The sequence below is a fragment of the Halolamina pelagica genome, from assembly GCF_900115675.1.
Taxonomy (GTDB): Archaea; Halobacteriota; Halobacteria; order Halobacteriales; family Haloferacaceae; genus Halolamina; species Halolamina pelagica.
On the sequence record NZ_FOXI01000017.1, the window covers coordinates 1 to 47,428 of the forward strand.

51 protein-coding genes, 1 tRNA gene and 1 rRNA gene are annotated in these 47,428 nt (G+C 69.4%); 28 read left to right on the forward strand and 25 right to left on the reverse strand.

Translation table 11 applies throughout. The features are described from left to right. Nucleotides 1-456, reverse strand: a 16S ribosomal RNA gene (locus BMZ83_RS14190); the annotation flags it as partial. A 450-nt stretch (nt 457-906) separates the two neighbouring features. Between BMZ83_RS14190 and BMZ83_RS14195 the strand changes: the two genes are divergently transcribed. The 4 genes from BMZ83_RS14195 (at nt 907) to BMZ83_RS14210 (ending at nt 4,948) form a co-directional block, all read left to right on the forward strand. After that, on the forward strand, nt 907-1,467 hold the full coding sequence (locus tag BMZ83_RS14195) for a TATA-box-binding protein (protein WP_049981576.1): 561 nt from the start codon (nt 907-909) through the stop codon (nt 1,465-1,467). An 84-nt stretch (nt 1,468-1,551) separates the two neighbouring features. Beyond that, nucleotides 1,552-2,163, forward strand: coding sequence for a hypothetical protein (locus BMZ83_RS14200; RefSeq protein ID WP_245748704.1), 612 nt, complete (start codon nt 1,552-1,554; stop codon nt 2,161-2,163). Nucleotides 2,164-2,212: 49 nt separating this feature from the next. After that, complete coding sequence (locus BMZ83_RS14205; RefSeq protein WP_074880053.1) at nt 2,213-4,117, forward strand: DEAD/DEAH box helicase; 1,905 nt, start codon at nt 2,213-2,215, stop codon at nt 4,115-4,117. A 69-nt stretch (nt 4,118-4,186) separates the two neighbouring features. Then, nucleotides 4,187-4,948 carry a hypothetical protein gene (locus BMZ83_RS14210; protein ID WP_074880056.1) on the forward strand — a complete coding sequence of 254 codons (762 nt, stop codon included), beginning with the start codon at nt 4,187-4,189 and terminating at the stop codon, nt 4,946-4,948. Nucleotides 4,949-5,141: 193 nt separating this feature from the next. On the opposite strand, the gene BMZ83_RS14215 is transcribed toward BMZ83_RS14210, so the two are convergent. Continuing rightward, nucleotides 5,142-5,215: transfer RNA gene (locus BMZ83_RS14215), tRNA-Tyr, on the reverse strand. A 137-nt stretch (nt 5,216-5,352) separates the two neighbouring features. Between BMZ83_RS14215 and BMZ83_RS14220 the strand changes: the two genes are divergently transcribed. Continuing rightward, a complete protein-coding gene (locus tag BMZ83_RS14220; RefSeq protein WP_394327207.1) occupies nt 5,353-6,276 on the forward strand; it encodes a DMT family transporter in 924 nt (307 codons plus the stop codon). After that, nucleotides 6,269-6,784, forward strand: a complete 516-nt coding sequence (locus BMZ83_RS14225; RefSeq protein WP_206674364.1) for a carotenoid biosynthesis protein — start codon at nt 6,269-6,271, stop codon at nt 6,782-6,784. The genes BMZ83_RS14220 and BMZ83_RS14225 overlap by 8 nt, the downstream gene beginning before the upstream one ends. Here the strand turns inward: BMZ83_RS14225 and BMZ83_RS14230 are convergent, their stop codons facing one another. Both BMZ83_RS14230 and BMZ83_RS14235 read right to left on the reverse strand, forming a co-directional pair. Next, nucleotides 6,785-7,264 (reverse strand): SRPBCC family protein, encoded by a 480-nt coding sequence (locus BMZ83_RS14230; protein ID WP_074880060.1) that lies wholly within the window; start codon nt 7,262-7,264, stop codon nt 6,785-6,787. 48 nt (nt 7,265-7,312) lie between these two features. After that, nucleotides 7,313-7,597, reverse strand: coding sequence for a DUF5779 family protein (locus tag BMZ83_RS14235; RefSeq protein WP_074880064.1), 285 nt, complete (start codon nt 7,595-7,597; stop codon nt 7,313-7,315). 92 nt (nt 7,598-7,689) lie between these two features. Between BMZ83_RS14235 and BMZ83_RS14240 the strand changes: the two genes are divergently transcribed. Continuing rightward, on the forward strand, nt 7,690-7,902 hold the full coding sequence (locus BMZ83_RS14240; protein WP_074880067.1) for a hypothetical protein: 213 nt from the start codon (nt 7,690-7,692) through the stop codon (nt 7,900-7,902). Between the two features lie 20 nt (nt 7,903-7,922). Here the strand turns inward: BMZ83_RS14240 and BMZ83_RS14245 are convergent, their stop codons facing one another. Next, nucleotides 7,923-8,363 (reverse strand): DUF5799 family protein, encoded by a 441-nt coding sequence (locus BMZ83_RS14245; protein ID WP_074880070.1) that lies wholly within the window; start codon nt 8,361-8,363, stop codon nt 7,923-7,925. A gap of 335 nt (nt 8,364-8,698) precedes the next feature. Here BMZ83_RS14245 and BMZ83_RS16965 point away from each other — a divergent pair, with 335 nt between their 5' ends. Next, nucleotides 8,699-8,866 carry a hypothetical protein gene (locus BMZ83_RS16965; protein WP_166623300.1) on the forward strand — a complete coding sequence of 56 codons (168 nt, stop codon included), beginning with the start codon at nt 8,699-8,701 and terminating at the stop codon, nt 8,864-8,866. Between the two features lie 115 nt (nt 8,867-8,981). Then, entirely contained in the window at nt 8,982-9,707 is a 726-nt protein-coding gene (gene psmB, locus BMZ83_RS14255; RefSeq protein WP_074880075.1) for an archaeal proteasome endopeptidase complex subunit beta, read from the forward strand. 81 nt (nt 9,708-9,788) lie between these two features. Here the strand turns inward: psmB and BMZ83_RS14260 are convergent, their stop codons facing one another. Beyond that, nucleotides 9,789-11,324: a hypothetical protein gene (locus BMZ83_RS14260; RefSeq protein ID WP_074880078.1), complete on the reverse strand. Its 1,536-nt coding sequence runs from the start codon at nt 11,322-11,324 to the stop codon at nt 9,789-9,791. A 104-nt stretch (nt 11,325-11,428) separates the two neighbouring features. Here BMZ83_RS14260 and ligA point away from each other — a divergent pair, with 104 nt between their 5' ends. Both ligA and BMZ83_RS14270 read left to right on the forward strand, forming a co-directional pair. Continuing rightward, complete coding sequence (gene ligA / locus BMZ83_RS14265; RefSeq protein WP_079990211.1) at nt 11,429-13,237, forward strand: ATP-dependent DNA ligase LigA; 1,809 nt, start codon at nt 11,429-11,431, stop codon at nt 13,235-13,237. 58 nt (nt 13,238-13,295) lie between these two features. After that, nucleotides 13,296-14,057 carry an MBL fold metallo-hydrolase gene (locus BMZ83_RS14270; protein WP_074880079.1) on the forward strand — a complete coding sequence of 254 codons (762 nt, stop codon included), beginning with the start codon at nt 13,296-13,298 and terminating at the stop codon, nt 14,055-14,057. Nucleotides 14,058-14,076: 19 nt separating this feature from the next. Here BMZ83_RS14270 and BMZ83_RS14275 read toward each other — a convergent pair whose 3' ends face one another. Further along, nucleotides 14,077-14,610: an Rrf2 family transcriptional regulator gene (locus BMZ83_RS14275; RefSeq protein WP_074880082.1), complete on the reverse strand. Its 534-nt coding sequence runs from the start codon at nt 14,608-14,610 to the stop codon at nt 14,077-14,079. Nucleotides 14,611-14,789: 179 nt separating this feature from the next. Here BMZ83_RS14275 and BMZ83_RS14280 point away from each other — a divergent pair, with 179 nt between their 5' ends. Continuing rightward, nucleotides 14,790-15,740 (forward strand): NAD-dependent epimerase/dehydratase family protein, encoded by a 951-nt coding sequence (locus BMZ83_RS14280; protein WP_074880085.1) that lies wholly within the window; start codon nt 14,790-14,792, stop codon nt 15,738-15,740. A gap of 111 nt (nt 15,741-15,851) precedes the next feature. On the opposite strand, the gene BMZ83_RS16970 is transcribed toward BMZ83_RS14280, so the two are convergent. Further along, entirely contained in the window at nt 15,852-15,992 is a 141-nt protein-coding gene (locus tag BMZ83_RS16970; protein ID WP_166623299.1) for a hypothetical protein, read from the reverse strand. A gap of 24 nt (nt 15,993-16,016) precedes the next feature. Further along, nucleotides 16,017-16,505, reverse strand: a complete 489-nt coding sequence (locus BMZ83_RS14285; protein WP_074880088.1) for a type II toxin-antitoxin system death-on-curing family toxin — start codon at nt 16,503-16,505, stop codon at nt 16,017-16,019. A 199-nt stretch (nt 16,506-16,704) separates the two neighbouring features. Between BMZ83_RS14285 and BMZ83_RS14290 the strand changes: the two genes are divergently transcribed. Then, nucleotides 16,705-17,445 (forward strand): ribonuclease H-like domain-containing protein, encoded by a 741-nt coding sequence (locus BMZ83_RS14290; protein WP_074880189.1) that lies wholly within the window; start codon nt 16,705-16,707, stop codon nt 17,443-17,445. Nucleotides 17,446-17,570: 125 nt separating this feature from the next. Then, nucleotides 17,571-17,816 (forward strand): hypothetical protein, encoded by a 246-nt coding sequence (locus BMZ83_RS14295; RefSeq protein WP_074880091.1) that lies wholly within the window; start codon nt 17,571-17,573, stop codon nt 17,814-17,816. A 13-nt stretch (nt 17,817-17,829) separates the two neighbouring features. Here BMZ83_RS14295 and BMZ83_RS14300 read toward each other — a convergent pair whose 3' ends face one another. Further along, a complete protein-coding gene (locus BMZ83_RS14300; protein ID WP_074880094.1) occupies nt 17,830-18,033 on the reverse strand; it encodes a DUF5800 family protein in 204 nt (67 codons plus the stop codon). 162 nt (nt 18,034-18,195) lie between these two features. Between BMZ83_RS14300 and BMZ83_RS14305 the strand changes: the two genes are divergently transcribed. Genes BMZ83_RS14305 through BMZ83_RS14315 form a run of 3 tightly spaced genes read left to right on the forward strand, consistent with a single transcriptional unit; the run spans nt 18,196 to nt 20,871 of the window. Then, the gene (locus tag BMZ83_RS14305) at nt 18,196-19,083 is read left to right on the forward strand and encodes a polymer-forming cytoskeletal protein (protein ID WP_074880097.1); all 888 of its coding nucleotides are present in this window, start codon (nt 18,196-18,198) and stop codon (nt 19,081-19,083) included. A 58-nt stretch (nt 19,084-19,141) separates the two neighbouring features. Then, nucleotides 19,142-20,323 carry a redox-regulated ATPase YchF gene (locus BMZ83_RS14310; RefSeq protein WP_074880100.1) on the forward strand — a complete coding sequence of 394 codons (1,182 nt, stop codon included), beginning with the start codon at nt 19,142-19,144 and terminating at the stop codon, nt 20,321-20,323. Next, a complete protein-coding gene (locus tag BMZ83_RS14315) occupies nt 20,320-20,871 on the forward strand; it encodes a hypothetical protein (RefSeq protein WP_074880105.1) in 552 nt (183 codons plus the stop codon). The genes BMZ83_RS14310 and BMZ83_RS14315 overlap by 4 nt, the downstream gene beginning before the upstream one ends. Before the next feature lie 25 nt (nt 20,872-20,896). Here the strand turns inward: BMZ83_RS14315 and BMZ83_RS14320 are convergent, their stop codons facing one another. After that, nucleotides 20,897-21,847, reverse strand: coding sequence for an HhH-GPD family protein (locus BMZ83_RS14320; protein ID WP_074880108.1), 951 nt, complete (start codon nt 21,845-21,847; stop codon nt 20,897-20,899). Between the two features lie 95 nt (nt 21,848-21,942). On the opposite strand from BMZ83_RS14320, the gene BMZ83_RS14325 reads away from it, so the two are divergent. Then, nucleotides 21,943-22,263 (forward strand): hypothetical protein, encoded by a 321-nt coding sequence (locus tag BMZ83_RS14325; RefSeq protein WP_074880112.1) that lies wholly within the window; start codon nt 21,943-21,945, stop codon nt 22,261-22,263. A 166-nt stretch (nt 22,264-22,429) separates the two neighbouring features. Here BMZ83_RS14325 and BMZ83_RS14330 read toward each other — a convergent pair whose 3' ends face one another. Beyond that, nucleotides 22,430-23,767 (reverse strand): class-III pyridoxal-phosphate-dependent aminotransferase, encoded by a 1,338-nt coding sequence (locus BMZ83_RS14330; RefSeq protein WP_074880115.1) that lies wholly within the window; start codon nt 23,765-23,767, stop codon nt 22,430-22,432. A 41-nt stretch (nt 23,768-23,808) separates the two neighbouring features. Continuing rightward, a complete protein-coding gene (locus BMZ83_RS14335; RefSeq protein WP_074880117.1) occupies nt 23,809-25,110 on the reverse strand; it encodes an MgtC/SapB family protein in 1,302 nt (433 codons plus the stop codon). A 107-nt stretch (nt 25,111-25,217) separates the two neighbouring features. On the opposite strand from BMZ83_RS14335, the gene BMZ83_RS14340 reads away from it, so the two are divergent. Continuing rightward, a complete protein-coding gene (locus BMZ83_RS14340) occupies nt 25,218-26,399 on the forward strand; it encodes an AI-2E family transporter (protein WP_074880119.1) in 1,182 nt (393 codons plus the stop codon). On the opposite strand, the gene BMZ83_RS14345 is transcribed toward BMZ83_RS14340, so the two are convergent. From BMZ83_RS14345 to BMZ83_RS14355, 4 genes are all read right to left on the reverse strand, one after another. Next, nucleotides 26,396-26,674: a PadR family transcriptional regulator gene (locus BMZ83_RS14345; RefSeq protein ID WP_074880123.1), complete on the reverse strand. Its 279-nt coding sequence runs from the start codon at nt 26,672-26,674 to the stop codon at nt 26,396-26,398. The genes BMZ83_RS14340 and BMZ83_RS14345 overlap by 4 nt on opposite strands. Nucleotides 26,675-26,998: 324 nt before the next feature. Further along, the gene (locus BMZ83_RS16975) at nt 26,999-27,145 is read right to left on the reverse strand and encodes a hypothetical protein (RefSeq protein WP_166623298.1); all 147 of its coding nucleotides are present in this window, start codon (nt 27,143-27,145) and stop codon (nt 26,999-27,001) included. 69 nt (nt 27,146-27,214) lie between these two features. Continuing rightward, nucleotides 27,215-28,129, reverse strand: a complete 915-nt coding sequence (locus tag BMZ83_RS14350) for a DUF1028 domain-containing protein (RefSeq protein WP_074880126.1) — start codon at nt 28,127-28,129, stop codon at nt 27,215-27,217. 78 nt (nt 28,130-28,207) lie between these two features. Further along, entirely contained in the window at nt 28,208-28,654 is a 447-nt protein-coding gene (locus BMZ83_RS14355) for a DUF7528 family protein (protein WP_245748705.1), read from the reverse strand. Between the two features lie 201 nt (nt 28,655-28,855). Between BMZ83_RS14355 and BMZ83_RS14360 the strand changes: the two genes are divergently transcribed. Both BMZ83_RS14360 and BMZ83_RS14365 read left to right on the forward strand, forming a co-directional pair. Then, the gene (locus BMZ83_RS14360) at nt 28,856-29,593 is read left to right on the forward strand and encodes a DUF7117 family protein (protein WP_074880129.1); all 738 of its coding nucleotides are present in this window, start codon (nt 28,856-28,858) and stop codon (nt 29,591-29,593) included. A 115-nt stretch (nt 29,594-29,708) separates the two neighbouring features. After that, nucleotides 29,709-30,155: a universal stress protein gene (locus BMZ83_RS14365; protein ID WP_074880133.1), complete on the forward strand. Its 447-nt coding sequence runs from the start codon at nt 29,709-29,711 to the stop codon at nt 30,153-30,155. A 9-nt stretch (nt 30,156-30,164) separates the two neighbouring features. Here the strand turns inward: BMZ83_RS14365 and BMZ83_RS14370 are convergent, their stop codons facing one another. From BMZ83_RS14370 to glyA, 3 genes are all read right to left on the reverse strand, one after another. Further along, entirely contained in the window at nt 30,165-31,082 is a 918-nt protein-coding gene (locus tag BMZ83_RS14370) for a bifunctional 5,10-methylenetetrahydrofolate dehydrogenase/5,10-methenyltetrahydrofolate cyclohydrolase (RefSeq protein WP_074880134.1), read from the reverse strand. An 88-nt stretch (nt 31,083-31,170) separates the two neighbouring features. After that, complete coding sequence (locus BMZ83_RS14375; RefSeq protein WP_074880137.1) at nt 31,171-32,631, reverse strand: sensor histidine kinase; 1,461 nt, start codon at nt 32,629-32,631, stop codon at nt 31,171-31,173. A gap of 49 nt (nt 32,632-32,680) precedes the next feature. Next, nucleotides 32,681-33,928 (reverse strand): serine hydroxymethyltransferase, encoded by a 1,248-nt coding sequence (gene glyA / locus BMZ83_RS14380; protein ID WP_074880140.1) that lies wholly within the window; start codon nt 33,926-33,928, stop codon nt 32,681-32,683. A 182-nt stretch (nt 33,929-34,110) separates the two neighbouring features. Between glyA and BMZ83_RS14385 the strand changes: the two genes are divergently transcribed. After that, nucleotides 34,111-36,162 carry a hypothetical protein gene (locus BMZ83_RS14385; RefSeq protein ID WP_074880144.1) on the forward strand — a complete coding sequence of 684 codons (2,052 nt, stop codon included), beginning with the start codon at nt 34,111-34,113 and terminating at the stop codon, nt 36,160-36,162. On the opposite strand, the gene BMZ83_RS14390 is transcribed toward BMZ83_RS14385, so the two are convergent. Then, nucleotides 36,159-36,359, reverse strand: coding sequence for a hypothetical protein (locus tag BMZ83_RS14390; RefSeq protein WP_074880147.1), 201 nt, complete (start codon nt 36,357-36,359; stop codon nt 36,159-36,161). The genes BMZ83_RS14385 and BMZ83_RS14390 overlap by 4 nt on opposite strands. A 165-nt stretch (nt 36,360-36,524) precedes the next feature. Here BMZ83_RS14390 and tbsP point away from each other — a divergent pair, with 165 nt between their 5' ends. Next, on the forward strand, nt 36,525-37,346 hold the full coding sequence (gene tbsP, locus BMZ83_RS14395; protein ID WP_074880150.1) for a transcriptional regulator TbsP: 822 nt from the start codon (nt 36,525-36,527) through the stop codon (nt 37,344-37,346). 45 nt (nt 37,347-37,391) lie between these two features. Next, nucleotides 37,392-39,107, forward strand: coding sequence for a YcaO-like family protein (locus BMZ83_RS14400; RefSeq protein WP_074880155.1), 1,716 nt, complete (start codon nt 37,392-37,394; stop codon nt 39,105-39,107). A gap of 139 nt (nt 39,108-39,246) precedes the next feature. On the opposite strand, the gene BMZ83_RS14405 is transcribed toward BMZ83_RS14400, so the two are convergent. After that, nucleotides 39,247-40,266, reverse strand: coding sequence for an amidohydrolase family protein (locus BMZ83_RS14405; RefSeq protein WP_074880158.1), 1,020 nt, complete (start codon nt 40,264-40,266; stop codon nt 39,247-39,249). Between the two features lie 229 nt (nt 40,267-40,495). Between BMZ83_RS14405 and BMZ83_RS14410 the strand changes: the two genes are divergently transcribed. Continuing rightward, a complete protein-coding gene (locus BMZ83_RS14410) occupies nt 40,496-41,842 on the forward strand; it encodes a S8 family peptidase (RefSeq protein WP_074880162.1) in 1,347 nt (448 codons plus the stop codon). Nucleotides 41,843-42,006: 164 nt separating this feature from the next. Here BMZ83_RS14410 and BMZ83_RS16980 read toward each other — a convergent pair whose 3' ends face one another. The 3 genes from BMZ83_RS16980 to BMZ83_RS14420 all read right to left on the reverse strand — a co-directional run bounded on the left by BMZ83_RS16980 (nt 42,007) and on the right by BMZ83_RS14420 (nt 44,499). Continuing rightward, complete coding sequence (locus BMZ83_RS16980; RefSeq protein WP_166623297.1) at nt 42,007-42,177, reverse strand: hypothetical protein; 171 nt, start codon at nt 42,175-42,177, stop codon at nt 42,007-42,009. A 284-nt stretch (nt 42,178-42,461) separates the two neighbouring features. Then, nucleotides 42,462-43,145 (reverse strand): DUF4382 domain-containing protein, encoded by a 684-nt coding sequence (locus BMZ83_RS14415; protein WP_074880166.1) that lies wholly within the window; start codon nt 43,143-43,145, stop codon nt 42,462-42,464. Nucleotides 43,146-43,344: 199 nt separating this feature from the next. Then, nucleotides 43,345-44,499 carry an acyl-CoA dehydrogenase family protein gene (locus tag BMZ83_RS14420; protein ID WP_074880169.1) on the reverse strand — a complete coding sequence of 385 codons (1,155 nt, stop codon included), beginning with the start codon at nt 44,497-44,499 and terminating at the stop codon, nt 43,345-43,347. A gap of 197 nt (nt 44,500-44,696) precedes the next feature. Here BMZ83_RS14420 and BMZ83_RS14425 point away from each other — a divergent pair, with 197 nt between their 5' ends. The 3 genes from BMZ83_RS14425 to BMZ83_RS14435 form a co-directional block, all read left to right on the forward strand. Then, nucleotides 44,697-45,752 carry a metal ABC transporter substrate-binding protein gene (locus BMZ83_RS14425; protein WP_074880172.1) on the forward strand — a complete coding sequence of 352 codons (1,056 nt, stop codon included), beginning with the start codon at nt 44,697-44,699 and terminating at the stop codon, nt 45,750-45,752. Beyond that, entirely contained in the window at nt 45,749-46,492 is a 744-nt protein-coding gene (locus tag BMZ83_RS14430; RefSeq protein ID WP_079990212.1) for a metal ABC transporter ATP-binding protein, read from the forward strand. Before BMZ83_RS14425 ends, BMZ83_RS14430 begins: the two co-directional genes overlap by 4 nt. Further along, nucleotides 46,489-47,428: metal ABC transporter permease (locus BMZ83_RS14435; protein ID WP_074880178.1), on the forward strand; the 940-nt coding region annotated here is incomplete at its 3' end. The genes BMZ83_RS14430 and BMZ83_RS14435, both read left to right, overlap by 4 nt.

Consider the following 47,428-nt stretch of genomic DNA (forward strand, 5'->3'; position numbering starts at 1 on the left):
GGCACCGGTCTTGCCCAGCTCTTGTTCCTGAACCTCCCTACGGTTCAGAAAAGAAAGGGCGATATGCCCTTTCACTCGGGGTCCCCTTATCGCACTGGCGTGCAGTGTAAAGGTTTCGCGCCTGCTGCGCCCCGTAGGGCCCGGAATCTTGTCTCAGATTCCGTCTCCGGGCTCTTGCTCTCACAACCCGTACCGATTATCGGCACGGTGGGCCGTTACCCCACCGCCTACCTAATCGGCCGCAGCCACATCCTACAGCGCCGGAGCGTTTGAGCGTCGACGTGTTCAAACGGTCAACGCGTATCGAGTGTTAGCCTCAGTTTCCCGAGGTTGTTCTCGTCTGTAGGGTAGTTTGGCCACGTGTTACTGAGCTATACGCCGCGGGTCTAACCCGCGCGACTAGCATGGCTAAATCGGACCCCGATAGCAATGACCTCCGGCAGGATCAACCGGAATGTGTACGTGCATCTGCACGTGGGTGGCGGGTCGGATCACAGTACGTGATCGTTACCATCTGGTCTTGCGTATCGGTTACCGTTCGCTGCCCGCCGGCCGAACCGGGGGACACCGAACTACCAAGGCTCGCATCAGAAGCCGTCCTGTGGCGGACCACGGGGGCGGCGTCCTCATCTTTCTTCGGACCCGAATGTTTCGCCCGACCGGGCATAAACCCATCGGAAGCGATCCGGGCCCACGCACCGTCCCGAGTCGCCCCGGGCCGCGGCGCGTTCTTCGCATTCCATTTGATGGGTGTGTACTACTTAACCCTGATGTTTCGATACCGTACTGAGTCGCGTTGTCGTGCGGTTTTCGTTCACACTGTCGACGCTTCGACAGCTCGACGCCGCGGAAACAGTATATAAGGGAACTCTTTATAAGGACTGGGTGAGCATTAAAGGCTGAACGATGAGTTCGCCGGCAGACTCAATCGAGATCCAGAACGTGGTGGCATCGACGGGCATCGGGCAGGAGCTCGACCTCGAAGCGTTGGCCGAAGACCTCCCCGGTGCCGACTTCAACCCGGACAACTTTCCCGGTCTCGTCTACCGGACCCAGAGTCCGAAGGCGGCCGCACTGATCTTCCGGTCGGGGAAGATCGTCTGCACGGGCGCGAAGAGCATCGACGACGTCCACGAGGCGCTGGGCATCATCTTCGAGAAGCTCCGAGACCTCACCATCCCGGTCGAGGACGACCCCGAGATCACCGTCCAGAACATCGTCTCGAGCGCGGACCTGGGGCACAACCTCAACCTCAACGCGCTCGCGATCGGCCTCGGGCTCGAGGACGTGGAGTACGAGCCCGAGCAGTTCCCGGGGCTCGTCTACCGCATGGACGAGCCCGACGTGGTGATCCTCCTGTTCGGCTCCGGGAAGATCGTCATCACGGGGGGGAAACGCACCGAGGACGCCCAGGAGGCCGTCGAGCAGATCGTCGAGCGGATCGAGGGGCTCGGCCTCCTCAGCTGAACCGTCGAGCACGCTTCTTCCGACCCGTTTTTCGCCGTGGCACCGGCACAAGAGGCATAACCCTCGGGCGCAAACGCGCCGATAGTGGCATCCCGTGACCACGGCCCGGACGGCCGGGGCGCCCCGGGCCCAGACACGCAGCACCGCACGGCCGACCAGGCGACGACCCCCGAGGCGGCCCGGCGGCGACCCGAGGATCCGCCCATCCGGAACCCGGGTCAGTACTCGCTGACTGACCACGTCCGCGAGCGACTCGCTCAGGGTGGGCGCTACGTCACCCTCGACGGCATCGACGCCGCCATCCGCGAGGGCCAACTCCGCTGGAACACCAGCGACGGCTGGCGGTTCGCCCGCGTCGAGGACGGCGTCCGGTTCGTCGTCGTCGTCTGTGACACCGAGACCGCCTCCCCGGTCGTCGTCACCGCCTGGACGGAGATCCACGACATCGGCGCCGCCGAGGCCTCCGACCGCTGGGACCGGACCGACATCGAGACGATCCGCCTCCGCAGCACGCTCTCGGAGCGCTCCGACGAGCACGTGCCCGAGCACATCCGCCCGCGCGACGTTCCCCGCCCGTTCTACGTCCGCGGCCACCACCTGGTCACCGAGCCCGGCGACGGCCACCTGCGCTGTGTCGACTGTCACGGTCGCTTCCGCTCGAAGGGCGAACTCGACCGCGCGCGCTGCTCGCGCTGACGCGCGCGCAGTCACAAGCCGTATTCCCGCCGACCGCCAACCACGCGTAATGACGGATCTCTCGCTCTCTGAGTTCTACGACGCCGTCGAGGCGGAGGGACGGCCGCTGCTCACGGCCGACGAGTTCGCCCGGCGACTCGAGGAGTCTCAGGCCGACGCCGACGAGGCGCTCTCCCGGCTCGCGGATCAGGGGCTGCTCGAACGCGTCGACGTGGAGAGCGACCCCGTGGTCTGGTACCCGACCGAGTGGGGCGAGCTCGCCTCGCGCGAGCGCGTGGTCGTCTTCCCTGAACGCCGGGAGATCGTCGTCGACCGACCCACCCAGTACACCCAGGCCCGCCTCTCGCAGTTCGCCCACCTCGTCGACACCACCGGCACCGAGCCCGGCACGCGGGGGTACCTCTACCGCATCCGCCCCGAGGACGTGTGGTCCGCGCCCTTCGACGGCGTCGCGGACCTGATCCTCACGATGCGGGGCATCTTCCCCCGGCGCTACGAGGGACTGGAGGAGTGGGTCGAGAGCCAGTGGAAACGCGCCAACCGCTTCCGCCTCTACACCCACGAGGACGGCTACGTCGTGCTCTCGGCGGCGACCGACGACCTCCTCGGCAACGTCGCGATGGAGAAGCTCGACGAGGACGCGGTCCGTGCGCCCATCTCCGACACGGAGGCGTGGGTCAACGAGGACGCCATCGCCGGCATCAAGCGCGCGCTCTACGAGGCGGGCTACCCCGTCGTCGACGACCGGGACCTCGAGCGCGGCGACCCCATCGACGCCGACCTCACCACGGAGCTCCGGGAGTACCAGCAGTCCTGGGTCGACAGCTTCCTCGAGAAGCAGGCCGGCGTCCTCGTCGGTCCGCCCGGGTCCGGCAAGACCGTCGCCGCACTCGGTGCGCTCGCCGAGGTCGGCGGCGAGACGCTGATCCTCGTCCCCTCCCGTGAACTCGCCGGCCAGTGGCGCCAGGAGATCGAGCGCCACACCACCGTCGACGCCGACCAGGTCGGCGAGTACCACGGCGGCACCAAACAGCTCCGGCCGATCACCATCGCCACCTACCAGATCGCCGGGATGGACCGCCACCGGAAGCTGTTCGACGAGCGCGAGTGGGGCCTGATAGTCTTCGACGAAGCGCACCACGTCCCCGCACCCGTGTTCCGCCAGTCCGCCGCGCTCCAGAGCAAACACCGTCTGGGCCTGACGGCGACCCCGGTCCGCGAGAGCGACGACGAGACCGACATCTACACCCTGATCGGCCCGCCGCTCGGGACCGACTGGTCGGCGCTGTTCGACGCCGGCTTCGTCGCCGAACCCGAGGTCGAACTCCGCTACCTCCCGTGGGACGACGAGCTGGCCGAGAACGAGTGGGGAAGCGCCCACGGCCGCGAGCGCCACGTCCTCGCCGGCTCCAACCCCCGGAAGATCGAGGAGACCCGGAAGCTGCTGGCCGACCACGACGGCAAGGCGCTGGTGTTCGTCGACTACCTCGACCAGGGTGAGGCGATCGCCGAGGAACTCGACGCGGCGTTCGTCTCGGGGGAGACCCCCCACCACCGGCGCGAGAAGCTGTTCGAGTCGTTCCGCACGGGCGAGCGCGAGGCGCTGGTTGTCTCCCGCGTCGGCGACGAGGGGATCGACCTCCCGAACGCCGAACTCGCCGTCGTCGCCTCCGGCCTCGGCGGCTCCCGCCGGCAGGGCGCCCAGCGCGCGGGACGCACGATGCGCCCGGTCGGGCGCGCGGAGGTGGTCGTGCTCGCGACCCACGGCACCAGAGAGGAGGAGTTCGCCCGCAAGCAGATGCGCCACCTCGCGGAGAAGGGGGTCCGCGTCCACGAGACCGTCGTGGGCGACGCCGAGGAGGCGAGCGGGAACGAGGGAGAAGCGATCGACGAGGCGGAAGAAGCGAGCGGCGGCGAGGGGGAACTGACTGACGACGACGCGACGCCGGAGTAGTCGCCCGACGTGCGGCCGGCGACCCGGCGTATCGGGAGCGTTTAGGCGCCGGCCGCCGGCGACGGACCCATGGACGACGAGCGACAGGCGACGTTCGGAACCGACGGCTCGCTGGAGACGGACCGACCCCCGGAGGCCGCGGGGGAGGACGACTTCGGCGAGGAGAAGGACCCGGACGAGACCGACGGCGGGTTCAGCCGGTACGTCGTCTCCAGCCTGCTCCAGAAGGCGGTGCGGCGGTCCGACGAGGAGGTCGCGGCGTGGGCGGCCTGGGAGCTCGCGCGCTCGGGGTTCGGCTGGAACCTCTGGGAGCGGCTGAACCTCTACGTCGTCGAGGACCTCCGGGCCGGCCAGGACGTCGCGACCCAGGTCGCGCGCTACGAGGAACTGGCGACCGAGCGCTGGGAGGCCGACGAGTGGCGCGGCCGCCTCTGTGCCGTGCACGCGGCGCTCGCGTGTGCCCGCGCGCAGTCGTCCCGCGAGGCCGCCAACGCCGACGAGTACTTCGGCGCCGTCGCGGACCACCGGGCCGAGGCCCGAGAGCGCGGGGAGGAGCCGAGCCACGATTTCCCGGTCGGCGATCTCGAACCCGAGGGTCGCTTCGACGCCGTCTTCGACGGCCACACGGGCGAGGGCTCGCGCCGCGGCCGCGGGACGGAGTTCTTCAAGACCCACGGCGCCCGCGTCGGGCCCGAGGGGGAGAGCGACCTGAGCGCCCGCTGGCAGCGACTCGCGATGGTGCTGTCGTCGACGGAGTTCGACGAGGCCGACATCGAGCGCGCGCTGGAACCGACGGACGCCGACGACCCGTGGGCCGGTCCGGAGTCGTAGTCGCAGTGCTGAGGGGTACTCGACTCCGAATCGGCGGGAAAACGAGTCCGCCCTCCCCGATATTGAACGCGGTCAGACGTTCCGGGCATGCGGCGCTTCGCGCCGTTCCGGGGCTGCGACTGACCTGCTCAAACGGGTCGGTTGTCCCTCACGTTCGATACCGTTCGCTGTCGCTCACGGATGTCGAAGTCAGTCCGCCCTCCCCGATTTGAACGGGGGGCAAGCCGATCTACAGTCGGCTGCTCTACCAGTCTGAGCTAAGGGCGGGCACTCGTACGTAGAAGCTGGTTCGGACTTAAGGATTGTCTCTTGGCTCCGCCACGTGGGTCGGTATCGCCCGCCGGCACGCCCCTCGGATCCCCGGCTTCGAAACCGGTAAACACGCGGAGTGGGGAGCGTTCCCCGTGTCACTCGCCGCAATCGAGGAGCGCGTGCCGCCGATGGCCGGCCTCGCCGTCGCCGTCCTCGCGGTCAGCACCAGCGCGATCCTGATCCGCTGGTCGAGCGCCCCCAGCGTCGTCAAGGCGTTCTACCGCGTGGTGTTCACCACCGCGCTCCTGCTCCCGTGGGCGCTCGGTCGCTACCGCGGCGAGTTCCGGCAGATGAAGCCCCAGGACCTGGGGATCGCCGGCCTCACCGGCGTCGCGCTCGCGCTCCACTTCGCCGCGTGGTTCGAGAGCCTGAACCACACCTCCGTCGCCGCCAGCGTCACGCTGGTCCAGACCCAGCCGCTGTTCGTCGCCGTCGGCGCGTGGGCGCTGCTCGACGAACGCCTGACCCGGCGGATGCTCGCCGGCATCTTCGTCGCGCTGTTCGGCGCCGCCGCGATGTCGCTGGGCGACCCCGCGCTGGCGCTGCTGGGCCTCGGCGACGCCGAGGCCCTCGCCGGCACGGGGATGCTGGGCAACGCGCTCGCGCTCGTCGGCGCCGTCTGCGCCGCGGCGTACGTCCTCGCCGGGCGGTCGCTCCGCCAGCGGGTCTCGCTCGTCCCCTACGTCGTCGTGGTGTACGTCGCCTGTGCGGCCGTCCTGCTCGCGATCGCGGTCGCCCAGAACGCCCCGCTCGTCGACTACCCGCGCCGGGAGTGGCTGCTCTTCCTCGGGATGGCGCTCGGCCCGGGGATCTTCGGCCACACGGTCATCAACTGGGCGCTGGCCCACGTCGAGTCCGGCGTCGTCTCGGTCAGCCTGCTGGGCGAACCCGTGGGGAGTACCGTGCTCGCGCTGCTGCTGCTCCCGGGCGAGATCCCGACGCCGACGACGATCGTCGGCGGCGCCGTCGTACTGCTCGGCATCTACATCACCGCGGCTGCCCGGGACCGTGACTGACCTGGATAGCGGCGCCGTCGCCGACCACCCAATCGACGCCGCCACGGCGCGGCGGTACGTCGCCGGCCAACTCGGACTGTTCCTTCTCACGCTCGCGCACGCACTCCTGACGTGGCCGCTCGCGGAGACCGCGGCGCTGTTCGTCGGCGGCGCCGTCGTCGCGTTCGCCCTCGAGGCGCCCGCGATCCGGGCCGGGCTGTTCACCCACTCCCTCCGGCCACAGATCGTCGGGGTGCCCGTCTCGATCCTACTCGCCTGGCCCGCGGTGGTCTACCTCGCCGTCCGAGCCGCGTCGCTGGTCGTCGACGGTCCGCTCGCGGTCGCGGGAACGGCGGCGGTGTTGGCGACGCTCGTGGATGCCGTGATCGAGCCACGCGCGGTCGCCGCAGGCGCGTGGGCGTACGCGGACGTGATCCCCGGACCGCGCCTGTGTGGCGTCCCGTGGTGGAACGCCGCCGGCTGGCTCGTCGTGGTGTTCGTGACGGCGCTGCTGCCGGCGGCGGTCTGACTACTCCAGAAGCTGCTTCGTCTGCCGGTGGCGGTAGCGGAACATCGGCTCGAAGCCGACGACGCCCAGCGGCCCCAGCACCTTCCCCAGCCCGCCGAGCGGGAGCTGGTAGACGAGCCGGTCCTCGACGACGGTCTCGTCGCCGTGGGCGCGGAACCGGTGGGTGTGTCGCCAGCGCGGGAACGGGCCGTCGCGCATCTCGTCGCGGAACCACGCGACGCCGTCACCCTCCTCCCGGTCGGTGATCACGGAGGTCCAGCGCTGGCGCGGGCCGACGCCGAAGGGACGCATCGCCATGTCGATCTCGCTGCCGGGCAGCAGCACGTCCGGATCCGGTTCGCCGTCCGGCCCGCGAATCTCCTCCACCTCGAGGTTCATGAACCCGGGCGTGAGCGCCTCCAGCCCGTCGACTCGCGAGTGGAACGCCCAGACCTCCGACAGCGGCGCGTCGACGCGGGTGCGCCGGGTGTACGTCGGCATACGTCGGGGATGGATCCGGGCAGGGATAACGCTTCGGCGCGCCCGCGCTCACAGCCTGTCGGTGTCGATATCGACGCCCTCGGGTGTCACGACGAGAAAGCCCCGGAAGTGGGTGAGTGAGCCGCCGCGCTCACGGATCTCCCGGGCGAACCCGGCCGCCAGCCGGTTCAGGTCGCCCTCGACGGCGAGGACGAGCACGTCGCCGGACCGGACGGCATCGATCCACTCCGCGGCGTCGGTCGAGCCGTCTAACACCCCCAGAACCACCTCGCCCGCGGCGTCGTCGTCGAGTTCTTCCTCCGCACGGGTGAGGTCGAGGCCGAAATCGCTCATGGCCACGGTTGATCGCGAGAGGCTAAAAAAGGAGTCGGGCCGTGGCGGGGCTCGGCCGGTGTACTGAAGCCAGTGGCCGCACAAGATCCGGTATGGCTTGTAACCACGATCTCGACGGCGAGTATCTGACCCGAAGCGACGCCGCGATCACGGACATGTACGGCTCGGACGAATCCTTCCGCATCGACGTGGTCGTCCCCTGTCCGGATTGCGGACAGACGCTCGAGCTGACGATGGTCGAGGAGAGTCGGGAGGAGGTCGACGTCGACTTCCCGCTCGACGACGCCGAGATCGCCAACAGCTAACTCCGGAGTCGGGAGCGCCCCTACTCCTGGTACGCGATGCGGACCTGTTCCCAGCGACCCTTCTCGGCCAGATGCGCCTGCAGCATCTCCGCGTAGCGCTCCAACAGCTCCTCGGCGTCCTCGGTTCGGTCACTGCCGCCGTCGCCGCCGCCGAGGCCGAGGCTCTCCTTGACCGACGAGAACATTCCGCCGTCGTCGTCGCCCCCGGCCCCGCCGGGGGCGCCGCCCATCGCCCCCTCCATCTTCTCGACCTCGGGCATGATGCCCGCGACCTTCGAGGTGTCCGGGACGATGCGGGCGTTCTCCGGATCGTCGGCGTCGACGATGTCGAACTCCGCCGCGGTCATGATCAACCCCCACTCCTGGTTGGTGAACGGGGAGTCACGCACCTCCGCGGCGAACTGCTGATCGACCGCCATCCGCTCGCCGACGATGGCGTCGGTCCAGTCTGACTCGCTCATGCTGGGCCCTACGCCGACCGTGCGTTTCAGGGTTTCCCCAGCGGCGCCGGGGTTGACGCGCTAGCGGTCGTGGCCGACGTCGACGGCGTCGTCTCGTCACCGGGACACGGGGGTCGTGAGCCGTCGACGCCGGACGCGCACCCCCGCTAGCGCCTACCCATAACTTACAGCGATGGATTCGGTTAGTCCCGCACGTTATCGGCCGTCTTTATCGGTTCCACCACTCAGCTTTGTCCCAGCACAACTGTGGTAGAAACGCACGACTGCGCCGGGGTGAACTGGGCGCCGCTCCCGACAAGTACTTATACCGAGACGGGATGGGGACCACCACGGAGATGAGCCGAACTATCCGCCGCGCCGCGCTGTTCGCACTCTACCAGATCACGGTCCTGCTCGGGATCGCGCTGCTCCCGGTGGCGATGTTCACCCGCCGGCTGGGCGTCCCGCTCCCGCTGGGTCGGGCCGTCGACGGCGCGAAGGCGGCCTACGAGACGACGGAGTAACGCGTCCAGTTTTCCGAACACACACCACCGCCCAGCCGCGCTACCCGGGTTTCGAAGCCGGCCCGTTCTCCCCGAAGGGGTGGCTTTATCAGCGTTCCCCGACTAGCGTTCGTCAATGCGAACACCTGCTGATCAGTCAGGGCTCGACCCGCTGAGCGGCGACCAGTCCGACGTCTTCGGCCCCGAAATCGGCGACTTCCCCCACGCCGACGACCGCCGGGCCCAGGCGGCGACCGACGACGGGATGAAGACCGGGACCACGACCGTCGGCATCGACGCCGGCGACGCCGTCGTGCTGGCCACGGACATGCGCGCCAGCATGGGCAACATGGTCTCCAGCAAGGACGTCCAGAAGGTGGAACAGATCCACCCGACCGGCGCGCTCACCATCGCGGGCTCGGTCTCCGCCGCCCAGTCGCTGATCGAGACGCTGAAAGCCGAGTCGAACCTGTTCGAGGTCCGCCGCAGCAAGCAGATGTCGATGCAGGCGCTCTCCACGCTGACGGGCAACCTCCTGCGCTCGGGCGCGTTCTACATCGTCTCGCCCATCCTGGGCGGCGTCGACGACAAGGGCTCGCACGTCTACGCCATCGACGCCCTCGGCGGCACGACCGAGGAGGACTACGCCGTCTCCGGCTCCGGCTCGCAGTTCGCCCTCGGCGTCCTGGAACAGCAGTACGAAGACGACATGGGCGTCGAGGCCGCGAAGGACGTCGCCACGAAGTGTATCAAGAGCGCGATGGAGCGCGACACCGCCTCCGGCAACGGGATCAACATCGCCGTCGTCACCGACGAGGGCGTCGACGTGACGAAAGAGAAGGACATCGAGTCCCTCCTGTAGACGCCGCGGCGGACGCCGTCGTTCCCCGTTTTCACTCCCAGATAGCGCTCGCGCCGTCGACGGCGTCGACGCCGGCTCGCGTCAGTCCCAGTTCGCGAACGTCCCCTGCAACAGCGTCTCGCTCTGATTGTGGACGTACTCGCGTTTGGTCGCGGTCACCGCGTCGTCGAATGACTCCCCGTCGGCCACGCGTGAGCGGACGCGGTCGACCTTCCACGACGCCGGGGTGACGCGGTCGTCGACGCGATACCGGAGGGGGGCGAGGTACTCCTCGGCCGCCGCTTCCGAACAGCCCGCGGCCTGCAGCCCCGCACTCGCGTTCGCGAGCAGGTCATCGTAGATCTCGTCGAGGTCGCCGGTAGGCTCGCCGTCGGTGGTGATCCAGCGCAGGTCGGCGTCCAGCCCCTCCCGCATCGCCGCGTAGAAGTTCGACTCGGCGTCGGCCCAGTCGAGCTCGTCGAGGGGGTGGCCCTGGCGCGGGAGCTGTTCCATCAGCCCCGCAAAGGCCGCGAGGAAGGCCACCGTATCGGAGACGGTCGGCTGGCCCGGCAGCGGCCGGAACTCGATGCGGGCGTTGGCCCCGGAGCGCGTCGCGCCGCCGAAGACCGGCCGGACCCACCGCCAGTAGGTACCGTGTTTGGCTCGGAACGTCGGGAACTGGTCGTCGAAGCGGTCGCCGTCCTCCTCGACCGGTATCGGCACCACCACGTCGTCGCCCGCGATGCGGTCGACCGTCTGCTCGACGGTCTCGACGTCCTCGGGGAAGGTCACTTTCTCGGCGTCGCCGGCGTTGAGCACCGACTCGAACACCGCGATGCGGTTCTCCATGTACGAATCGGCGAGGATCGTCTCGGCGTCGACGCCGTCGGCGTAGAGATCCGGGGGGAAGAACGGGGCGTTGACCCCCAGGGCGAGCAGCGGGCCGGCGATACGGAGCGCGTAGGTGTGGTGCCGCGGCAGGTCGGCCGCGCGGCTCATCTGGTAGTGGGGCTGGATCGACGTGATCAGGCTCTCGGGCATCACCGTGTCGGCCTCGAGGTCGACGTGGGGCGCGTCGACGGCCATCGGCGGATCGATCGCGCCGCTGTTGGACATCGCGTGGTAGCGCACGGCGTCGCTCATGTTCACGGCGACCCGGACGCCGTCGTCGACCACGCTGTCGGTGAGGTACTCGCGGGCGGTCTCGCCGGCCGGCGGGATCGTCCAGATCCCGTCGCTCACCAGCCGCATCCCCTCGGCCTTCGTCAAGTCGCGGGCGTTCTGGAGGTGCGAGCGGACCTCCGCGGCCTGGGCGGCCATCCCGTAGCCGTTGAACGGCTGGGGGCTGGTGGTCATCTCGGCGTTGTGCAGCCCCAGCTCCTTCTCGAAGTCGATCAGGTCGAACAGCCGCCGGGGCACCCGCATCAGCGTGCAGTCGGTCGCCTCCTCCTCGGCCCACCGGCCGTCGGCGGCGGCGTAGAACTCGTACTCCAGTCCGACGACCGAGCGGTGGTTGTCGAACGCGCCCTCCCGCAGCAGCGACTTGACGACTTCGGCGTCCTGTGCGGCCTGCTGGGCGAACGCGTCGGCGTCGACCGACAGCACCTCCCTGACACGGTCGGCGAGCGTCTCCTCCATGCTCGAGGTTGTGTACGCGGAGCGGGAAGTACTCGGGGGCCGTCGGGGGCACCGGCCGCGCGGCATCGGCGGCCTTTTTGGGCCGTTCTCCCTACCCCGGCCAGATGCAGTTCGCCGCCTTCGCCGACCGCGCCGCCGAACTGGAGGCAGAGCCCGCCGACCTCGAGACCGTCGCGCTGGTCGCGGACCTGCTCCGTGACGCCGGCGACGACATCGGCACGGTCGCTCGCTTCCTCCAGGGCCGTGTGTTCCCGGGCTGGGACGCCCGCACGCTCGACGTGGGGCCCGCGCTCTGTTACGAAGCGCTGGCGAAGGCGGCGGGGACGAACGTCACCGCCGACGACGTGGAGGAGCGACTCGCCGACGAGGGCGAGATCGGTACCGTCGCCGCGAACCTCGACCTCGGGGGCCAGCAGGGGCTGGGCGCGTTCGCCGCGGGCGGGGACGCTGGACGCGACGACCCGACCCTCGCCGAGGTCGACGACGAACTCCGGGCGGTCGCCGCCACCGAGGGCGACGGCAGCGAGGACACCAAGCTCGCGACGCTGTTCGGCCTGTTCTCCCGCGTCAGCGACGCGGAGGCGCGCTACCTCGTCCGGCTGGTGCTGGGCGAGATGCGACTCGGCGTCGGCGAGGGCACCGTCCGCGACGCGATCGCGGAGGCGTTCGACGTCGATCCGGCGCTCGTCGCCGACGCGCTCCAGGTGAGCAACGACTACGGCCGCGTCGCCCGGATCGCCCGCGACGAGGGCGAGGACGGGCTCCGGGAGACGAGTCTCACCGTCGGCCGGCCCGTCCAGTCGATGCTGGCCCAGGCAGGCACCGTCACCGGCGCGCTGGAGTCGTGGGACGAGGTCGCCGCGGAGATCAAGTTCGACGGGGCGCGCGTGCAGCTCCACCACCACCCCGACGGGATCGCGCCGCCGGACGCCGATCGCGAGCCCGCGCCCGACGACCCGACGGTCCGGCTCTACTCCCGGAACACGTCGGAAGTGACCGACGCCCTCCCGGAGATCCGGGAGTTCGCCGAGGAGCGCCTCGACGCGCCGGCGATCCTCGACGGCGAGGTCGTCGCCGTCGACGACGACGGCGGGCCCCTGCCGTTCCAGGAGGTGCTGCGGCGCTTCCGCCGGAAACACGACGTGGACCGGATGCGCGAGGAGGTCGAACTCGAGCTCCACGCGTTCGACTGCCTGCTCGACGGCCGCGACGGGACGGCCGGGACCGACCTGCTCGACGAGCCGTTCCGCGAGCGCCACGGCCACCTGGCCGACCTCCTGCCCGAGGCCGCCAGCGAGGTGCTGTACAGCGACGCCGCCGAGGCGATCGAGGCGTTCGAGCAGGAAGCGCTCTCGGCGGGCCACGAGGGCATCATGCTCAAGCGCCCCGACTCCGCGTACACTCCCGGCGACCGCGGCCAGGACTGGCTCAAGCGCAAGCCCGACGTGGAGACGCTGGACTGCGTGGTTACGGGTGCCGAGTGGGGCGAGGGGCGTCGCGCCAACGAGTTCGGCACGTTCCTCCTCGCGGTCGGCGGCGACGACGGCTACGAGACGGTCGGGAAGGTCGCGACCGGGATCACCGACGAGCGACTCGCCGAACTCACCGACCTACTCGAACCCCACGTGGTCAGCGAGGACGGCCAGACCGTCGAGTTCCGGCCCGAGGTGGTGTTCGAGGTCGGGTACGAGGAGATCCAGGCGTCGCCGACCTACGGCGCCGGGTACGCGCTGCGGTTCCCGCGCTTCGTGGAGGTACGCCAGGACAAGGATCCCGAGGACGCCGACACCGTCGAGCGCGTGGAACGGCTGGCGAACGGTGGCGTCGACGACGGTGCTGACGCGGACGCCGACGACGCGGCTGCTGATGGTGCTGACCACGGCGAAGCGCCCGACAGCGCCGCCGAGAACTGAACCGGCAGCGCGGCCCCCGAGGAGTACGCCTAAGGCCGGCCCGTCCCGACCCCCGCGCATGACTGTTCGCCACGACGGCCTGCAGGTGACGTGGTTCGGCTACGCGACCACGCGTATCGAGACCGAGGGCGGCTTCGTCGCCTACCTCGACCCGGGACGCTACGGCGTGCTGACGGGCGAGTGGACGCCGATCGGCGGCGGCAACCCGAAGGAAGCCGCCCACCCGCGTTCGACCGAGTACCGGCCCGGGGACGCCGATCTGGTCTGTGTCACCCACGACCACCACTACGACTCGGAGGGGATCCGGCGCGTCGCGAACGACGGGACGACGGTGGTCGTCTACGAGGCCGTCGATCCGGCGGGGATCGACCGCGACGTGGACCCCGTCTCCGAGTTGCCGGGCGAGGTCGTCCGTATCGGCGAGGAGGACCACCTCGCCGTCGACGGCGTCGACGGGGGTGCGGACGTCTGGTCGATGCCGGCGTACAACGAGCCGGACGGCCCGCGCAACGGCCACCCGAAAGGGTTCGGCGTCGGCTACCGCCTCGCCCTCGGGGGCACGTCGGTGTTCTGGCCGGGCGACAGCGACGCGCTCGACGCGTTCGCGGAGCTGTCGGTGTCGCTGTTCCTCGCGAACATCGCCGGCACCGTCGTCAGCAGCGCCGACGAGTCCGCCGAGCTGGCCGAACGGATGGACCCGGACCTCGTGCTGCCGGTCCACTACAACACGATCGAGATCCTACAGGCGGACTCGGGCGAGTTCGCGCGAGACGTGGCCAAGCGCGGCGTACCGGTCGTACTGGACGAGCAGGAGGGGTAGTCGGAAGCCGGGCGGCGTCTCAGTGCGCGGTCCCGCCGGCCGGCGCCTCCATCGACTCGATCTCGAGGACCAGCACGTTCGCGGTCGCGTCCTTGCCGTCGACGGTGCCCTCGACGACCAGCGCCGAGAGGGGCGTCGGGCCTGCTCGCACCTGATCGCCCTCGTGGAACGCCTTGACCGACCCGCGGAGGTGGAGCTCCGCCCGGCAGAGGTCGGGGTTGTGGACGCTGGTGAGTCGGATCTCCTCGACGTTGACCCCGTCCGCCGGCTCGCCCTCGTGGCTCAGCGGCACCGACGCCGGGTCGTCCATCCGCTGGACGTCGAGGGCGTCGAAGGCGTTGGTCGTCGGCTTGTAGCCGCCCTTCGGGCCCGGGACGCCCTCGACCAGCTGGAGCGCCTTCAGGCTCTGCATCTGGTTCCGGATCGTGCCGGGGTTGCGGCCCACCTCATCGGCGATCGCCTCGCCTTTCACCGCGGACTCCTCCTCCCCGTGGAGGTTGACGAGCGCCCTGAGAATCGTGCGCTGGCTGGCTGTTAGCTCGATCGAAGACATTTGTTGCTTGATTGCCCATGGGAGTACATAAATCTGGGGCCGATTCCGGAGAGCTTGGAAAGAGTTTCGAAGGAGACGGCAGAAAACTGCCGTATTCGTTCAAAACTTCGGCCAAGCCCGGACACGCGTGGGTATCGCCGAACGACAGGCCTTTGCCGCCGCCGGAAGGATCCACCGACATGAACGGCAAGCGCGTGCTGGTCACCGGCGGCGCGGGGTTCATCGGGTCGAACCTCTCGAACCACCTCGCGACCGACAACGAGGTGATCGCGCTGGACAACTGCTACCTCGGCACCCCCGAGAACCTCGACGACGAGGTCCGGTTCGTGGAGGCGGACGTACTGGACGACGACCTGCCGACCGACGTTGACGCCGTGTTCCACCTCGCGGCGCTCTCCTCCCGCCAGATGCTGGAGGAGAACCCCCGGCAGGGCGCCCGGGTCAACATCGAGGGGTTCGTCAACGTCGTCGAGCAGGCGATGGACGACGGCTGTGAGACGTTCGTCTACGCCTCGACCTCCTCGATCTACGGCAGCCAGCAGGAGCCCTGCACCGAGGAGATGCCCGTGGAGGCGTCGACGGGGTACGACGCGTCGATGATGGGCCGGGAGCGCTACGCGGAGTACTACTCGGACTTCCACGACCTGACGCTCGCCGGCATGCGCTTCTTCTCCGTCTACCAGGGCTACGGCGGCAACGAGGGACACAAGGGCGAGTACGCCAACACCATCTCGCAGTTCGCCGACGCCATCGCCGACGGCGAGTCGCCGGTGCTCTGGGGCGACGGCACCCAGACGCGCGATTTCACCCACGTCGACGACATCGTCCGCGGCCTCGAACTCGCCGCCGAGAACGAACTCGACGGCGTCTACAACCTCGGCGTCGGCGACCCCTACACGTTCAACGAGATGGTCGACATGATCAACGAGGAACTGGGCACCGACGTCGATCCCGTCTACGAGCCGGTCCCCCTCGACAACTACGTCTACCACACCCACGCGGACGCCTCGAAGTTCAAGGGGGCCACGGGCTGGGAGCCCGAGATCAGCTTCGAGGAGGGCGTGAGCATGGTGTGTGAGGCGTACAGGGAGACCGAGAACGAGCAGGAGCGGGAACGGCTGCGGGAGTAGTCACTGCCCCGTCGCGGGGAGCGCCGACTTTATCACCGGGAACCGCCCCACTCCGAGCATGCGCGTCGAGAACGCCTTCATCCTCAGCCCGTCGAACTGCCGGGGCAGTGGCTACTCGTCTTCGAGCGCGTCGTAGACGTCGCGGTTCTCGTCGCGGTCGGCGGCCGCGACCCGGCGGACGAGCTCCTGTCTGATGTCCGCCATCACCTCGTCCAAGGGGGACTCCGGCTCGACTCCTTCTTCCGTCGCCATAGGCGATGTATCACACGTACGCGGTTAATCGTTCGGGTCGTCCCGGCTGCCCGTGAGTTCGTCGACGCCGAACTGAACGAGATCCTCACGCCAGTTCTCGATCTCGGCGGCGAGGTCCAGTTGTTCAGTGTGTGACTGGAGGTACTCGATGGCCGCCGACTCGTCGACAGCCGCCTCGTCGACGGCGAACTGCTTGAGGAACGTGCGGATTTCGTGGTCGTAAGTAAACCGGTAGCCGTTGAGGAAGTAGAAGACGCTCGTCGTGTTCAGCGCCGTTCGCTTGTTCGCGTCGACGAACGGGTGATTGGCGACGAGCAGTCGGAGCAGGTGGAACGCCTTCTCGTGTATTCCATCCGGCGCTTCACCGAAGCTCCCGCTCTCGACGTAGCCGAGGGCGAACTCGATGTCTCCCCGGTTTCGAACCCCTCCATCGGTCTCGGGGTACTCCGAGACGATGTCCTCGTGGATGTCGACGACATCCCCGACCGAGGGGTACCACAGCGAGTCGACCATTCAGTTCAGGATGAACAGTTGGGGGGAGGAAACTGTTGTCGTTGACGCCCGGCCATGGCGGAGCGTTCAGGCAGTCCTCACCGACCCGGACAACCCGCAGGCTTTTCTCCGCGTTTGACATAGCCGTCGATGAACGATCCACGGAGCCTCTCCAACCCCCCAATCTTCCCAACTCACCATGTCTAAACAACGTACGAACATCGGTATCGAGAACTCCTTCATCCCCGTCCGCGGCGTCGGCGAGGCGACCGAGCGTCGCCTCTGGCAGGACGACATCACCCACTGGGACGACTTCCACCCGGGCGCCGTCGGCCGGAAGACCGGCGAGCGCGTCGAGTCCTTCATCGACGAGGCCCGCCCCCGCCTCGACGCCGGCGACGCCGCCTTCTTCGACCAAGCGTTCCCGAGCGGCGAGCGCTGGCGCCTCTACGAGAACTTCCGGGAGTCGGCCTGCTTCTTCGACATCGAGACCACCGGCCTCGATCACGACCGGAACGAGGTGACGACGGTCTCGTTCCACTGCGACGGCGAGACGACGACGCTCGTCCAGGGCGACGACCTGACCGCCGAGAACGTTCGCGCGGAGTTCGACGCCGCCGACCTGCTGGTGACGTTCAACGGGAAGCGCTTCGACGTGCCGTTCCTCGAGACCTCGCTGGGGCTGGACGTGGACACCCCCCACCTCGACCTGATGTACACCTGCAAGAAGCTCGACCTCTCGGGCGGGCTCAAGCCGATCGAACGGGAGATCGGCATCGAGCGCGACCGCCCGGACATCTCCGGACGGGACGCCGTGCGCCTCTGGAAGGAGCACGAGCGCGGCGAGGACGGCTCGCTGGAGACGCTGATCTCCTACAACCGCGAGGACGCCGTCAACCTGCGGGCGCTGGCCGACGAGGCGACCCGGCGACTGGATCGCCGGACGTTCGTCGACGGCTGAAGGGACAACGGCTCGCGAGCCGCCGTGACGCGCCGTCACGGCCACGGCGTCCCCGCCGTGGTCGTGGCCCGGACACGTGCCACCCTCCCACGGACTTTTGTACGATCCGACAGAGCCCCCTGGGTATGGGAGACGACGGCGACGACCGGAGCACCGACGACGACCCCCGACGACGAGCCCCGAGCGACCCCGGCGACGACGAGACCGTACCGCGCGTTGACCTGGTGCTGGAGGACCTCGCAGTCACGGTCACGGGCTGCTCCGACGACGACCTCGAGACCGTCGAGGAGAGCGCCCGCGACCTGATGGGCCACCTCGTCGCGAAGGCCGGCGAACTCGAAGAGGAACACGACGAGTACGGCCTGAGCTGACCGACCCGCGGCGTCAGATCGTCCGGACGATGTCGCCGATCCGGCGGGGCTCACCCGAGATGGCCGGGTCCTCCTCGACCAGCTTCAGTACCTCGTGATCGGTCACGTCCGGGTAGGACTTCTCGGTCGCCTCCTCGATCAGCGCCTTCTCCAGTCGGAACTCCGTCCCCTCGTAGACGACGTCGACGCCCTCCTCGTCGAACGACAGTGCGGTCATGCGGCGGCCTACGGATCCGTCGGGGTTAACCCCACGCTTCCGACTCCGACGGCGGAACCACCGGTCGCACCCGCGCTCTCGCCGGTTCAACGAGATACCTATCCGATTCTCGACTAATGTCTGACGGAGCCTTTTACGCGTAGGGACCCACTGACCGCGTGTATGTCGCTCCGCCAGGACCCGCTCGACGAACTGACCATCCCCAGCGGCACCGTGGTCGAGGAACACGACCTGGTGACCGACAGCGACGTGCTGGTCGGTGGGCAGTCGACCGTCGAGTTCGGAGTCCGCGGCCGCTCGGTCGCGGCCGGCGAACGGAGCAGCTTCGGTGGCCACATCGAGGCCGAGAACGACTGTCGGCTGGACATGTGGACCGACGTGGACGGCGACGTGCTCGTCGGCGAGGACGCCTACCTCGGCGAGCGCGCCCACATCGGCGGCCAGCTGATGGTCTCGGGCGACCTGGACATCGGCGACGACGTGGAGATCGAGGAGGGGTTCGAGGCCAACGGCTGGATCACCATCCGGAACCCGATGCCGACGCTGGTGTTCTACTTCATCGTGCTCTCCCAGCTCCTCCGGCTGGGCGAGGAGGAGGCCGCCGACGACCTGGCGTACGCGCTGGCCGACGGCGGCGAGGCCGAGCAGCAGCCGCTGGTGATCCCGCGGGGGTCGTCGGTTTCGGACGACGCCTGGCGGGTCTCCACGCCCGCGAGCATCGGTTCGGAGTGCCGGCTCCACGGCAACGTCCGCGCGACCGAGGTCACGGTCGAGGAGCGATCGGAGCTGTTCGGCAGCGTCCGCGCCCGCGGCGACGTGCACCTCCACGCCGGCAGCGTGATCCACGGCGACGTGACCACCCGCGACGGCGCCGTCACCATCGACGCCGGCGCCAGCGTCCGCGGGGACGTGTCCTGCGTCGACCTGCGGGTCCACGAGCGCGCGAACGTCGAGGGGACGATGCGCGCCGACGGCGAGATCCAGTTGGTGCAGTCCGACGACGGGCCGGAACCCGGGGAGAACCCCCAGGAGCGGACCCCCGACTTCTGACGCCGAGCGGTTCGACCGAAAGGCAGTTCCCACCGTCCGCTGAATCCACGCCCAACGAATGCTCTCGGTCGCGCTCGCCGGCAAGCCGAACGCCGGCAAGTCCACGTTCTTCAAGGCCGCCACGATGGCGGAGGTCGACGTGGGGAACTACCCGTTCACCACGATCGACCCGAACCGCGGCGTCAGCCACGTCCGTACCGAGTGTCCCTGTCTCGACCGCGACGAGCGCTGCGACAGCGACAACTGCCGCGACGGGAAGCGCTACGTCCCGATCGAACTGCTGGACGTGGCGGGCCTCGTCCCCGGCGCCCACGAGGGGCGGGGGCTGGGCAACCAGTTCCTCGACGCGCTGACCGACGCCGACGTGATCCTCAACGTCGTCGACGCCGCCGGCGCGACCGACGAGGAGGGCGAACCGGTCGAGGTCGGGACCTACGACCCCACGGAGGAGGCCACGTTCATCGAGGAAGAGATGGACCGCTGGCTGGCGGGCATCGTCGACCGCAACTGGGAGAGCGTCGAACGGAAGTCCCGCTCGCCCGACTTCGACATCGACGAGGCGCTGCACGACCTCCTCACCGGCTTCGGCGCCGACGAGTACGACGTGACCGCCACGCTCCGCGGGATGGCGTACCCCGACAATCCCCGGGACTGGACCGACGACCACCGCGAGACGCTCGCCCGGGACCTGCGCGCCCGCACGAAGCCGATCGTCCTCGTCGCCAACAAGGTCGACATCGCCCCCGAGGAGAACGTCGAGGCGCTGCGGCAGACCGACAAACCGGTCGTCCCCTGCACCGCCGACGGCGAACTCGCGCTCAGAAACGGGGCCGAGGCGGGCGTCGTCGACTACGACCCCGGCGACGCCGACTTCGAGATCCTGGGCGACCTGAGCGAGAGCCAACAGCGGGGGCTCGAAACGATCCGGGGGACGATGGCCGACCACGGCGGCACGGGCGTTCAACAGGCCCTGAACGAGGCCGTCTACGGCCTGCTCGACCGCATCACCGCCTACCCCGTCCAGAACGAGTCGAAGTGGACCGACGGGACGGGGAACGTCCTCCCCGACGCGTTCCTGCTCCCGCGTGGATCGACGCCGAAGGACCTCGCCTACGCCGTCCACTCCGACATCGGCGAGGGGTACCTCCACGCCGTCGACGCCCGCGCGGGCCGCCGGATCGGCGAGGACCACGAACTCGAAGAGGGCGACGTGATCAAGATCGTCTCCACCGCATCATGACCGACCGACAGAGTGCGTCGACCGAGGACGCGACGGTCGGCGAGTTCCGCACCCACGACGGCCGCTGCATCGTCGCCGAGGACCGCCTCCGCATCGTGTCGGGCGAGCGGGGACCGCTCGGGACGCTCTCCGAGGCGCTGACCGACGACGAGATCCCGCCGGTCCGCCGGGCGGGCGTCGGGCTCTCTCTGGTCGCCGTCGTCGTCGGCGCCGCGCTCGCGATCCGGACGCTCCCGGCGTGGCTCTCGGGCGCCGCCGCCGGCCTGCTGCTCGCGTGGGTGGTGTGGTCGCGGCTCCGCGGCGCGAACCCGGAGAAGGAAGTGGTGATCCCGTTCGACACCGTCGAGAGCGTCGAACCGGAGTACGGGCTCCCGCTTCTGACCCGGCCGCGCTTCGTGGTCCGGCACCGCTCGGAGGGGGGCGTGAAGCAGCGCTACGTGCTCACCCCCTCGCGGCTGTACGGCTTCGGCGCCTACGAGCGCGGGAAGGAGCTGTTCGCGGCGCGGGGGCTGGTGGAACAGCCGCCGGCGGACGGGAGCGAGGAGTGAGGGCCGCCTCGCCGGGGAACGCCTGCTACCGCAGCCGCGCGACGCGCTCGCCGTCCGCCTCCTCGGTCTCGACCAGCCCGTCATCGGCCAGATCGTCGAGTAGCCCGTCGAGCCACTCCCGGCCGTGTTCGCCGTCGGGCGCGTAGTCCACCCGGATCCGGTGCCCGAGGTCGTCGACGGCGACGGCGTCGCCGTCGCTCAGCGCGCGGACGATCCGGCCGCGGAACTGTCGCCGGCTCCCCTCGAAGCTCGGCTGTTCGGTCACGTCGGGGGCGGTGAAGTCGCCGGTCTGATAGGCGTCACACCACTCGCGCCACGGGCACCCCGCCTCGTCGCAGTTGGGCGATTTCGTGCAGGCCACCCCACCCAACTCCATGATGGCGTTGTTCCAGACCCGGGATTCCCCCTCGGGCATCAGCCGCCGTGCTGCCTGCTCGAACGCCGAATCGTCGTCCGGGGTATCGAACGCGCGGTAGGTGACTCGCTCCACGTTCGTGTCGACGACGGCGTTGCCGTTGTTGAACGCGAACGACGCGACCGCGTTGGCGGTGTAGGGACCGACGCCCATCAGCTCCGCCAGTTCGGCGGGCGATTCGGGGTACTCGCCGCCGTACTCGTCGACGACCTGGTTGGCGGCCTCGTGGAGGTACTTCGCGCGGTTGTTGTAGCCCAGCGAGTGGTCGGTCCAGAACGCCACCACCTCGCTGCGGTCCGCGGCCGCGAGGGCGTCGACGGTCGGCCAGCGATCCCGGAACGCCTCCCACGCCGAGACGACGCGGTCGAGTTGGGTCTGCTGGCTCATCACCTCGCTGACGTGGATCTCGTAGGCGTCGTCGGTCTCGCGCCACGGGAACGGCCGGTGGTCGGCCTCGTACCACGCGATCAGCGCCTCGCGGATGGCGTCGAGGTCGAGGTCCGGCGGGAGTGGGGGCGCGTCGGCGGCCGCGTCGTCGCCGGCGTCGGCGGCGTCGGTCATGGTCGGGGCTGGGGCCCGGCGTCGCTAAAACGGCGCGGTCGCGGCGTGCGGGTCGGAGCCACAAGCCGTATTCGCCTGCCGACGAACCTACGGGTATGAGCCTCGACGACCTCGACGAGAACGTGACCGCGAACTACGCCGCGTTGGGCGAGGAGACGACCGTCGACCTCGATCCCGAGACGCGGAACGAACTCGCGATGCTGTCGGCGGCGATGGGGACCGACACCGGGGAACTCCTCCGCCGCGGCGTCCACGCGCTGTTCCAGCAGGCGGTCCAGAGCGGCGACCTCGACTTCCACCTGCGCAGCGGCTACGACGTGACCTACGACGAGTACCTCGCTGGCGCGACCTACGAGGAGATGACCGGCGCCGACCAGTACCCGGATCGCGACGACGAGCGGCGCTATCAGATGTAACTCGAGCTTTCGCTGCGGGCCCCCGGAGGGCCCTTGCAAAAGCTCGACCAAAAGCCTGCGTCGGCCCCTTCGGGGCCTCCTTGACCCGCTCGCTTCGCTCCCGGAGGGTAACTAGAACTCCGTCTGCAGACCGCGACAGCAGCAACGGCAGCGTACGCGACGACGCTCAGTTCTCGGCCTCGATGGCGTCGATGAACAGCTCGGCGCCGAGTTCGATCTCGCGCTCGGTCACGTCCATCGGCGGCAGCACGCGGATCGTCTTCTTCCCGCAGGCGAGCAGCAGCAGCCCGCGGGCGAACGCGGCGTCGACCACGTCGTCACGCAGGTCCTTCGACTCGAAGTCGAGGCCGAGCATCAGGCCCTTGCCCCGCACGCTGGTGACGCCGTCGAGGTCGGCGTCGTGCATGAGCTCCTGGAACTGCCGGCCGCGCCGGGTCGCGTTCTCGAGCAGGTCGTACTCCTCGATCGCGTCGATGGTGAACGCCCCCTGTGCGGCGGCGACGACGTCGCCGGCGCCCCACGTCGAGGAGAGCCGGCCCGTCTCCTCGGGGAAGACCTCCGTGTCGGAGACCGTCGCACCGACGCGCAGTCCCTTCGCGGAGGTGATCACGTCCGGATCGAACGGGTAGTGCTCGGAGGCCCACCACTCGCCGGTGCGGCCCAGCCCGGACTGGATCTCGTCGGCGATCAGGGTGATGTCGTACTCCTCGGTGACCTCGGCCACGTCCCGGGCGAACGCCTCGCTGGGGAAGCGGTAGCCGCCCTCCCCCTGGATCGGCTCCATGATCAGGAACGCGACCTCCTCGGGGTTGACGTGGCCCGTCTTGGGGTCGAGTTTCGACCGCAGCGCGGTCGTGTCGCCGGTGAAGTAGCCACACTGGCAGTCCTCGGGGGCGCCCCCGCAGCTACAGAACGGGAAGTCGTGGACGCTCGCGATCTCGGGGAAGCGTCGGCGGTACACCTCCTTGGAGCGGTTGAGCGAGAGCGCGCCCAGCGTCCGCCCGTGGAAGGCGCCGTCGAAGGTGAGGGCGTACTTCCCGAGCGGGTTGTGGTCGTAGGAGACCTTCATCGCGTTCTCGACGGCCTCGGCGCCGGAGTTCGAGAGGAACACCGTGTCCATGTCGAACGACGACGAGATGTCGGTGATGCGGTCCATCAGCCCCGCGGCTCCCGGGAGCCCCTCGCCCGGCGCCTTCCCGTCCGCGGCGTAGAAGTCCTGCCCCGCGATCTTCAGCGGATCAACGAGGTCGAACTCCGAGAGCGGCTCCATCAGCTTCGGGTTGTTGTAGCCCAGCGGCGCCGCGGCGACGTGGCTGGTGAAGTCCATCAGCACGTTGCCGTCCACGTCGGTACAGAACGGCCCCTCGGCGGGCGCGGTGTGGTCCCAGACGAACTCGTAGACGTAGGTGCTGGGTGCGGAGAACTCGTGGTGGTAGTCGACCCACTCCTGCGCTCGGTCGCCGGGGAGGTCGGTGACCTCCGGCTCGACGGTATCCCGGTCCATGCGTACCGGAGCGAGGCGGCTATTGTTAAGCTGACGGTCGATCAGAACCCCGACCCGAACAGCATCGACGCCGCCGCGACCAGCGCGGTCACGACGAGCAGCAGCACCGACCAGACCGTCACCGAGCGACCGAACTGTCGCGGCCCCGAGAGCGTGAGTCCCGCCTTGACCGCGATGCTCGACGCCGACGCGAGCAGCACCGCGATCACGGCGGGCCCGCCGGCGACGCCGCCGCCGATGTACAGCAGCGTCGCGGACGTGGTCGCCCCGGCCGAGGAGACCAGCCCCGAGATCGCCGCGCTGACGTACAGCCCCGCGGTGCCGAAGCGGGCCTGTGCGAACGCCGAGCCGACCAGGATGACCGCGAACACGCCGCCGAACGCGAGCGCGTTCCGCAGGGAGAAGGGGCTCTCCAGATCCACCTCCAGCGTGGTGTCCCAGTCGGCGGTCAGCGCGGCCGCGCCGACGCTCGCGAGCACCAGCGCGCCCAGCGGCGCCGCCGCCGCGACGAGCACGGGCACCCCCGAGGTCAGCGTGAAGAAGAGCACGATCGCGAGGTTGCGGGCGGCCATCGCGGCGTCGGCCAGCAGCACGGCGGCGACGGCGTACTCCGTGACGGAACTCCGCTGGCGGACGTGATCCAGCATCGAGCCGACGACCGCCGTCGACGACGCCAGTCCGCCGAAGAATCCGGTGATCGCGACCCCCCGGCCGCCGTAGGTCCGCACCAGCGCGTAGTTGGCGATCCCGATCCCCGCGACGGTGACGACCATCAGCCACGCCACCCGCGGCGGGAAGCCGACGCCGAACAGCTCCACCGACTCGGCCGGCAGCAGCGGGTAGATCACGAAGGCGAGCACGGCGAACTCCGTCGCCGACCGGAGCTCCTCGCGGTCGAGCCCGCCCGCGAAGGAGTGGAGCTCCCGCTTGAGCACCAACAGCGCCGAGGAGACGACCGCCACCGTCACCCCCTCGATCACCAGCCCCGCCGCGACCAGCGCGCCGATGCCGTAGGCGACGAACATCGAGACGCTGGTCGTCAGCGAGAGCGACGGCTCCTCGTGGCCGCTCTGCAGCTCCCGGACCGCGAGCAGGCCGCCCATCAGGAGGACCAACAGCCCGCCGACCGCCACAAGCGACCCGGCGGCGTCGACGCGCCGGGCCAGCAGCGTCGCCGTCGCCCCCGAGAGCGTCAGCAGCGAGAACGTCCGCACTCCGGCCGACTTCTCGGACCACTCGCGCTCGAGGCCGAGAAACAGCCCCAGCGCGCCCGCGATGGTGAGCTGTACCACCGGCTCCGAGAGGGGCGCCGCGAACAGCGCGTCGGCCTGTACCGGCGGCATGGGTCGCTACGTACCGCCCTCCGGCTATATAGGTGTGGGGGACGGCTCCGGCTCGCGGTCGTCGACGCCCCCACACGCTTATACTCGCGCCAACACCTTTCGGGGACATGGAGTACTCGGAGGTCGACAAGGGGCGAGTGCTGTGGGGCGCCTTCGGTCTCGTCCTCGCGGGCGCGCTGACGTTCGTCGCGTACTCCTTCGTCGGCACGCTCGTGTTCGGCCTCTTCGTCTACTACGCCACCCGGCCGATCTACCGCCAACTCCGACGCGCGCTCGACAGCCCCAGCCTTGCAGCGGGGGTGTCGCTGTTCGCGCTCGTCCTCCCGGCCCTGATACTGGTCGCCTACGCGGTGACGATCGTCCTCCAGGAGGTCGACAAGTACGCAGGGAACACCACGCTGGACATCGACCGGTTGGGGATCGACCCGGCGCTGATCGACCGCGTCGCCGACCCCGAGCGCCTGCTGCAGGACGGCGCCGCCGAGATGCTCACCGAGACGAACCTCTCGCAGGTGCTACAGTCCGTCGAGTCGGCCTTCGGCACCGCCGCGGTGCTGGGCGTCGCCGGGATCCACCTGTTCGTGATGCTGGCGCTGGCGTTCTACCTGCTCCGCGAGGACCACCGGCTCGCCCGGTGGTTCCTCCGGCACTTCGACGACGACCGGGGCACCGTCCGGAGTTTCGCCGACGCGGTGGATCGGGACTTCAACTCGATCTTCTTCGGCAACATCCTCAACGCGATCCTGACCGGCACCATCGGCGTGATCGCCTACTCGGTGCTGAACGTGTTCGCCCCGCCGGGTGCCTCGATCCCGGCACCCGCGCTGGTGGGAATGCTCGCCGGCATCGCGAGCCTGGTCCCCGTCGTCGGGATGAAGCTCGTCTACTTCCCCGTCGCGCTGATGCTGCTCGCGCAGTCCCTGCTCGCGGGGACGGCCGGCGGGCTGGCGTTCGTGATCGCCTTCGCCGTCGTCTCGTTCGTGATCGTCGACACCATCCCGGACCTGGTGCTCCGGCCGTACGTCTCCGGGCGCTCGCTCCACGTCGGCGCGCTGATGCTGGCGTACACGCTCGGCCCGCTGCTGTTCGGCTGGTACGGCATCTTCCTGATGCCGATGCTGTTGGTGTTCGTCGTTCACTTCTCGCGGATCGTCCTCCCGGAGCTCGTCGACGGGACGCCGATCGAACCGTACGCGGTCGACCCCAGCTACGTCACCGTCGAGAGCGGGGATGTCGAGATCGCGGCGACGGAGGAACCACCGGGCTCGGCGACGGATGACCAGGGCTAGTCCACGTCGACGTACTGCGCCTCCCACTCCCGCCGGGCCTCGATCTCGCGAGTGCCGCGCCGGGTCAGCGTGTAGTAGTTGGTCCGCCGATCGCGCTGGCCCTTCTCCACCAACCCCTTATCCACCAGCGTGTCGAGGTTCGGATAGAGCCGGCCGTGGTGGATCTCCGACTCGTAGTACTCCTCCAGTTCGTCCTTGATCGCGAGCCCGTGGGGGTCGTCCTTCCCGGCGATGACGTACAGTAGGTCGCGCTGGAACCCGGTGAGATCGTGCATGTGATTGTGTCACTATTGTTTTGGTATCCTGATAAAGATTACGCAAATTCCGCCTTTTTTCGGCCGTAGAAGCCTACGATCCGCGGGTTTCGGGTGAACAGTTCCGATCCGTCTCGTCGACATGTCGACGGCACGTACCGATCGATCGGACGGCGGAGCCGCGGCTGTTCGATGTCGAAAACGAAGGCGCCGAGCCGGACAGAAAACGTCCGCGCCCGGCGCCGAAACGGTCCCCGCTGACGCTTCGGCCCTCCAGACGAAGCGTCATCGGCACTTACCCATCGCACCCCTTAAACGTAGCGTTGCTCGCGAACCGACACGTCCTCAGATGTGCTCCTCCTCGAGCACCCACCCCAGCGCCCGCTTGTAGTAAGTGAACATCTCTCTGACGGACTCGTGGTTCATCTCGTCGCTGTCGAGCTGTTCCTGCAGGAACTGGTACTGCTCTCGGATCTCCGACTCGTCGCGCATAGGCGCCGTTGGGCCCGCGGGCGCTTGGGTATGACGGCGCTGACGGTGCGAGACGTGCCGCCGGTTCCGTTACTGCCGCTCCAGTCGCTGGAGCCCGTGCCAGATGGCGTCGACCATCCGTTCCTCGCCGGTGCCGTCGGCGTCCTCCCAGCCGCGGGCGAGTGCGTCCTCGATCACCGACAGCGAGTGGTTCTCGAAGTTGTTCATCCCGCGGAACGCCTCCAGCGCCTCGGTCTGGGCGTCGCCGAAGGCGGTGACGCCCTCGGCGTCGCTCTCGTCGAGGTGGCCCAGCGAGGCCAGCGTCGCCGCGACTTCCCCGGCGGTCCCGCCCGTCAACTCCCGGGTCTCCGCGGGCTCCTCGCGGGCGAGCAGCGTCACGTCGTAGAGCTTGAACACCCGTTCGAGCTCCCGAATCGGCGTCTCGTGGTCGTCGACGCGCACGTCGATCCAGCGGTCGTTCCCGCCGTCGTAGCCGCCGTCGGGCTTGACGACGTACAGCGCCGCCGCCTGCTTGCCCCGGCTGTCGCCGCCCGCCTCGTCGCCGGCTTTCAGCGCCGCGAGCAGGCGCTCGGGGAGACCGCCGTCGGCCTCCTCGAACGTCTCCGCCATCGCGTGGATCGTCGCCTCGTTCTCGAGGATGTTCCCCTGGGCGGTGTAGGTCTCGCCCTGCACGTCGAGCGCGGTGTCGAAACACTCCCCGCCGGTGAAGCCGGCGACGGAGCCGTCGGCGCCGACGACGCCGACCTGCCGGCGCTCGGCCTCGTCGTCCCCGGCAGTCAGTTCCTCGACCGTCTCCTCGGCGCTGAGCCCGTCCCGGAGGTGCTCGAGCCCGTCCGCCCCGTAGGCGACGTTGGCGAAGCTCTGTGTGGCGATCGCGCCCGCGTCGGCGCTGGCAAAGGGCACCACCGAGCCCACGCTCACGAACTTCGACTGCACGGCGATCCCGACGGCGTCGCCTTCCTTCGCGACGATTGAGAACGTCATAGCGGTTGGTCGGCGGGCAGCGAGAAAAGCGTTGACGCCGCGGCAGGCACCCGACAGACTGGCCGGGCCGGTAGCGACTCAGCCCGTCGACGCCGCGTCCCGCTCCCGTGCGGTCCGGGTTCCCCCCGACGCCGATCCGCCCTTCCTCGCAGTCAACGGCTGCTGAGCGATCAGGTCGCAGTCGAACGCGGGGTGCTCGGCGAAGTGTCTGACGAGCAAGTGGCGGCGAGTGCCCGACACCGAACCGTCGCCGTCGACGGCCGCCTTCCCGACCGCGACCGCGTCGAACCGCCGGGGGAGTCGGTCGTAGAGCCGCTCCAGTGCCCGGAAATCCCGGAACTGCTTGGCGTTACCCGCCGAGTCGGCGTTCGCGCGGGCGACGACGTAGCTCCCGTCCGGGCGGTGCTCGCCGGCGGTCCGGACGAACTCCCGTCGCCCCGTCAGCGCCGCCGTCAGTTCGTCGCGGAGGCGCCCCGCGGCCTCACGGGAGAGCCGGTGCTCGCCGTCGGGGAGCCCCAGAACCACTCGGTCGCCCCCGGCTGCCTCGACGTCGACCGATTTCTCGATCAGCCGCCTGCTGACGGCTTCCCCTATCCTCCAGTGATGTCGGCTGTGACATCGTGGAGCTAGTTTGGGGGGATGATCACTTAGCGATGACGGGGCAGTGATACGTCCTCCGCCACGTCGACCACCGCCGTTTTGCCGCCAGCGCCCCCAGCGTGACCCATGAAGATCCGCGGCGAGCGCGAGTGCAAGAACTGCGGCACGCGCTGGTCCTACTACGAGACGGGCGAGACCGCCTGCCCCGACTGCGGGAGCCTCCGGAGCGTCGCCGTCGACGACGAGCGCCGACGCCACACCGACAGCCCCGCCGAGATCGACCTCACGCCCCACCGGAGCGCGCTCGGCGACGGCGCCGACCTCGTCGACGTCGCCGAGGGGATCGAGTCCGACTGCCGGGCGTACCTCCGCAAGCGCGGGTTCATCCGGAAGGGCGAACTGCTGCCGCTCGACGACACGTTCCTCGCGGTACAGGAGCTCCGCGCGGCGCTGGCGGACTACCGCCGGGCCGAGCGCGTCGGCGGCGACCGCAGCGTCCCCGACCGGGACGCCGCCGAGGGCTACCTCCTCGACCTCGTCCAGGGCGCCGATAGCGGGGAGCGACCCGCACCCGCTGAGGTGCCCGAGGCGCTCGCGCCCGCCCGGGGGCTGGCGTACGCGACGGCCATCGGGGCGTACCGCGAGGACGTGGCAACCTACCTGGACGACGAGCCCGACGAGGACGCACGGCGACTGCTCGGCCGGATCCGGGATCAGCAGAAACGACTCGACGCGCTCGGCGGCGACCTCCCGCCCGAAACGGTCGAGTCGCTCGTCCGCGCCTGCCGGGACTTGGAGCGGTACCTGAACGGCGAGGAGGGGGCGCTCGCGACCGCGCGGCAGCGACTCGACGAACTCGACTGATGGCGCCAGGGTCGGGGAGGCGGCGTAGGGCCGGTCGGGCCGCACGCGTCGCCAGTTCGTCACGTGGTAGCACGTTTTCACCCAGTTTTATCCCCTGACCTGTGTATGGGCAGGTATGGAACACGCACTCGCGGTCGTGGGACCTGAGGAAGTGGCGAAAGATCTGGTTCGGGAAGCCGGCGAACTCGCGGCGGGGGTCGACGCCAGCCTCACCCTGCTCTGTGTCGTCAGCGAGGAGGAGTACGCCGACGAGCGGGAGGCCCTGGAGGCGATCCCGGAGGCCGACGTGAGCTACTCGGTCGGGCAGGCCCTCGAGGGCGCCCGGAGCTTCGCGAACGACATCGGCGTCGAGGTGCTGGAGGGCGTCGACATCGAGTACGAGACCGCCGGCGCCGTCGGCGACCGGGCCGAGACGGTACTCCAGGGGGCGGAGAACCACGACTGCGACCACGTGTTCATGACGGGCGAACGCCGCTCGCCCACCGGGAAGGCGATCTTCGGCGACGTGACACAGCGCGTGATCCTCGACTTCGAAGGACCCGTGACGGTCGTTACCGCCTAACCGGCGGCGTCACTCCGTTTCGAGCTCGACGCCCGCCCGTCGAGCCGCGGCCTGTACCGTGTTCTCGAGCAGCATCGCCCGGGTCATCGGCCCGACGCCGCCGGGAACGGGCGTGATGGCGTCGGCGACCTGCGAGGCGCTCTCGTACTCCACGTCGCCGATCAGCTCCCGATCGTCACCCTCGCCGACCGCGTTGATCCCCACGTCGATCACGGTCGATCCCGCCGAGAGCATCTCGCCGGTGACGAGTTCGGGGACGCCCGCGGCGACGACGACCACGTCCGCGCGGGACGTGTGCGCCGCGAGGTCGTCGGTCTTCGAGTGACAGACCGTCACCGTCGCGTCCGCGCCGTCGCCGCGGTTGAGCAGCAGGTTCGCCAGGGGCTTGCCCACCAGCTCCGACCGGCCGACGACGACGACGTCCGAGCCGGGGATCTCCACGCCGGCCTCGACCAGCAGCCGCTGGATCCCCAGCGGCGTGCAGGGGACGAAGCGCGGGTCGCCGGTCACGAGCCGACCGACGTTCTCCGGGTGGAACCCGTCCACGTCCTTCTCCGGGTCGACGCGGCGCAGCGCCGTCGGCTCGTCGACGCTCTCGGTCAGCGGCCGCTGGATCAGGATCCCGTCGATCGCGGGGTCGTCGTTGAGGTCGTCGATGGTCTCGAACAGTTCGGACTGCGGCGCGTCGGTGTCGAGTTCGACGTGCCGGCTCTCGATCCCCACGTCCGCGCAGTCGCGCTGCTTCATCCGGACGTACGTCTCGCTGGCGGGATCGTCGCTCATCAGCACGGTCGCCAGCCCGGGGGTCACTCCCTCCGCCTCGAGTCGTTCGACGGCCCCGGCGACCGTCTCGCGTACCTGCGCGGCGACCGCCTCGCCGTCGATCACGTCGGCGCGGTCGGCCCGCCGCTTGATGGCCTCGCTCATGGTTCAATCGGGGGACCGGGAGGACTTCAACCCTCGGATACGTGCATAGATAGACTCCGGTTTAGACCAGACTACACAGGAACGTGTATCACTCCGCGCCAGCCCGGCGGAGTCGCAGTCGGACGACGGTCCGATCGTCCCGCCGCTCGAACCCGACGTCGCCGCCGACCGACTCGACCGCCCACCGGACGAGCCAGAGGCCCAACCCGCTGCCGTGCTGCAGCTGGGTGATGTCCCGGTCACCGGTGACGGCTGCGCGTTCGGCCTCGGGAATCCCGGGCCCGTCGTCGATCACGAGCAGGTCGATCCACTCGTCGGGCGCCGCGTCGTACGGCTCGGCCCGGAGTTCGACGGTCGGCGCGTCCCCCCCGTGGACGACGGCGTTCTCGACTAACTCCTCCAGCGCGAGTCGCAGGTCCGAGGTGGTCAACACGGCCAGATCGGCCGCGTCGGTCTCGACCCCGATCGTCGCGTCGGGGAACCGATCGCGGGCGTCGTCGGCGACCGACTCCAGCAGCGTCGGGAGTTCAGTCCGGGAGCGCTCGTCGATCGGGTCCTCGATGATCCGGCGGATCCGCTTGGCGGTGTTGCTGAGGCCGATCAGTCGATCGGCGGCCTCGACGAGCGACGTCGCCTCCTCCTCGATCACGGGGTCGTCGGTCCGGTCGATCACGTTCTCGGCCCGCCCGATCACCACGCCGAGATCGTTCCGGAGGTTGTGCCGGAGGAGGCGATCGAGCACCTTCACGTGGCGTTCTCGGCGCTCGATTTCGGTCACGTCGGTGTAGATGCCGAACGCCCGGACGGTGCCGTTCTCGGCGTAGGGGATCCCCCGGAACAGGAACGTCCGCGCGCCGTTGGCGGTCTCCCGGCGGACTTTCGCCCCGGTCACCTCACCCTCGCGTACCCGCTCGTTGATCGCTTCCGGCGGCGTGTCCCCGGCGACTGCTTCCCCGGGCGCGGTCAGCACCTCGTCGATTCGGGAGCCGGCGATCGCCTCCCGGTCGCAGTCGAACACCTCGGCGAAGGCGTCGTTCGCCGCACGGATCACCGGCCCCTCGCCGACGTGTTCGGCGTCGACGACCGGGTCCGGGAGGTTCTCGAACAGCGTCCACAGGCGCTCGTGCTCCCGGCGGATGTCGGTCGTCCCCCCGGCGTCGCTCGGGGTGACCCCGATCGGCCCCCCGCCGTCGGAGGCGACGGGCGCGTCGCGGGATCGTACCGCGGATAGCCGTTCGTCGAGCGCGTCGACGCCCCACACCTCGGCGTCCTGCGGCAGGACGAAGTCCGCCCCGGCCGCCGCGGCGACCCCGTCGGCCGTCGTCGCGGACGGACAGTACGCGATCGGCGTCTCGGCGCCGCCCGCACGGAGCCGGTCGAAGTCGACGCCGGCGGCGCCGACGAGGATCGCGACCGGCGCCGAACTCGTCGCGGTCGCGACGCCGTCCCCCGGATCCGCCGTCCGGACCGTCCACCCGTGGCGGTCGGCGAGACGGGCGACCGCGGCGGGTGGCGCCGCCGCACCGATCCAGAGGAGGCTCTCGCTCATCTACTGTCTTCTGTGGGTCCCGATAAATAAAGCCGCCCGCTCCGTGTCGCTACTCGTACAGCGGGTGCTCGTCGGTCAGGTCGTCCACCGTCTCGGCGACCGCCGCGAGCACAGCCTCGTCTTCGGGCGCGTCGACCACGTCGGCGATGCAGTCGGCGACGGTCCGGCAGTCGCTGGCGGTGAACCCCCGCGTGGTGATCGCGGGCGTCCCGACGCGGATCCCGGAGGGGTTGAACGGCGAGCGCGTCTCGCCCGGCACGGTGTTGGCGTTGAGGACGATCCCGGTCTCCTCCAGCGCCTCCTCCACGTCCTTCCCGGTCGTGTCGGGGTGGGAAGGTCGGAGGTCAGCGAGCACGAGGTGCGTGTCGGTCCCCCCCGAAACGAGGTCGAGCCCGCGCTCCTGGAGCCGCTCAGCCATCGCCTCGGCGTTGGTCACGACTCGGGCGGCGTACTCCTCGAACTCGGGGGTGAGGGCCTCCTTGAAGCCGACGGCCTTGCCGGCGATGTTGTGCATCAGCGGCCCGCCCTGCATTCCGGGGATGACCGCCTTGTCGACCGCCTCGGCCCACTCCTCCCCGCACATCACCATCCCGCCGCGGCCGGCGCGGATGGTCTTGTGCGTGGAGCCGGTGACGAAGTCGGCGATACCGACCGGCGACGCGTGTTCGCCGGCGGCGACGAGGCCGGTGATGTGGGCGATGTCCGCCAGGTGGAGCGCGTCGACGGCGTCGGCGGCCGCCTGGATGCGCTCCCACTCGACCTCGCGGGGGTAGGCGGAGTAGCCCGAGACGATCATGTCGGGCTCGAACTCCTCGGCCTGCTCGCGGAGCCCCTCGTAGTCGACGTAGCCCGTCTCGTCGTCGCACTCGTAGTGCTGGACCTCGAAGTGCTCGCCGACGAAGTTCGCGTGGTGGCCGTGGCTGAGGTGGCCGCCGTGGGTCAGATCGAGACTGAGAATCTTGTCGCCGGGCTCCAGCGCGGCGATGTAGACCGCCATGTTGGCCTGGGAGCCGGAGTGGGGCTGCACGTTGACGTGCTCGGCGCCCCAGAGCTCCTTCGCGCGGTCGATCGCCAGCCGCTCGACGGTGTCGGCGTGCTCACAGCCGCCGTAGTAGCGTCGGCCGGGGTAGCCCTCGGCGTACTTGTTGGTGAGCGTGCTGGACTGGGCGTCCATCACGGCCTCGGAGACGTGGTTCTCGCTGGCGATCAGCGTGAGCGTGTCCCGCTGACGGTCGGTTTCGGCTTCGAGCGCGTCGGCGATCTCGGGGTCGACCCCGCGAACGTGGTCGTGCTGCATACCCACACAGCGGGGCACTTCCGGGTTAAGCCTGACTGTCGGCGGTCCCACGGAGGCGAGTAAAGCGCGTCCCGATCGGTCCCACGTTTGCGGCGGGCGACCGGGCACCCGTCGCTGCGTGAAACCTCGGCGATCCCCGACAGAGATTTAGCGGCGGGCGGGTACCTTCTCCCAGACCGAACATGGAGGTCGAGCGCGACGGCGACGGCGTTCGCGCCGTCGACGAAGCGAAAACAACCGTCCGCGTCGCGGCCGACGGATGGGAGCCGACAGCGACCGCGCCGGCGCTCGATCCGCCCGTCGACGCCGCCGTCACCGGCCGGACCGACCGGCTGGAGTTCCCCCCGGCGTTCGTCTCGGTGACCGAAGTCGACACCGGGGAGTCGACGACGATGGGCGGCCGCGAGGGACCGATCTCGTTCCCGCCGGGCGCCTACGAGCTCCGGATCGCGGCGCCGGTCCGGGCGTACGTCCGCGTCGACGGGGCGTTCAGCCTCGCCCAGCCTGAGTTCGACCGACTGGTCGTCTCGTTCCCGGCCCCGACGGCGGTCCGACTGGGGTTCCGCAGCCGGACCGGCTCCGCGCTGTCGTCGGTGACCGTCCCCCGAAGCCCAGAGGGCGTGGCGACGGCGCTGTCGACGTTCCCGGCGGCGTTCCAGTCGACGACGGCCGACCGCTCGTTCAGTTCGATGCGGACGCGCCCGCCGCGACTGCGCTTCGGCGACCGGACGTCGATCCCCGACGCCGTCCGGGAGCAGGTTCCCGACACCTCGATCGAGCTCCGGCTCCCCCGCTCGCTGTCGGCGCTGCTGCCGGCCGCCCCGCTCGCACACTACCTGGGCGCCGAGGTGACCGTGGCCGACGGCGTCGATCCCACGCTGCGAGCCGCGGGCGAGCGGATCGGCCTCGGGACGGGACGAGCGTACGAGTGGCGTGTCGCGTCGCTGCTGCGCCGGACGTTCTGGCTCGACTGTCTCGTCCGGACCGCCGGCCCCTACGACGCGAATACGGTCGAGACCGATCTGCTCGACGACCTCGCGATCGACGCCGACGCGCTCTACGACGCCAGCATCGCCGAGCGCCTGCTGGCCTACCGCGGGGTCGACCTCGACGGGATCGCGGCGGACCTGCCGGAGTGGCACCTCTCGCTGTACGTCGAGCCCAGCGAGGAGTACGTCCGGTGTCTCCCGCACCTGCTCGAGGACGTCCCACAGCTGTTCACCCCGCGGAGCAGCCCGCTGAGCGACGAGGATCGGCTGGACAGCTCGCTGTCGGCGTTCTACCGGGACGGCGACGCGGCCCCGGAACCGGTCGAACTCCGGAACGCCGACCTCGGGGCGAGCCGGTACCACGGCTGGCTCGCCGACGGCGTCACGCTCGACACGTTCAAAACGCTCCCGGCGGCGTACGAGAACCGGTCGATCTACCGGGAGCGCTCCGACGAGACGATCTCGGTGGTCGCGGTACTCAACGAGTCCGAGATGAGCGAGGAACACTCCCGCGCCGCCGAGATCTACCGGCGCCGGGCCGAACGGCTCAACATCGACATCGACGTGCGCGAGTCGCTGTCCACGGCGGAACTGGCCCGGACGATCGAGCGCCACCACGACCTGCTCCACTTCGTCGGCCACTGCGAGGCGTCGGGGCTTCGCTGTCCGGACGGGACGCTCCCGGTCTCCTCGGTCGATCGCTCGCGGGCCCAGACGTTCTTCCTGAACGCCTGTGGCTCCTACGCGGAGGGGAAAGAGCTGGTCCGAAAAGGCAGCGTCGCCGGCGCGGTCACCTTCGAGAAGGTGCTCGACAGCCACGCCGCGAAGGTCGGGACGATGTTCGCCCGGCTAGTGGTCCACGGCTACGCCATCGAACGGGCGCTCGAGCTCGCCCGCCGGCGGGTGATCATGGGGAAGGACTACGCCGTCGTCGGCGACGGCACCCACGTCCTCGCACAGACGGAGACGGTCGTGGGCGCACAGGCCGAACTGGTTCGCACCGACGACGGGTTCTCGCTGACCTACGGGATGTTGCCACCGGGGCGGGCCGGCGCCCGCGCGTACGTCAACCTCGACCGGACGGACCGACCGATGCTTCTGGGCAACGACCGAACGTTCGAGATGGACGCCGCCGAGCTCGTCCCGTTCCTCCGCCGCGGCGAGTTCCCCGTGATCTACCGCGGCGACATCCACTGGTCGACCGAACTAGCCGACGAACTCGCCCGCGACCTCATCGACCACTAGTCCCGGTCCGGGTCGGGACCGAAGTCGACGGAGCCCTCGGCGGTCGAGTCTACGACCATCCCGTCCGTCGCGACAGCGCCGTCCTGGAGTGCGAGGAGCACGAGTGCCGCCAGCAGCGCGGCGACGAGTCGCGGGTGACGCGAGACGGTTCCCCCGATCCGAGTCCCGGCTTCCGCAACCACGTTGTGTGGTGCCATACTACGTGGATCCGGCCAATTGTAAAAAGGGTTACGTTAGTTACGCACAGCTCAGTCAGGAATTGATTTCACGGCTTTTTCTGCCAGTAACTTCCGTTAGAAACGCTGAGACGTCGATATTCCCGTTAATATTAAATACGGTGTGGTGCATATACTCTACCAGTAATGAGTTCGAATTTACTCGGCGAGGAAATCCAGGATATCCTCCGGGAGAGCATCGAAGCCACCGACGACGAACTGTTGTTCGTGGACCCCTCGGCCGACGCCGTCGAGGCGCTGATCGAACTCGGCACCGAGTTCGAGGGCGACCTGCCGACGGTGAAGGTACTGGCCGACGAACGGATGCTCAAAGACGTGATGGACGACTTCCTCGTCGCGAGCAACGCCGCGGACCTGGTCGAGGCCGGCAGCCTCGAACTCCGGAACCTCGACGAGGACACCGACAACGCGCTGCTGGTGACCGAGGACCGGACCGTCGCGATCGTCACCGCCGGCGACGCCGTCGCGGGGCTGGCGACCGACGACGAGGAGTTCGTGGCGCTGGCCCACGAGAACTACAGCGACCGCTTCGAAGCCGCCGGGACGTACAACCTCCGCACCCCCGCGATCACGCGGGTCCGCGAGACGATGGAGGCGGACATCGGCGAGCAGTCACGGGCCGACTTCGACACCGTGTTGAGTTCGCTCGAGACCGCCCGCGGCGACGGCGACGGGCTCGACGAGGTGACCATCTCGCTGCTGGTCGCCGCGAAGAACGACGTGCTGCTCTACGACATCAGCAAGTGGGGCGAGGACGTGGGGATCGCCTCGAAGGCGACGTTCTCCCGCACCAAGACCCGCCTCGAGGAGCTCGGCCTGATCGACACCGAGAAGGTGCCCATCGACGTCGGCCGCCCGCGCCTGCGCCTGAAGCTGGGCGACGAGCGGCTCCACGGCGCCGACGCCGAGGAGCTCGCGAGCGTCGCGCAGTCGATGATCGCCGGCTGAGCCGGCATCCGTTCCTTTTTGCGAGCGGCGCTCCCTCCCCGAGACATGGATATCGGACTCGTCGGGACCGGCCCCGCCGCCGAGGCGATCGAGGCGGCGATGGCCGACCTCGACGCCCGCATCGTCGACGTCGGCAGCGACGACTTCGCCGACGTGGAGTTCTGTTTCGTCGTCGGCGCCGCGGGCGCGGACGCCTTCGGCACCGCGGCCGACAGCGCGCTCGACCGCTGGGTCGCCGTCGAGATCGGCGGCGTCGGCGGCCGCACCGTCGACGGCGTCGACGCCTCGGTGTCGGCGTTCACCCCGGACTCCGCCTGCTACCGCTGTCTGGAACAGCGCGTCGCCGCCACGACCGAGGCCAGCGACGACACGCCGTCGGTGCCCACGAGCGTCGTGCGCTACGCGGGCGCGCTGGCCGGTCGACGGGCCACGCGGATCCTGACCGGCGAGGATCTGGGCGGGACCCTCGTCGAGGTCGGCGACGGCGTCGACACCCACCGCCGGTTCCAGCCGGTCCCGTTCTGTGGCTGCTCGCCCGGTCGCGACCGCACGCTCTCGCTCGAGCACCGGGAGCCGACCCTCGACGACGCGGTCACCCGCGCCGAGGCGGCCGTCGACGACCGCATCGGCCTGATCGAGCGGGTCGGCGAACAGGCGTCGTTCCCGCTGCCGTACTACCTTGCGGCCATCGCGGGGACCGAGGGGTTCTCCGACGCGGGCGCCGCCCCCTACGCCGCGGGCGCCGCCGTCGACTGGAACGAGGCGTACATGAAGGCGCTGGGCGAGGGGCTGGAGCGCTACGCCGCCGGCGTCTACCGCAACGCCGAGTTCCGCCGGGCACCCGCGACGGCGCTGGACGACGCGGTGTTCCCGACCCGCTTCGTCACCGCGGAGGGCTACGACCCGGACCCGAGCGCCGAGCGCCCGTGGGTGCCCGGACTGGATCTGACCAGCGAGGAGGGCGTGTGGCTCCCCGCGGAGGTCGTCCAGTACCCCCCGCCCGAACGACGGATCAAGCCGCCGATCACCACCGGGCTCGGCCTCGGGAGTTCGACCGTCGAGGCCGCCGTCTCCGGGCTCTCGGAGGTGATCGAGCGCGACGCGACGATGCTCGCGTGGTACTCGGACTACGAACCGCTCGGCCTCTCTATCGACGACGAGGGGTTCCGCGACCTCGAGAAACGAGCCGCGGGCGAGGGGCTCTCGGTCTCGGTCGCGCTGCTCACCCAGGACGTCGACGTGCCGGTCGTCGCCGCGACGGTCCACCGCGAGGACGGCGAGTGGCCCCGCTTCGCCGCCGGCTCGGGCGCCGCGCTCGACCCCGTCGACGCCGCCACGGGCGCGCTCGCGGAGGCGCTCCAGAACTGGACCGAACTCCGGGACATGGGTCCCGAGCATGCGAGCGATGAGGGCGGCGCCATCGGCGAGTACGCCGACTTCCCGGCCCGGGCCCGGGAGCTCACCCACCCCGAGACGACCGTGCCGGTCGACTCGGTCGCCGACGAGGCGGCGGACCTGTCGGGCGAGGCCGCACTCGCCGCGCTGGTCGACCGCGTCGACGACGCCGGGCTCACGCCCTACGCCGCCCGGACGACGACCCGGGACGTGTCCGCGCTGGGGTTCGAGGGCGTCCGCGTCGTGATCCCGGAGGCCCAGCCGCTGTTCACCGGCGAGCCGTTCTTCGGCGACCGGCTGGCGTCGGTGGCGGCGTCGATGGGCTACGAGCCGAAGCCGGGGCGGGCGTACCACCCGTTCCCGTAACCAACCACGTTCACGGGAGCGAAGCTCCCGTTAGCCAACCAGAAATCGGAGATTTCTGGTGACGGCGAGCGACCGACTGGCCCCTCCGTGGGCCAGTTACCGAGCGCCATGCCGTGATTGTGTCTAACCCCAGGAATCGCTATAGCGTCACGTCCTTTACGTCGCCCTCGCCGGCCCGCCGAACCACAGCCCGCACGGGCTCCTCGGCGCCCGCGAGGTTGTCCGAGTCGCCGTCGAGGGTCAGCAGCTTCGCCGGCCGACCTTCCTCGATCAGCCCGTACTCCTTCCCCGCCAGTTTCGCGCCGTTGCGGGTCGCCATGCGGAGCACCTCGGTCGCGCTCACGTTGGCGAGTTTGGCGGCGAACTCCATCTCGCGGAACATCGACGGCGAGTTGAGCATCACGTTGTCCGTCCCGAGCGCGACGGTCGTCCGCTCGACCAGTTCGCGGATCGGCGCGACGCCGACGTTGGTCACGAGGTTCGATCGCGGGCAGACGACGACCGGGAGTTCCTCGCGCTCGATGCGGTCGAGGTGCTCGTCTCTGGGATGGACGACGTGGATCAGGAACGCCGGATCGAGATCCATCGCGGGCGTGAGGTCGTGCGGGTCGCGCTCGCCGGCGTGGATGGCGAAGGGTTTGCCTTCCTCCCGGCAGGCCGCCCGCAGGTCGCCGAACTCGCTGTCGCGGGCGCCGCTGGCGCCGAACCCGTCGGCGGCCCGCATGGCGTCGGCGCTCTCGCGGCCGAAGATGACGGGGTCGATGTCGCGGTCGATCAGCGCGTCGCGGATCGCATCGACGCCCTCGACGCCGCCCTCCCGGAACTCCAGGAACGCCGCGGTGCCGGAGTCCTCCATGAACCGGAGGCTGCGGGCCATCGCCGCGACCTTCTCCTCGCGACTGGCCTGTCGGAGCAGGCGGTGTTTGAGGCCGTCCGGCGGCGCGACCAGTTCGTCGAGCGAGAGGCCGCCGCCGGCCTCCTTCGCGATCGAGTCGCCGATGTGGGTGTGCGCGTTGACGAACGCCGGGAGGACGATGTCGGTCGAGTCGGTCGCCGTCTCCTCGACGGCGGCGATCTCGCCGCCCTCGAAGACGACTCGGCCCTCGACGGGGTCGAACGACTCGCCCCGGAGGATCGTTCCTTCGAGCGTGGTAGCCATACCGGATCCTGGTTCCGGGGGGGCATGAACGCGACGCCACGCGATCGGGGCCGCCACGCCCGGGGACGGTTCGGACGAAGGCTTCCGAACCGGTGGGGACTGTCGAGGAAGCGATGACGGCGGCCCCGAGTCGATCCTTTCGTCGATCAGTCGGGAGTGACGACCGCTGACCGTAGTATCTGTCCATGTAGACACAAATTTTATTTGATGCTCACCGTTTTACTTCCCCATGCCACGCTATACCAGGAGGAAAGTTATCGAGGTCAGCGGTGCGCTGCTCGGCGGGATCGCGGCCGGAACGACAGTCACCGCTGCGACGTCCGGCGACCGGTACGTCGTCCAGACGCGCAGCGAGACGCCGCCGGGCGGCGTCGAGGTCGTCCACGAGATGGAGGGCGTCGACCTAGCGGTCGTCAGGGGCGAGGAACGTGACGTGCGGACCGCGAACCGCGTCAGGGAGTACGCGCCCGACATCGAACTGGAACTCGACAGCCCGTCGGTGAACGCGGAGGTGCCGACGTTCGACGCCAGCGACTACGAGGGGCAGCCTGGTGACTTCCTCCAGTGGGACAAGGCAGACCTGAACGTCCCGGAGGCCCACGGGACGACCGAGGGCGAGGGGACACGCGTCGCGGTCATCGACTCCGGGGTGCTGGAGACCCATCCCGACCTCGCTGGCCCGCTGAACCTCGACCTGTCGCGGAACTTCACGGACGACGGCGGCGACCACAACCCGGTCGGCGGCGACGACCACGGGACCCACGTCGCCGGCATCGTCGCCGCGGACAACGGTGGCGGGATCGGTGTCAACGGCACCGCGCCGAAGACTGATCTCGTTGACTGCCGGGTGTTCTCCGGTGCCGGCGCGTCATTCGCGGACATCCTCGCCGCCGTAGTCTACAGCGCGAACGTCGATGCCGACGTCGCGAACCTCTCGCTGGGGGCGTACCCGGTTCCGCGGCAGGCGAACGGGCAGTTCTACGGGAAGGTGCTCAACAGCGTGATGACGTACGCGAACAAGGAGGGGACGCTGCTGGTCATCGCGGCTGGCAACGACAGCGCCGACCTCCAGCACGACAAGAACGCCGTCAGCCTCCCGAACGAGGGCGCGCAGGCGCTGTCGGTGTCCGCGACCGGCCCGATCGGGTACGGCTGGGACGCCGACGGCGACGGGGAGGTCTCGGACCTCGCGTCCCCGCCGGAGAGCCCGGCGTTCTACACGAACTACGGAACGAACGCCGTAACGCTCGCTGCGCCCGGCGGCGACGCCGACCTCGACGCCATCGGTACTGGGGTCCCGTACTTCAACGACCTCGTCTTCAACACGGTGTTCACCTACGAGGACACGGACGGTGACGACGAACCGAACACACAGGTGCCGGGCTACGGCTGGAAGGCCGGAACCTCGATGGCGGCGCCGAACGTCGCCGGCGCGGCGGCGCTCGTCAAGAGCGCGAACCCGGACTACGACGCGAACGAAGTCGAAGCGGCGCTGAAGGAGGCGGCCGAGGTACCCGAGGGCTACGACAAGGCGTACTACGGCGGCGGCTACCTGAACGTCGTCGACGCGCTGTAACGCCGACCGCGGCGGCGCCGTCGGCGACGGAGGCGTTTTGAGCCCACGGCCACTACCGCCGACTGGCTGATGACGACAGCACCGGGCCGAGCCGGACTCGGCATCCGGCGACGACGAGCCCTATGAGTGCCGAGGCCACATCCCGTACGCAGTAGCGACTCCCCTCAGTTCGCGATGTAACGGGCGATCAGGACGATCGGGACGACGGGGATCGCCAGCCCCGTGACGACGAGGAGGACGGCGATGATCAGCTTCTCGGTTCCGCTCGAATCGTCCCAGACCGACCGGGACAGGCTATCGATCCTCGCCGCAGTTCGTTGTACGAGTCCAGTCATCCCGGTATGCTACACACCAGCGACGGGTAAACCCCCCTCCGTCCGGACCCCCGGGAGAGCCCATATGCCCACTGCAGTTCGTCGTGCCCAGTCGGGATCAAGGCACGTTCGTCCGTACGTGGGCTGTGGAGCGTCTACGTACCGGCGTTCTTGGAGGCTCCGGCGATCAGGAAACACGGGCAAACAGTCGAGGGGGCAGCGGACCAGCGTGCCGCCGATCCGGGGCCGACGGTCGGACGGCGGTGCCTACCGTACTTCCTGCGGAACAAAAGCTGCCGTGTGCGTTATTCGCTCGGCGTCGGCGTCGCCGTCCCCTCGGTGCTCGTCACGTCCGAGTAGGAGACCTCGGTGCCGGAGGCGACCGGCTGGAGGAGGTAGGAGCCGGTCTGACCGCGTTTGACCGGCGTGAAGTCGGCGGTGAACGTCGTGCGCTGGTTCTCGCGGATCTCGAACTGCTCCTTGAACTGCAGCGGCGCCTCGCCGGGCGTTCCCACGTCGGCGTCGCTGCCGTCGGAGAGCGTGGCGTCGACGCCCGAGACGTCGAGTTGGAGGTACGCGTACGTGTCCGTCTCGAGTTCGCGTTCGTCGACGAGCGCGGTCTCCCCGTCCTGAAGCTGGACGAGGTCGGCCTCCTGTGCCTCGTCGTACTCGTAGTACGTCCGCTCGTCGCTCCGGTCGACGTCCTCCTCGTCCTGCTGTTCGACCTCCTCGGTTCCCTCAGCCGTCTCAGTACTCTCGTCGGTGCTCTCCTCGGTCTCCGTGCCGTCGCTCTCCTTCACCCAGAACCCCTGGATGGTGACGACACAGGTCTCGAAGTCGTCGATGTCCCCCGGCGCGTCCTTCACTTTCGTCGCGAGCGTGCCCGTCGCCGTGCTCCCCGAACAGCCGGCGAGGGCCGTGATGCCCGCGAGGCCGACCGCGCCTGCCGCTCGGAGGTAGGTTCGTCGTGATGTCGTTGTGTCGTGCATGCAGACTCACAGAGGGGCCACGAGGGGGTAAACCCGGGAGATACTCCGGCGGGATTGGCTCGCTTTCAGCCCGATTAACCCCGGATCGAGGCGAGAGGGACCGCCAGGAGCCGGCCGGGTCGACCGAGGGAGGGACCCTCGCGGTTCGACCGACCTCGCACGCGCAGTTCGTCCGCCCCGCTTCCGCATCCGCGGGGGGTCAGTACCCCTCGTCGAGCAGCTCGCGAGCGACGATGTTCTTCTGGATCTCGGTCGTCCCCTCGTAGATCTGGGTGATCTTCGCGTCGCGGTAGAGCCGTTCCACGTCGAAGTCGTCGACGAAGCCGGCGCCGCCGTGGATCTGGACCGCCTCGTCGGCGGCGTCGGTCGCCACGTCCGAGGCGAACTCCTTGGCCATCGACGCCAGCATCGTGAGGTCGTCCTCGGCGTTGTCGACGCTCCAGGCGGACTTGTACGTGAGCTGGCGGGCGGCCTCGGTCCGGGTGTGCATCTCCGAGAGCTTGTGCCGGATGGCTTGGAACTCCGAGATGGGGCGGCCGAACTGCTCGCGCTCCTCGGCGTACTCCAGCGCGCGCTCGTTCGCCCCCTTCGCGATCCCGACGGCCTGGGCGGCGACCATCGTCCGCGTCTCGTCGAAGAACTGCATCAGCTGGGGGAACCCCATCCCGCGCTGGCCGACGAGGTTCTCCTCGGGCACGCGCACGTCGTCGAACCGGAGTTCCGCGGTGTCGCTCGCGCGGATCCCCAGCTTCCCGGTGATCTTCTCGCTCTCGAACCCGTCGCGGTCGCGCTCGATCAGGAGCTGGGAGAAGCCGGTGTAGCGGTCGCCCACGTCGGGGTCGGTCTCGCACATGACGACGAAGTAGTCGCCGATCGAGCCGTTGGTGATCCACATCTTCGAGCCGTTCACGACCCACTCGTCGCCGTCCTTCTCGGCGCGCGTCGACAGCGAACTCACGTCCGAGCCGGCGTGGGGCTCGCTGATCGCCGCGCCCATCACCGCCTCGCCCTCGGCGATCGGCGGGAGGTACTCCTCCTTCTGCTCCTCGGTGCCGAACTCCATGATCGCCTCGGCGCCGAAGCCCGCGCTGGTGACACAGAGCCCGATGCCGGGGTCGACCGCGAACAGCTCCTCGGTCACGAGCGCCATGTCCAGCGTCGAGTAGCCGACGCCGCCGTACTCCATCGGGAAGTGGGCGCCCGTCAGCCCCATCTCCGCGGCCTTCTCGACGATCTCGGCGGGGTACTTCTCCTCGCGGTCGTACTCGTCGGCGACCGGCGCGATCTCGTTCTCGGCGAACCGGCGTACCTCCTCGCGGAGCTGCTCCTGCTCCTGGGTCAGTCCGTAGTCCATGACCTATACAACGAGAAACACGTGAAGAATTTTTCGGCGAACACGGTCCCCGGGGCGAACACCGTGACCGGCGGGGTACCACAGCGTATCCCCGCCGATACCTGTTCAGGGCGGCCACTACTGACTTGTTTAGATATATCTAATCTTTTGATTCACCGAAGCTATTTTGAGTGTTCGGTACTCCTCTTCACTCGACAATGAGCGACACGAACCGATCGTCGACGACGAACCGACTCTCGCGCCGGGCGGCCATCGGCGCCGGTGCCGGGGCGCTCGCGACCGGCCTCGCGGGCTGTGCGAGCGGTGCCGGGCGCACCGCGGGGGACGAGGGGCCGGTCGTCACGGCGTCGTTTTTCAGCTTCTACGACTTCGCACGCGTCGTCGCCGACGGCACCCCGATCCGGGTGGAGAACCTCGTCCCGACCGGGCTCCACGGCCACGGCTGGCAGCCGAACGCGAGCATCACGCGGGAGATCATCGAGTCCGACGCGTTCCTCCACGTCGGCGACGGGTTCCAGCCCTGGGCCGACCGCGCGATCCAGACGATGGCGGACGACGACGTCGACACGGAGCTCATCAACGCGCGCGAGGGCATCGACCTGCTCGACCTCGCCGCCAGCCTCGACCGGGAGGAGGAGGGCGTCGGCCAGCAACAGGGGAAGGATCCCCACTTCTGGCTGGACCCCCAGCGCGCGAAACTCTCGATCGACAACATCACCGCGGGGCTGGTCGACCTCGTGCCGGACGCCGAAGACACCCTACGGGCGAACGCCGAGCGCTACAAGTCCGAGACCATCGACGACATCGACGCGTCCTACCAGGCGATCTTCGACGCCGCCGACCGCGACGTGGTCCAACTGGCGGCCCACAACGCGTTCCAGTACGTCGGTGAACGCTACGACGTGGCGATGCGGCCGCTGGTGACGAACCTCGCGGCGAGCGGCGAGGTCGCCCCCCAGGACATCCGACAGGCCCAGGAGGTCATCGCGGAGAACGACATCCGCTACGTCGCGAACGGCGTCTTCGAGGCTCGCCGGCCCGCGAGGCAGTTGATCGAGGAGACCCGCGCGGAGGCGTACTTCCCGGTCACTCCCTACGCCGGCGTCCGCGAGGACTGGGTCGAGGAGAACTGGGGGTACGCGGAGATCGCGTACAACATCAACATGCCCACCTTCGAGGTCGTCCTCGGCAACAAATCGCCCGAGGAAGCCGGCCCCGACGGCTGGGGCGAGAAGTGGAGGAACTTCGAATGACCGCCGACGCCGTCGTCGACCTCTCGGGCGTCGAGTTCGGCTACACGGCGACGCCGGTGATGCGGGACGTCTCGTTACGGGTCGAACCGGGAGAGTACCTCGCCATCGTCGGCCCGAACGGCAGCGGCAAGTCGACGCTGATGAAGCTGATGCTCGGCCTGCTCCAGCCCGATTCGGGAACTGCCAACCTGTTCGGCGAACCGGCCCACGAGTTCGACGACGGCGCGCGGCTGGGCTACGTCGCCCAGCACGCCAGCGCGTCGAAGGAGATGCCCATCACGGTCAGGGAGGTCGTCAAGATGGGTCGGTTCCCCCACGTCGGCTTCGGCCGGCTCTCGAAGTCGGACTGGGAGCGAGTTGATCAAGCACTCGACACCGTCGGGATGGCCGCGTTCGCGGACCGCCGAGTGACCCAACTCTCCGGCGGGCAGCGCCAGCGGGCGTTCATCGCCCGGGCGCTGGCGAGCGAGGCCGACCTGCTCGTCCTCGACGAGCCCACGGTCGGCGTCGACGCCGAGTCCGTCGAGGCGTTCTACGACCTGCTGGCGTCGCTGAACGAGCAGGGGATCACCATCCTGCTGATCGAACACGACCTGAGCGCCGTCACGAACCACGCCGAGCGCGTGGTCTGTCTGAACAAGGAGGTCTACTTCGACGGCCCGACCGACGAGTTCGTCGACAGCGACGCGCTGGGTCGGGCGTTCGGCGGGGCCGCGAGCGTCGTCGGGGGTGCGGAATGAACGCTCCCGTACTGCAGGGGGGCGCACTCGACGCCGTGCTCTCGCCGCTGTACTGGTTCCTCGAGGTCTGGTCGGCGCTGCTGTTGTGGCTGGGAAACGTGACCGGGCTGGGGCTGCTCCAGTACGGGTTCATGCACCGCGCGATCCTCGTCGGCCTCTGTGTCGGCATCATCGCGCCGCTGATCGGGACGTTCCTCGTCCACCGGCAGTTGGCGCTGATCGGCGACGCGCTCGCGCATACGGCCTTTGCGGGCGTCGCCGTCGGCCTGTTCCTCAACGCGGTCATCGACCTGGGGGTGAGCCCGTACCTGACGGCGGTGATCGTCGCGATGCTCGCGGCGCTGCTGATCGAACTCATCTCGGAGACGACCGACGCGTACAACGACGTGTCGATGGCGATCGTGCTCTCGACGGGGTTCGCGCTCGGGACGACGCTGATCAGCATCAACGCCGGCGGCCTGACCGTCAGCGTCGATCAGTACCTGTTCGGCAACCTCTCGACGGTGACCAGCCAGAGCGCCGCGATCCTGCTGGTGCTGTTCGCCGTGGTCGTCGGCGTCGTCGCGGTGACCCGGAACCAGCTGCTGTACGTCACCTTCGACGAGACGGCCGCCGAAGTATCGGGGCTCTCGGTGAGCTGGTACAACCGGATCATGGTGATGCTGACCGCGCTGGTCGTCGTCGGCGCGATGCAGATCATGGGCGTGATCCTCGTCGCCGCGATGCTGGTCGTCCCCGTCGCGGGCGCGGCGCAGGTCTCCCGGAGCTTCACCGAGTCGCTGCTGCTCTCGGTGGTACTGGCGGAACTCGCGGTGCTGCTCGGGATCGCGATCTCCTACTACGCCGGCGCGACCGCCGGCGGCGTCGTCGTCCTCGTCGCGGTCGGCATCTACACCCTCGCGGTGGTCGCCGGGAAGGTCCAAACCGCGCTGGGCG

Bases quoted from the DNA above. Each gene is read 5' to 3' on its own strand.
- BMZ83_RS14195 (WP_049981576.1), top strand. From the start codon at position 907: ATGAGTTCGCCGGCAGACTCAATCGAGATCCAGAACGTGGTGGCATCG.
- BMZ83_RS14205 (WP_074880053.1), top strand. From the start codon at position 2,213: ATGACGGATCTCTCGCTCTCTGAGTTCTACGACGCCGTCGAGGCGGAG.
- BMZ83_RS14210 (WP_074880056.1), top strand. From the start codon at position 4,187: ATGGACGACGAGCGACAGGCGACGTTCGGAACCGACGGCTCGCTGGAG.
- BMZ83_RS14230 (WP_074880060.1), bottom strand. From the start codon at position 7,264: ATGCCGACGTACACCCGGCGCACCCGCGTCGACGCGCCGCTGTCGGAG.
- BMZ83_RS14235 (WP_074880064.1), bottom strand. From the start codon at position 7,597: ATGAGCGATTTCGGCCTCGACCTCACCCGTGCGGAGGAAGAACTCGAC.
- BMZ83_RS14240 (WP_074880067.1), top strand. From the start codon at position 7,690: ATGGCTTGTAACCACGATCTCGACGGCGAGTATCTGACCCGAAGCGAC.
- BMZ83_RS14245 (WP_074880070.1), bottom strand. From the start codon at position 8,363: ATGAGCGAGTCAGACTGGACCGACGCCATCGTCGGCGAGCGGATGGCG.
- BMZ83_RS16965 (WP_166623300.1), top strand. From the start codon at position 8,699: ATGAGCCGAACTATCCGCCGCGCCGCGCTGTTCGCACTCTACCAGATC.
- psmB (WP_074880075.1), top strand. From the start codon at position 8,982: ATGCGAACACCTGCTGATCAGTCAGGGCTCGACCCGCTGAGCGGCGAC.
- BMZ83_RS14260 (WP_074880078.1), bottom strand. From the start codon at position 11,324: ATGGAGGAGACGCTCGCCGACCGTGTCAGGGAGGTGCTGTCGGTCGAC.
- ligA (WP_079990211.1), top strand. From the start codon at position 11,429: ATGCAGTTCGCCGCCTTCGCCGACCGCGCCGCCGAACTGGAGGCAGAG.
- BMZ83_RS14270 (WP_074880079.1), top strand. From the start codon at position 13,296: ATGACTGTTCGCCACGACGGCCTGCAGGTGACGTGGTTCGGCTACGCG.
- BMZ83_RS14275 (WP_074880082.1), bottom strand. From the start codon at position 14,610: ATGTCTTCGATCGAGCTAACAGCCAGCCAGCGCACGATTCTCAGGGCG.
- BMZ83_RS14280 (WP_074880085.1), top strand. From the start codon at position 14,790: ATGAACGGCAAGCGCGTGCTGGTCACCGGCGGCGCGGGGTTCATCGGG.
- BMZ83_RS16970 (WP_166623299.1), bottom strand. From the start codon at position 15,992: ATGGCGACGGAAGAAGGAGTCGAGCCGGAGTCCCCCTTGGACGAGGTG.
- BMZ83_RS14285 (WP_074880088.1), bottom strand. From the start codon at position 16,505: ATGGTCGACTCGCTGTGGTACCCCTCGGTCGGGGATGTCGTCGACATC.
- BMZ83_RS14295 (WP_074880091.1), top strand. From the start codon at position 17,571: ATGGGAGACGACGGCGACGACCGGAGCACCGACGACGACCCCCGACGA.
- BMZ83_RS14300 (WP_074880094.1), bottom strand. From the start codon at position 18,033: ATGACCGCACTGTCGTTCGACGAGGAGGGCGTCGACGTCGTCTACGAG.
- BMZ83_RS14305 (WP_074880097.1), top strand. From the start codon at position 18,196: ATGTCGCTCCGCCAGGACCCGCTCGACGAACTGACCATCCCCAGCGGC.
- BMZ83_RS14310 (WP_074880100.1), top strand. From the start codon at position 19,142: ATGCTCTCGGTCGCGCTCGCCGGCAAGCCGAACGCCGGCAAGTCCACG.
- BMZ83_RS14315 (WP_074880105.1), top strand. From the start codon at position 20,320: ATGACCGACCGACAGAGTGCGTCGACCGAGGACGCGACGGTCGGCGAG.
- BMZ83_RS14320 (WP_074880108.1), bottom strand. From the start codon at position 21,847: ATGACCGACGCCGCCGACGCCGGCGACGACGCGGCCGCCGACGCGCCC.
- BMZ83_RS14325 (WP_074880112.1), top strand. From the start codon at position 21,943: ATGAGCCTCGACGACCTCGACGAGAACGTGACCGCGAACTACGCCGCG.
- BMZ83_RS14330 (WP_074880115.1), bottom strand. From the start codon at position 23,767: ATGGACCGGGATACCGTCGAGCCGGAGGTCACCGACCTCCCCGGCGAC.
- BMZ83_RS14335 (WP_074880117.1), bottom strand. From the start codon at position 25,110: ATGCCGCCGGTACAGGCCGACGCGCTGTTCGCGGCGCCCCTCTCGGAG.
- BMZ83_RS14340 (WP_074880119.1), top strand. From the start codon at position 25,218: ATGGAGTACTCGGAGGTCGACAAGGGGCGAGTGCTGTGGGGCGCCTTC.
- BMZ83_RS14345 (WP_074880123.1), bottom strand. From the start codon at position 26,674: ATGCACGATCTCACCGGGTTCCAGCGCGACCTACTGTACGTCATCGCC.
- BMZ83_RS16975 (WP_166623298.1), bottom strand. From the start codon at position 27,145: ATGCGCGACGAGTCGGAGATCCGAGAGCAGTACCAGTTCCTGCAGGAA.
- BMZ83_RS14350 (WP_074880126.1), bottom strand. From the start codon at position 28,129: ATGACGTTCTCAATCGTCGCGAAGGAAGGCGACGCCGTCGGGATCGCC.
- BMZ83_RS14360 (WP_074880129.1), top strand. From the start codon at position 28,856: ATGAAGATCCGCGGCGAGCGCGAGTGCAAGAACTGCGGCACGCGCTGG.
- BMZ83_RS14365 (WP_074880133.1), top strand. From the start codon at position 29,709: ATGGAACACGCACTCGCGGTCGTGGGACCTGAGGAAGTGGCGAAAGAT.
- BMZ83_RS14370 (WP_074880134.1), bottom strand. From the start codon at position 31,082: ATGAGCGAGGCCATCAAGCGGCGGGCCGACCGCGCCGACGTGATCGAC.
- BMZ83_RS14375 (WP_074880137.1), bottom strand. From the start codon at position 32,631: ATGAGCGAGAGCCTCCTCTGGATCGGTGCGGCGGCGCCACCCGCCGCG.
- glyA (WP_074880140.1), bottom strand. From the start codon at position 33,928: ATGCAGCACGACCACGTTCGCGGGGTCGACCCCGAGATCGCCGACGCG.
- BMZ83_RS14385 (WP_074880144.1), top strand. From the start codon at position 34,111: ATGGAGGTCGAGCGCGACGGCGACGGCGTTCGCGCCGTCGACGAAGCG.
- BMZ83_RS14390 (WP_074880147.1), bottom strand. From the start codon at position 36,359: ATGGCACCACACAACGTGGTTGCGGAAGCCGGGACTCGGATCGGGGGA.
- tbsP (WP_074880150.1), top strand. From the start codon at position 36,525: ATGAGTTCGAATTTACTCGGCGAGGAAATCCAGGATATCCTCCGGGAG.
- BMZ83_RS14400 (WP_074880155.1), top strand. From the start codon at position 37,392: ATGGATATCGGACTCGTCGGGACCGGCCCCGCCGCCGAGGCGATCGAG.
- BMZ83_RS14405 (WP_074880158.1), bottom strand. From the start codon at position 40,266: ATGGCTACCACGCTCGAAGGAACGATCCTCCGGGGCGAGTCGTTCGAC.
- BMZ83_RS14410 (WP_074880162.1), top strand. From the start codon at position 40,496: ATGCCACGCTATACCAGGAGGAAAGTTATCGAGGTCAGCGGTGCGCTG.
- BMZ83_RS16980 (WP_166623297.1), bottom strand. From the start codon at position 42,177: ATGACTGGACTCGTACAACGAACTGCGGCGAGGATCGATAGCCTGTCC.
- BMZ83_RS14415 (WP_074880166.1), bottom strand. From the start codon at position 43,145: ATGCACGACACAACGACATCACGACGAACCTACCTCCGAGCGGCAGGC.
- BMZ83_RS14420 (WP_074880169.1), bottom strand. From the start codon at position 44,499: ATGGACTACGGACTGACCCAGGAGCAGGAGCAGCTCCGCGAGGAGGTA.
- BMZ83_RS14425 (WP_074880172.1), top strand. From the start codon at position 44,697: ATGAGCGACACGAACCGATCGTCGACGACGAACCGACTCTCGCGCCGG.
- BMZ83_RS14430 (WP_079990212.1), top strand. From the start codon at position 45,749: ATGACCGCCGACGCCGTCGTCGACCTCTCGGGCGTCGAGTTCGGCTAC.